This is a genomic window from Bacillus sp. AY18-3, from assembly GCF_008042305.1.
GTDB lineage: Bacteria > Bacillota > Bacilli > Bacillales > Bacillaceae_G > Bacillus_A > Bacillus_A wiedmannii.
In genome coordinates this window covers 115,343-157,460 of the sequence record NZ_QKQR01000027.1, presented here as the reverse complement: position 1 = coordinate 157,460, position 42,118 = coordinate 115,343, and the positions used below count along the sequence as shown (strand labels likewise).

Here is a 42,118-nt window from a genome sequence, read left to right as displayed (position 1 = left end):
ATAATGGATAATAATCAACCACCGAATATGATGCCATATCAAATACCATACCAACAGCCTATGATGCCGCAAAATCCGTATTATCAACAACAAAATCCATATCAAATGCCATATCAGCAAGGAACACCGTTTGGACCGCAATATACGTCTATGCCAAATCAAAATATGATGCCAATGGATAATAATATGCCACCGCTCGTGCAAGGAGAGGAAGATTGTGGGTGCGGAGGAGAGAGTAGGCTATATAGTCCTCAACCTGGAGGACCACAATACGCGAATCCTTTATATTATCAACCAACTCAATCGGCATATGCGCCACAGCCAGGAACGATGTATTATCAACCAGATCCACCAAATGTATTTGGGGAGCCGGTTTCAGAAGAAGAGGACGAAGAGGAAGTTTAAAAAAGGCGGGATTATTCCCGCCTTTTTGGTATGTAGAGTCGTTCTGAAAATGGAAGATTTACATCAAATGTTAGAAAATCCCCAGTGAAATATTAACAGTGTAAAAACCTTCTCTGTTACTCATCATAAGAGGGAGCTTTTCAGAAGAGAAGTTCATTCTAACAGAGGGGGTTTTTGTATTGAATACGAAAGTAAAAGTGATTGCTGCTTCTTTGTTAGTTACCAGTGCATTAGCTGCATGTGGTACACCAAAAGATAACAATGCAATGGATGGACGTAACTACAATTACGAGCGTACATCTTATAATGATACACACCAGTATCGTGATAATGTAACGCGTAACGATCGTTATACAGATTACGTAACATATAGAAATGGTCGTAACGATACAGGATATAACAATTATTACCGCGATGTAAATTACAACGGACAAATTGCTAATCCGCATCCAACACGTAATATTACAATGAACAATTCATACATTAACAATGATGGTAAAACAGCAGAAAAAATAACAAATCGTGTAAAGCGTATGAATAACGTAGACCGCGTGTCTACAGTTGTATATGGAAACGATGTGGCGATTGCGGTAAAACCGCGTAATCCAGTATCGAATGAAACGGCACTTGCAAACGAAGTTCGTCAAGCCGTTGCAAATGAAGTTGGAAACAGAAATGTATATGTTTCTGTAAGAAATGACATGTTTACTCGTGTCGATGCAATGAGTACACGCCTACGTAATGGTACAGTTACAAACGATTTTAATCGTGATATAGGGAATATGTTCCGAGACATTCGTTACGGTTTAACTGGTACTATGCGATAGCAAAACAAAAGAGGAAGGGGTAGCCCTTCCTCTTTATTCATCGTTGTCTTGTAAACGACGTTTTTTAATGAAATAACTAATGGAATAAGAAATTAAAAAGCATATAAAGAAAATACTACCTGTTAGAATAGCCTCAAAGAGAGGTCTTTCTGGACTGAAAATGATATAAATAATGGCTATAATAGTTCCTGCAATAAGAGAGCGTAAAATAATTTTGTAATAAGGAGTTAACTTTATATCCTTTTCGCCTTCTTCTACATCGATAGAAACGCTTAACTGTAAATAACTAAGTACGATACTTGTAAGGATAAATAATAACCATAATGGAGATTTCGTAGTTTGATCCATTCCTTCAGTGAATCCGATATATCCTAAAATGCCAATTATACCAAGCGATTGAAAAAGAAAGGCAATACGTATGTTTTTTAATGTTTTCAGAATGAGACGTTCATCCTTTATTTTTTTCACAATATCCATCTCCTGTTTATTATGATTTCGCTATTATATTAATTGTAATATATATATTGCATTTATCAATTTATAATTTACACGAAGTTCGTTTGAGTAAAAGAGGAAATAAAATATTTTTATAAACATGTTGCACTTATACTTTATTAATGTTATATTAGCAAAGCGATGAGCTAATTTACGTAAGACGAGAGATATGCTTAAGTGCTAAACACGCGAATGTGGTCGCCTGGTCTTTCGCCGTAAACGCATCAAGACGCCTGCTTTGCAGGCGTCTTTCATTTTATATAAAAACAAATGCTAATGCAGATAAAGATAAAACTTTATCTGCATTTTTTTATTTTCGAGAGAAATGTAATATGGTCATTTATATGGATAAAACCTCCATTTCCGGAAAAACTACTAATGAAAGTTTGATCTTGCCTAAAAGAGGTGAACGGAAATGAAATGGATACTGATTACGATGCAAGCTTTCGTTATGATGTTTTGTTTCGTTTATGAAACGAATGTGAAGGCGGAAGGGCCAGTACCAGAAGTAACAGAAAAAGAGCCTGAAGTTACAATTTTATTAGAGCGAATGTATGTTGATGGAGAAGTAAGTGAGGAAATCTTTACAGAAAAAGTAGCGGACTTAGAAAAGTTTTTACAGCAGTATAAAGAATGGCAGCTCGTTGATCGTGATGATGTACAAATTGTATTACAAAAGAAAGTTGATGATATTTCTCCGTTATTAAAGACGAGCGGTTATTTTGGTGTGTCAGAGGAAGGGATATTACAAATTTTCAAAGGTGTACCGAAAAGTGATAATGCGATTCATTCCTTCTTTCAAATTGATATGAAAAAGCTTGAGAGCTATGAGCGTGCGAAGTTGAAGCGTGGTATTCGTATTAAATCAAAAGAAGGTTTTGTGAAGACGATTGAAAAAATGAAGCAATACGCAGTGCAAAATAAGAAAAAAAGCAGCTCATGGTGAGCTGCTTTTTTTACTTGTTTTTATCTAAAATTTGTTTTGCGATTTCATCAATTAGCATATCTTTTCCGATTGGATTGAAAGCTTTCGTATTGAAGAGTTCATTTGATACTTCATATACGTGATTGTTTTTAACTGCTTTATTGTCTTTCCAAACGGCACTGTTTTTGTAGTCTTCGTAAACTTTATCAGTTTCGCCGCCAAAGTTTACAATAAACATTTGATCAGGTTGGAATGCAACAAGACCTTCTAACGATACTTGTGCCATCGTTTGTTTTAAATCTGTACCTTTTGTTGCTGGAAGTTTTAAGTCATTAAAGATGATGTCACCGTATCCGAAGCTACCGTATACACGGAAGTTTTGTGGTGTAACTGCGACGAACATAAAGTTCTCATCTTTTGTTTTTTCTTTAATTTTTTTAGATAAAGAGTCTGCTTTTTTATCGTAGTCTGCAATCCATTTGTCTGCTTTCTTTTCTTCGTCAAATAGTTTACCTACTTCTTTAAACTTACCGCGCCAGTCTTCTAAGTTTGTTTCTAAAACAACTGTTGGTGCAACCTTTTCTAATTGATCATAGATCTTCAATTGACGATTATTTAAAATAATTAAGTCTGGTTTTAATGCAGTAACAGCTTCTAGATCAACTTTAGGTGCCCAGTACCACCCTACTGCTTTTACTCCGTCTAATTTTTCTGTTAAATGATTTTGGATTTTATCTTTATATGTGTTTGCTGTACCAACAGGTTTGTGTCCAAGAAGTAATAATTCTTCTGTTGATCCAGACAGGTCAACAATTCTCTTTGGATTTACTGGAATTGTAGCTCCCCCTTTAGCGTGTTTTACAACTTTTGTTTTCAGTTGTTCTTTCGCTTTCGATTCTTCTTTTTGAGAAGAACAGCCAACGATAGAAAGAACAACTAGCATAATAGTAAATAAAATAAATAGCTTTTGTTTCATCCTGATGTAACCCCTTTAATTAATATTGATAATCATTATCGACTTCTGTATATTAAGGTGCTTCATACTTTCTGTCAATGGAAAATAACAGAAGTTTCAAATAGGGAACATTTGTTGGGGTAGTCTCGCTTTTCTATCATTAAATATGTTAAAATGGAATACATGATTTAAGAGGGAGAGATCGTATTTTGTTTGAATATGTTACAGGTTACGTGGAGTATGTAGGACCGGAATATGTCGTAATTGACCATAATGGAATTGGTTATCAAATTTTCACACCAAATCCGTATGTATTTCAAAGAAATAAGCAAGAAATCCGTGTCTATACATATCATTATGTGAGAGAAGATATTATGGCACTTTACGGGTTTAAAACACGTGAAGAGCGTTTATTATTTACAAAGTTGTTAGGTGTGTCTGGTATTGGACCAAAAGGCGCTCTTGCAATTTTAGCGTCTGGTCAAACAGGACAGGTCGTTCAAGCGATTGAACACGAAGACGAGAAGTTTTTAGTGAAGTTCCCGGGCGTCGGAAAGAAAACAGCACGCCAAATGATTTTAGATTTAAAAGGAAAACTAGCTGATGTCGTGCCAGATGCATTTGTTGATTTATTCTCAGACACAGAACGTTTTGATGAGAAGAAAGGTTCATCAGTTGAGCTTGATGAGGCGCTGGAAGCTCTGCGCGCACTTGGATACGCAGAACGAGAAGTTTCTCGCGTTGTACCAGAGTTATTAAAAGAATCATTAACGACGGATCAGTATATTAAAAAGGCACTTAGTCTTTTACTAAATGGTAAGAGGTGAGTATAATGGACGAACGTCTCCTTTCAGGGGAATCTGCATATGAAGATTCGGATTTAGAATATTCATTACGGCCACAGACGCTCCGTCAGTATATTGGCCAAGATAAAGCGAAACATAATTTAGAAGTGTTTATTGAAGCAGCGAAAATGCGTGAAGAAACGTTAGATCATGTGCTTCTATATGGACCACCAGGACTTGGTAAAACGACGCTTGCCAATATTATTGCCAATGAAATGTGCGTAAATGTTAGAACAACTTCAGGTCCAGCAATTGAAAGGCCGGGAGATTTAGCAGCTGTATTAACAGCACTTCAGCCGGGTGATGTATTATTTATTGATGAAATTCATCGTTTGCATAGGTCAATTGAAGAAGTGTTATATCCTGCGATGGAAGATTTTTGCCTTGATATCGTAATTGGAAAAGGGCCATCAGCACGGTCTGTACGTTTAGATTTACCGCCATTTACATTAGTTGGAGCAACGACCCGTGCGGGGGCATTATCAGCGCCGCTTCGTGACCGTTTCGGTGTACTTTCAAGATTAGAGTATTACACAGTAGATCAGCTTTCTGAGATTGTTGAACGTACAGCAGAAGTATTCGAAGTTGAAATTGATTCGTTAGCCGCACTAGAAATTGCAAGACGTGCTCGTGGTACACCTCGTATTGCGAATCGTTTATTACGACGTGTACGAGATTTCGCACAAGTTCGTGGTAACGGAACGGTTACGATGGAAATTACACAAATGGCGTTAGAACTACTGCAAGTAGATAAATTAGGTCTAGATCATATCGATCATAAATTACTGCTTGGTATTATTGAGAAATTCCGTGGTGGCCCAGTCGGATTAGAAACGGTTTCGGCAACGATTGGAGAAGAATCTCATACGATTGAAGATGTATATGAGCCATATTTATTACAAATTGGCTTTTTACAACGAACGCCAAGAGGCCGAATCGTAACGCCGCTTGCATATGAGCATTTCGGAATGGAGATGCCAAAAGTATGACGGAGATGCCAAAGCTGCTTATTACAGCTGGTATTTTGCTCATTGTTGTTGGATTAGCTTGGAAGTTCATAGGAAGGCTTCCAGGCGATATTTTTGTGAAAAAAGGTAACGTTACCTTTTATTTTCCTATCATTACATGTATTGTGTTAAGTATTGTATTATCTTTTATTATGTATATAATAAATCGATTTAAATAAGAAATAGGTGGATATAGTTATGGATATTAATCTGTTTGATTTTCATTTACCAGAAGAACTTATTGCACAAATCCCATTAGAAGATCGTGAAACATCAAGATTAATGGTGTTAGATCGTGAAACAGGCGATATTGAGCATAAACATTTTACAGACATTCTTTCTTACTTACATGAGGGGGATTGCTTAGTTTTAAATGAAACGAAAGTTATGCCTGCTCGTTTGCACGGTGTGAAAGAAGATACAGGCGCGCACATTGAAGTACTTCTTCTAAAACAAGAAGAAGGCGATAAGTGGGAAACGCTTGTTAAGCCAGCGAAACGTGTAAAAGAAGGAACTGTTATCTCTTTTGGCGAAGGGAAATTAAAAGCAACTTGCATAGGAACTGCAGATCAAGGTGGACGTCATCTTGAATTTTCATATGACGGCATCTTCTATGAAATTTTAGATGAACTTGGGGAAATGCCACTTCCTCCATATATTAAAGAGACGCTAGAAGATCGCGATCGCTATCAAACAGTATATGCGAAAGAAATCGGTTCAGCAGCAGCGCCGACTGCGGGACTTCACTTTACAGAAGAGTTACTGGAGAAGTTAAAACAAAAAGGCGTCGGGTTAGCTTTCATTACACTTCACGTAGGACTTGGAACATTTAGACCAGTTTCTGCAGATACGATTGAAGAACACCATATGCATGCAGAATATTACCATATGTCTGAAGAGACAGCTGCGTTATTAAATCGCGTGAAAGAGAATGGTGGACGTATTATTACGGTAGGTACGACTTCAACTCGTACGTTAGAAACAATTGCGACAGATCATGACGGTAAGCTTTGTGCTGCTTCTGGATGGACAGACATTTTTATGTACCCAGGTTATGAATTTAAAGCAATTGATGGTTTAATTACAAACTTCCATTTACCGAAATCAACATTAATTATGCTTGTAAGTGCATTTGCAAATAGAGATAATGTACTTCATGCTTATAATGAAGCAGTAAAAGAAAAATATCGTTTCTTTAGCTTCGGTGATGCAATGTTCGTTGCATCTCACGCTAAAATGGGAAACAAATAAAAGGAGTAAATTATGACAGCAATTCGTTATGAATTTATTAAAACTTGTAAACAAACAGGTGCCCGTTTAGGACGTGTACATACGCCGCACGGTTCATTTGATACACCAACATTTATGCCAGTTGGTACACTTGCAACAGTTAAGACAATGTCACCAGAAGAATTAAAAGCAATGGATTCTGGCATTATTTTAAGTAATACGTATCATTTATGGCTACGCCCAGGTCACGAAATTATTCGTGAAGCAGGTGGTTTACATAAATTTATGAACTGGGATCGTGCGATCTTAACGGACTCTGGTGGTTTCCAAGTATTCAGTTTAAGTGACTTCCGTCGTATTGAAGAGGAAGGCGTTCACTTCCGTAACCACTTAAATGGAGATAAATTATTCTTATCACCAGAAAAAGCGATGGAAATTCAAAATGCATTAGGATCGGATATTATGATGGCATTTGATGAGTGTCCACCTTTCCCGGCTACTTTTGAATATATGAAGAAATCTGTAGAACGTACAAGCCGCTGGGCAGAACGTTGTTTAAAAGCGCATGAACGTCCACAAGATCAAGGTTTATTCGGTATTGTACAAGGCGGAGAGTTCGAAGAGCTTCGTCGTCAAAGTGCAAAAGACCTTGTTTCAATGGACTTCCCTGGTTACGCTGTAGGTGGTTTATCTGTAGGTGAACCGAAAGATATTATGAACCGTGTACTTGAGTTTACAACACCACTTCTTCCAGATAATAAGCCACGTTACTTAATGGGAGTAGGTTCTCCCGACTCGTTAATCGATGGTGCAATTCGTGGTATTGATATGTTTGACTGCGTACTTCCAACTCGTATCGCTCGAAATGGTACATGTATGACAAGTGAAGGCCGTCTAGTTGTAAAAAATGCGAAATTTGCAAGAGACTTCGGTCCGCTTGATCCAAATTGTGATTGCTATACATGTAAAAATTACTCTCGTGCGTACATTCGTCACTTAATGAAATGTGATGAAACGTTTGGAATTCGTTTAACGTCTTATCACAACCTTCATTTTCTGTTAAACTTAATGGAGCAGGTGAGACAAGCTATTCGTGAAGACCGTCTTGGCGATTTCCGCGAAGAATTCTTTGAACAGTATGGCTTTAATAAACCGAATGCTAAAAACTTCTAATACATAATTTAAAAGGAGGAACAAAAGATGAATCCAGGTATGATGAATATCGTTATGATCGTTGCGATGTTTGCGATTTTCTATTTCTTATTAATTCGCCCGCAACAAAAGCGTCAAAAAGCAGTTGCTCAAATGCAAAATGAGTTAGCAAAAGGTGATGCTATCGTAACAATCGGTGGTTTACACGGTACAATCGAATCAGTAGATGAGACGAAAATCGTTATTAAATCTGGTGGTTCACACTTAACTTTCGATCGTAATGCGATTCGTGAAGTTGTGAAAAACTAATGAGAAAGGCCCTGCATGAAATGTGCAGGGCCTTTTTTAGTTGTTTTGTTTTGACATATTTACCCCGAAAATACCACCGAGTGTACTCGCGCCCATTAATGCTAATTGATAAAGTAACTGGGAGTTCGATAAAGTTTGAGAGAAGCCTAAATAGTTAACTAGAAAAACAAGTATAGCGAATGTAAGACCTGTTGTGAAACCTACTAGCCAACCTTTCCCTTGTGCTTTTTTGCCGGCAGTAAATCCGGATATAAGCATAGATAAAAGAGCTAGTATAAAAATAGTAACGGCTAATGTCTCTTCAGTCATATCTGTAAACTTTAATAAAAGAGCCATAACCATGCTAATAATTGATGCAAAAATTAATAAGGTAATGATACCAAAGCCGATTGCGGTTGATAATTTTTTCGTTCCATCCATTTATACATTCCCCCTTTTTAATACAAGCATATTTTCTTTTTGCCCAAGTTAGACTAGTTTATTTTTTATAGGGGAGTCTATACGTAAAAAAGGAGATGTAGAAATGGAATGGGTATCAATCATTGGCCGGACGATGCTTTTGTATATCATCATATTAATTATTTTTCGTCTTATGGGTAAACGTGAAATTGGAGAGTTAAGTGTATTAGATTTAGTCGTATTCATTATGCTTGGGGAAATGGCTGTAGTCGCAATTGAAAATACCGATAAATCACTTTGGCACCAATTAGTTCCGATGACTTTTCTTATGTGTATACAGATTATTTTGTCAGTCATTTCATTAAAGTTTCAACGATTTCGGCATTTAATAGAAGGTGAGCCGGCTATTCTTGTAAATGCGGGGAAAATTGATGAAAAGAAGATGAGAAAGCAGCGTTATAATATAGATGATTTATTGATGCAATTAAGGGAGCAAGGAGTTGGAGATATCCGAGATGTAGAATACGCTATTTTAGAACCATCTGGGAAGTTATCTGTCTTTCAAAAACAAAAAGGTAAACAGGATACATTGCAGTTTACTCTTCCTCTTATTATTGATGGAGAAATTCAATTGAATCATTTACAAATGATTGAACATACAGACGAATGGCTCATTGGAAAATTAAAAAACTTAGGTTATAACGATATCACACAAATTTTATACTGCAGCTTTCAAAACGGACAATTTTTTGTTGATTTGAAAGAAAACTAGAGGCTTACTATATGAAATAGTAAGCCCGTTTACTTCAAAAATGAAAGTTTTCGAATGATTGGAAGTCGACTTAACTCTTCTTTTCGAATGAGTTTGAAAGTGAAGAGGAGGATAATATAAACGATTGTTGTTAAAGTGATTTCCCATAATGTTTGTACGCCGAGTGAATGAGAGAAAATTATATATTTATGAATGTAAAAACCGAAAGCGCCTGCAATACCGATAGCAAGTCCGCCGAAAATGTAGTCTTTTGCGTAAATGGTAAATGTAATTTTCTTTAAAACAGTAGCGTAATGAAGGAATGTTACCGTCACTATATTTGCTGCAATTGCAAGGGCAACCCCCATCATTTGAAAATCTGGCCTTGAAGCTAGTACAAAAATAACGATTAATTTCACGATGGCGCCAATAAATGTATTCATCATTGCAGCTCTTGCTAAGTTTAAAGCTTGTAAAACAGAGGTAAGTGGACTTTGAAAGTAATGAAATAAAAAGCAAGGTGCAAGAAGCTGGATAAATGCTGTTGCACTATCCGATCCATACATAAGAGTTAAAATAGGAGAAGCGAATACGTATAATATAACGACTGACCACCCACCAGTAATTAATGAGATCCGAAGAGCTTGTTGGAGGCGGTGTTCCACTAATTTATGCTGTCTTTTAGCCATCGCTTCACTAATAGATGGAACGAGTGCTGTAGAAAGAGCGTATGTAATAAAGGCTGGCAGTGATAGAAGTGGGAATGCATAACCGTTTAATATACCGTATTGCTGAGTTGCGACAGAGGCAGCAACTCCGGCAATCGCTAAGCTTTGCATAACAACGATAGGTTCAAAAAAATATGAAACGGAACCGATTAAACGACTTCCTGTAGTTGGAAGGGCAATATCCATAAGAGAATAAAATGTACCCTTGCTCTCCTTTACAGTAGTGAAAAATCCAGAGCGTATAGATAAATGTTTTTCGCGCTGGAATAAAGTGAGTAAAAATAATAACGATGCAACTTCACCGAGAACGGCTGATAACATAGCGCCAGCTGCAGCATATTCTACACCGTAAGGTAAAAATAACTGAATGCATATAGCGATAATTGTAATGCGGACAACTTGTTCTATAACTTGAGCATAAGCGCTAGGTTTCATATTTTGTTTCCCTTGGAAATAACCGCGTAAAACAGAAGAAACAGCAATAACAGGAACGACAGGTAAAATGGCCATTAATGGATAGTACGTTCGTTCATCAGTTAATAATGTTTTTGCTAAAATAGGTGTGAGGAGCATAATTCCAATTGTTAAAATGATACTAATAACGGATGTAACAGCTAATGATACTGTTAATATTTTTTTAACTCTTTGTTTATCGTTCACAGCTTCCGCTTCTGCTACAAATTTTGCGATTGCGACAGGAAGGCCGATTTGTGTTAATGTAATTGCTAGAATGAATGTAGGAACGGCCATCATATAAAGGCCAACACCTTCTTCCCCTAAAATACGTGCCATTACAATCCGGTTAATAAATCCAAGGATTTTGGTAATAAATCCGGCTATCATTAAAATAAATGCGCCTTTTAAAAAGCTTTGTCTCGTCATGGTCTTCTCCTACCTTCTCAAAATCAGTGGAATGATTTACAATAATTTATATGCACGTATGAGACAAGAATGACAGGCATTTAAGAGAGTGAAGTATGAGAGTGCTCTTGAAAGTAGTTATTGCTGTCCATTAGAGCGGGATTAAAAGCGACTTTTCGTGCTGAAATAAGAAGGAGATGTTTATGTATGTTAGAAAAAGAGGCTTTGGTAGAATCATACCGCGGACAGTTACAAGTCGTTTTAGAAAGCAAAGTAGAAGAGTTTCACATGTTCGGTTATGACCGAGTAACAGATGATGATATTTGGAAGTTTCTTAAAGTGAAGAAGTGGAAAAAAATAAACGGTGATGTTAGATTATATGAATTAGTAAATGATGTATTAAGAGTAAGTACTAATGAATATATGAATTATTTAACTGTTGAAGCATATCAAGCGCCACTTTGGTCATTTGATGAATATGAAAATAAATAACCGACTGCAATTGGTTTGTTCTTCCTTTTGCAGTATAATGATAGGTATTGATAATGAGGAAATAATTATGTCTAAGATTATATATAAAGGGGGTAGTGAAGAGAAAAAATAAATAATGAAAGTGTAGGTATTGTGAAAAACTTACCGACACAGCTAGTGATGAACTAGCAAAATTATAGAAAGGAAGTCTACTAACTAGGCGTATGCACACGTGTAAAAGTAAATCGTAAGAGATTTATTTAAAGTGTTAGTAGCAGAAAGAGGGTACATATGGCAAAGCGTGGTACGAGAATTGCCGCCTTTTTCCTCATCGTTTTATTAATCGGTGGAGTAATTGGTGCGGCAGGAAAAGACATAGCAAAAGGAATTAGTCTAGGACTAGACCTTCGCGGTGGTTTTGAAATTCTATATGAAGTAAAACCAGCCAAAAAAGGTGATAAAATCGATCGAGACGTACTTGTAAGTACAGTAGGCGCTCTTGAAAATCGTGTCAATGTTCTCGGTGTAAGTGAGCCGAACATTCAAATCGAAGGGCAAGATCGAATTCGCGTACAGCTTGCTGGTGTACAAGATCAGCAAAAAGCACGTGAAATGTTATCAACACAAGCGAAATTAACATTCCGTGATGTAGATGACAACCTTCTTATGGACGGAACGGATTTAAAAGGCGGCGGAGCGAAGCAAACATTTGATGACCAAGGCCGTGCGAGCGTAGGTCTTACACTAAAGAGCGCTGAAAAATTCCGTGAAGTAACTGAAAAAATTTCAAAAATGCCACCACCAACGAATTTAATGGTAATTTGGCTTGATTTTGAAGAAGGAAAAGATTCATACAAAGCAGAATCTGCAAAACCGAATCCGAAGTTCTTATCAGCAGCAACAGTAAGCCAAGTGTTTAATCAAGCTGAAGTATCTATCGTAGGTGGAAACTTCACAGTTGAAAGTGCGAAACAACTTTCATCTTTATTAAATGCAGGCGCACTTCCTGTTGATTTAAAAGAAATGTATTCAACATCAGTTGGAGCGAAATTTGGTCAACAAGCGTTAGACCAAACGATTTTCGCTAGTGCGATCGGTATCGCTCTTATTTTCTTATTTATGCTTGTATATTACCGTTTACCAGGTCTTGTAGCTGTAATTATGTTAGGTCTATACATTTTTGTTACGCTACTCGTATTTAACTGGATGCATGCGGTTCTTACATTACCAGGCATCGCAGCGTTAGTGCTCGGGGTAGGTATCGCAGTTGATGCGAATATTATTACGTACGAGAGATTGAAGGAAGAGCTGAAAATTGGTAAGTCAATGATGTCAGCATTTCGTGCGGGTAACCATCGTTCATTAGCGACAATTTTAGATGCAAACGTTACGACTCTTGCAGCTGCAGGTGTGTTATTCGTATATGGTACAAGTTCAGTACAAGGGTTTGCAACAAGTTTAATTGTAAGTATTTTAGTCGGTTTCGTTACGAACGTATTCGGTACTCGTTTCTTACTAGGTTTACTTGTAAAGAGCCGTTACTTCGATAAAAAACCAGCATACTTTGGTGTGAAACAAAAGGATATTATTCCGTTAACAAAAGGTGTAGTACATCCACCGACAAGATTTGATCGTATTAACTTCGTAAATATCGGTCATAAATTCCTTGTTTTCTCGATTGTAGTTGTAATTGCAGGTGCAATTATTCTACCAATTTTCAAATTGAATCTTGGCATTGACTTTGCGAGTGGTACACGTATCGACTTGCAATCAAAACAAGCACTTACTGTATCGGATGTTCATAAAGATTTAAAAGAATTAAAAATTGATGTAAAAGAAGAAGATATTGTACCAACTGGGGATGACAATAAAGGATTCGCGGTTCGTACTTTAGGAGTTTTATCGAAAGATGACATTGCGAAAACAAAGACATTCTTCCATGATAAATATGGTACAGAGCCAAATGTAAGTACAGTTTCACCAACTATTGGTAAAGAAATTGCACGAAATGCATTTATCGCAGTATTAATTGCTTCTGCGGTTATCATTTTATACGTAAGTATTCGATTCAGATTTACGTATGCGTTATCTGCAGTACTTGCATTATTACATGATGCATTTGTTATGATTGTTATGTTTAGTATTTTCCAATTAGAGGTAGACTTAACGTTTATCGCTGCGGTATTAACAATCATCGGTTATTCTATTAATGACTCAATTGTTACATTTGATAGAAACCGTGAATTATACAAACAGAAAAAACGAGTTCGCGATATAAAAGACTTAGAAGAAATCGTAAATGCGAGTATTCGCCAAACGCTTGGCCGTTCGATTAACACCGTATTAACAGTGTTATTCCCGGTAATTGCGTTACTTATCTTCGGTAGTGAGTCACTACGTAACTTCTCGTTTGCGTTACTTGTTGGATTAGTTGTAGGTACGTACTCTTCTGTTTTCGTCGCTTCTCAAATTTGGTTAATGCTTGAAAACCGTCGTTTGAAAAAGGGAAAAAATAAGAAAAAGGTTGAGAAAGTAGAATCTGAACCGCAAGTATAAAAAAGATGATGTCTCTTTATGAGGCATCTCTTTTTTCGTTTGTGGATACAATAAGATAGCAACTTTTTAGCAGAAGGGATATGGGGAAAACTGGTGTTGTTATCACTGTTTTTGTTACAATAAAAAGATAGGTTAAGAAAAGAAGGGATTTTAATTATGGAAAAAGATGAACGTTTTAAACAGGCCGAGTTTGGTGCTATTGTCGGGATCGTTGGTAATATTATATTAGCGATTGTAAAGGCGGTAATTGGTTATATTGGGAACAGTAAAGCGCTATTAGCGGATGCCGTGCATTCTGCATCAGATGTAATTGGTTCACTAGCTGTATTGTTTGGATTGCGAGCAGCGAAGCAACCGCCCGATGAAGATCACCCGTACGGTCATGGTAAAGCGGAATCGATTTCAGCGATTATTGTTGCAGTATTATTATTTATTGTGGGAATCGAGATAGCGATTTCGTCTATAAAAGCTTTTTCGCAGGAACTAGAACCACCGAAGGGAATTACGATTTTTGCTGTTGTTCTTTCAATTATCGTGAAAGAAGGAATGTTTCAATATAAATTCCGATTAGGGAAGAGGGTAAATAGTGATGCAATTATTGCAAATGCATATGAACATCGTTCGGATGTATTTTCTTCAATTGCAGCTTTAATCGGTATTTGTGCAGCGATTATTGGTGGTAAGCTCGGGTTAGATTGGCTTGTATATGCCGATCCAATTGCAGGATTATTTGTTTCACTTCTTGTTGCAAAAATGGCATGGAGTATTGGGGCAGAAGCAATTCATGCAACGCTTGATCATGTTCTTCATGAGGAAGATGTTGTTCCGCTTAGAGAAGCAGTACTTCAAATAGATGGTGTGAAAAAAATCGGTTCTTTATATGCAAGGGAGCATGGTCATTACGTTATTGTCGATATTAAAGTTTCTGTAGATCCATACATTACTGTAGAAGAAGGGCACCGCATTGGAAAGCATGTGAAAGAAACGCTTATGGAACAAGATAACGTACAAAATGTGTTTGTACATATAAATCCGTATTCTCCAAATTAAACATTATTAACATTTTAGTATATAGATATCGCAGCGTAGTTTGCATTATATTGTCACCCCTTAATCTGTCTTGTATAATGAACAGGTTAAGGGGTGATTTCGTGTTACAACCGAAGACGCGTTGGAAAGAAAAAGAATATAATGACGAGCGAGTGAGTGAATTAGCAAGTAAATTAAAATTATCACCACTTGTCGTTTCGTTATTCCTCGGTAGAGGACTAGATACAGAAGATAAGATTTTAGATTTTTTAAATACAGAAAATCAAGAATTTCATGATCCATTTTTATTAGAAGGAATGGATAGAACGGTAGAACGTGTCAATAAGGCGATTCAAAATGAAGAGCAAATATTAATATTTGGTGACTACGATGCGGACGGAGTAAGTAGTACGACTGTGTTATATCTTGCTTTGCAAGAATTAGGTGCAAATGTAGAATTTTATATCCCAAACCGTTTCACAGAAGGTTATGGACCGAACGAAGAAGCATTTCGTTGGGCGCATAGCGCAGGATTCTCACTAATTATTACTGTCGATACTGGTATCGCAGCAGTACATGAAGCGAAGGTAGCGAAGGAGCTTGGAATAGATCTTATTATTACAGATCACCATGAGCCACCACCAGAATTGCCAGAAGCACTTGCGATTATTCATCCGAAATTAGATGGCGGTGTATATCCGTTTCACTATTTAGCTGGTGTAGGTGTTGCATTTAAAGTTGCACATGCACTACTAGGTCGTGTACCAGAACATTTATTAGAAATTGCAGTAATTGGTACAGTAGCCGATTTAGTGTCACTTCATGGTGAGAATAGATTGCTAGTGAAGCGCGGTTTAAAACATATGCGCATGACGAAAAATATCGGACTAAAGGCGCTATTTAAAGTTGCTAACGTTTCGCAAAGTGAAATTACAGAAGAGAGCATTGGATTCTCACTCGCACCGCGTATTAATGCAGTTGGCCGTTTAGAAGATGCTACGCCGGCTGTACATCTTTTATTATCAGATGATCCAGAAGAAGCGAAAGAGCTAGCTGAAGAAATTGATGAGCTGAATAAACTGCGAAAAGATATTGTAAAGCAAATTACAGAAGAAGCTATCGCTGAAGTGGAAAATAATTTCCCCCCAGAAGACAATAAAGTACTAGTACTGGCAAAAGAAGGCTGGAATCCAGGTGTAATTGGAATTGTCGCATCTAAATTAGTGGAACGTTTTTATCGTCCAACGATTGTATTATGCATTGATCCTGTAAAAGAAACAGCAAAAGGTTCAGCACGTAGTATTGCAGGATTTGATTTGTTTGCAAACTTGTCAGATTGTAGAGAGTTATTGCCACACTTCGGAGGGCATCCGATGGCAGCGGGAATGACGCTACATATGAATGATGTAGATGAATTGCGCCGCCGCTTAAATGAACAAGCAGAGGTAATTTTAACAGAAGAAGATTTTATTCCAATTACAGCTGTTGATGTCTTTTGTAAAGTGGAGGATGTAACACTGGCAGCAATTGAAGACATGCAAAAGTTAGCGCCATTTGGTGTTGGAAATCCAAAACCGCGTATTGCAGTGAAGGATGCAGAGTTAGAAAGTATTCGTGCAATCGGATCAGATGGCTCTCATTTGAAAATGGCTCTTCGCGATGGACAAGCGACACTGGATACAATCGGATTTGGATTTGGTGCGTATGCGAAAGAAATTTCTCCAGTTGCAAAGGTATCTGTAATAGGAGAAGCATCTATCAATGAATGGAATAATTTTAAGAAGCCGCAATTAATGGTACAAGATATTGCTGTAGAGGCGTGGCAATTATTTGATTGGCGTAGTATGCGTAACGTAGAAGCGAATGTATCAGAACTTCCGAAAGAAAAAATAACGATGGTGTATTTTTCTGAAGAGGTATTGAATAAATTTTCTTTAGAAGACTTTAAAGAGCATATGATGCATGCATCAGAAGTAACTCATTTAGACGATCAATACATCGTGTTACTTGATTTGCCAAAAGGAACAGATGAATTACGAGATTTATTTAAAGTGGGGTTCCCGTCGCGAATTTATACGCTATTTTATCAAGAGAATAATCATTTATTTAGTACTGTTCCAACGAGGGAACATTTTAAATGGTACTATTCTTTCTTGAGCCAAAAAGCACCATTTTCTTTAAGACAATATGGAGAACAACTATGTCGACATAAAGGTTGGTCAAAAGATACAGTAAATTTCATGACACAGGTGTTTTTTGAGTTAGAATTTGTTACAATAAAAGATGGCGTCATTTTTATGGCAGACAAAAAACAAAAGCGTGATTTAATTGAATCGAACACATATCGTGAGAAAATGAACCACTTACAATTAGAAAAAGAATTGGTTTATAGCACATATCAGCAACTATATACATGGTTTGAAACGATTCGTAATCATAAAGAAGTAGAACAGTTAGGGTAAAGGATTTGTATTTACAAACCTTTTAGATCTGAGGAGGATTCAGAAATATGGATTTCAAGCAACATATCGCAATTGTACCGGATTATCCAAAAGAAGGTATTGTATTTAAAGACATTACACCGTTAATGAACGACGGTAAAGCATACAAAGCAGCAACAGATGCAATCGTTGAGTATGCAAAGAAAAGAGACATTGACGTTGTAGTAGGGCCAGAAGCACGTGGCTTTATTATCGGTTGCCCAGTTTCTTATGCGTTAGAAGTAGGTTTTGCACCAGTTCGTAAATTAGGGAAATTACCACGTGAAGTAATTACAGTTGACTACGGTAAAGAATATGGTAAAGATGTTTTAACAATCCATAAAGATGCAATTAAGCCAGGTCAACGCGTATTAATTACAGATGATCTATTAGCTACAGGTGGAACAATTGAAGCGACAATTAAGCTAGTTGAAGAACTTGGCGGAGTTGTAGCAGGAATTGCATTCTTAGTAGAGCTTACTTACTTAGATGGTCGTAAAATGTTAGATGGTTACGATGTATTAGTATTAGAAAAATACTAATCACTATATAGGTAAAACTACGGTGATAAAAAGTACCCGTGAATCTCTTGGAGAGGAGCGGGTACTTTTGTATAATTGCACAAAAAAATAAGGTGAAATGTCAGTAAAATCTTTTCCTTTTCACAATTCACAATCATTAGGTTATAATGATAGAATATAATTTATTCTACTTAATTAAGATAAAGTCAATTTTCAATAAAAGGTGATTCGATGGCAAATGAGCAGGTACTAACAGCTGAACAGGTACTCGAGAAAGCAAGTCAATATTTAGCAGATGAAGATATTGAGCTAGTGGCACGTGCCTATGAATATGCACGTGATGCGCATAGCGAACAATACAGAAAATCGGGTGAACCGTACATTATTCATCCAATTCAAGTTGCAGGTATTTTAGTTGATTTACACATGGATCCAGCTACAGTATCAGCAGGTTTCTTACATGATGTAGTGGAAGATACAGAAATTACATTAGAAGATATTGAACGGGAATTTAATAAAGAAATTGCTATGCTTGTCGATGGTGTAACAAAGCTCGGAAAGATTAAATATAAATCTCATGAGCAACAACAAGCAGAAAACCATCGCAAAATGTTTATCGCAATGGCTCAAGATATTCGAGTTATTTTAATTAAACTAGCTGATCGTCTTCATAACATGCGTACATTGAAACATTTGCCTCAAGAGAAGCAGCGTCGCATTGCAAATGAAACGTTAGAAATCTTTGCACCTTTAGCACATAGACTCGGAATTAGTACTATTAAATGGGAGCTAGAGGATACGTCACTTCGCTATTTAAATCCACAGCAATACTATCGTATTGTAAATTTAATGAAGCGTAAACGTGCAGAGCGTGAAGAATATTTAGACGAAGTAATGACTGGTATTCGTGAGAAATTAAAAGAAGTTGCAATTCAACCTGAGATTTCTGGAAGACCAAAGCATATTTACAGTATTTATCGTAAAATGGCACTGCAAAATAAACAGTTCAATGAAATTTACGATTTATTAGCTGTACGTGTCGTTGTAAATAGTATTAAAGATTGTTATGCGGTACTTGGAATTATTCATACGTGCTGGAAGCCGATGCCAGGTCGTTTTAAAGATTATATTGCGATGCCGAAAGCAAATCTATATCAATCTCTTCATACGACTGTAATTGGGCCGAAAGGTGATCCGCTTGAAGTGCAAATTCGTACGAAAGAAATGCATGAGATTGCAGAATTCGGGATCGCGGCGCACTGGGCGTATAAAGAAGGAAAAACAGCAGAAACAACAGGTACATTAGAGAAGAAACTTACATGGTTCCGTCAAATATTAGAATGGCAAAATGAAGCTTCTAATGCAGAAGAGTTTATGGAGTCATTAAAAATTGATTTATTCTCTGACATGGTATTCGTCTTTACACCGAAAGGCGACGTAATGGAATTGCCACTTGGATCTGTTCCGATTGACTTTTCGTATCGTGTCCATTCGGAGATTGGAAATAAAACAATTGGTGCAAAAGTAAACGGCAAAATGGTGACGCTTGATTATAAATTAAAAACTGGTGACATCATTGAAATTTTAACATCGAAACATTCGTATGGGCCAAGTCAAGACTGGGTGAAACTTGCTCAAACATCTCATGCGAAAAACAAAATACGTCAATTCTTTAAGAAGCAACGTAGAGATGAAAATATTGAAAAAGGCCGTGAACTTGTTGAAAAAGAAGTGCGTAGCCTAGAGTATGAGATGAAAGAAGTGTTAGCTCCTGACAATTTAAAACGTGTTGCCGAGAAGTTCAATTTTGCAAATGAAGAAGATATGTTTGCAGCAGTTGGATATAGCGGGATTACAGCGTCGCAAATTGTTACGCGACTAACGGACAAATTCCGTAAGCAACGTGAAGAAGAAGAAATCGTTGAAGTTAAAGAAGTTCGTAAACCGATGAAAATTCGAAAATGGGATTCTGGCGTTAAAGTAAGTGGTGCGGATAATTTATTAATTCGTTTATCAAAATGCTGTAACCCAGTACCAGGTGATGATATCGTTGGGTATATTACGAAAGGCCGAGGTGTATCGATTCACCGCCGTGATTGTGTAAATGTTCATACAGAAGAAGCTATAGAACGTTTATTGGAAGTAGAGTGGGAAGGTAGTCCTGAAAAAGAAATTGAGTATAACGTTGATATTGAAATTTCAGGTTACGATCGCCGTGGCTTATTAAATGAAGTATTACAAGCTGTTACAGAGACGAAAACGTATATTTCGGCAGTTTCTGGTAGAAGTGACCGTAATAAGATGGCGACAATTAATATGTCAATCTCTATTCGTAACTTACAGCACTTGAAAAAAGTAGTAGAACGCATTAAACGTGTTCCAGAAATTTATGCAGTACGACGCATGATGCATTAATAGGGAGTGTAGAAAAGATGAGAGTTGTTTTACAACGATCAAAAGAAGCGTCTGTCACAGTAGACGGTGAGATCGTAGGACAAATTCCGTTCGGTTTAACATTACTAGTTGGCATTACGCATGAAGATACAGAAAAAGATGCAACTTACATTGCAGAAAAAATTGCGAACTTACGTATTTTTGAAGATGAGAGTGGAAAGATGAACCATTCTGTACTTGATGTAGAAGGACAAGTTCTATCAATTTCGCAATTCACATTATACGGAGATTGTCGCAAGGGAAGACGTCCCAACTTTATGGATGCTGCCAAACCTGATTATGCAGAGCGTTTATATGATTTCTTTAATGAGGAAGTTCGTAAGCAAGGATTGCATGTAGAAACAGGGAAGTTCGGAGCAATGATGGATGTTTCTTTAATCAATGATGGTCCGGTGACCTTAATTGTGGATAGTAAATAGTGTTGCTTAAAAAAGAGGGGATTATATAATCCCTTCTTTTTTATACATTGTTGTATGTTTTGTTCATTTATCTCGCTATTTGTGGGAGATCCACTGCCCGTCGAAGCCTGATTAGTGAGGGCTAATAATGAGTGGCGATGGACAAAACCCTTATTCATTAAAATTTTACTTTATTTGGAATTAATAGCTGTTTCAGTTATGTATAACTCTTTCATCAATATGGAACAATAAAAAGTAAAACATCTATATTGAATGTGAGGGATATACGTATGCGTATGAACGAAAAAGGGCATTCTGTTACAAATGGTGCAAATCAACTGTTTAACGTAAATTTTCATGATTTTATTTCAAAAGAGCAAAACAATACTTCAATGGAACTTGCTTCTGAGTTTGGGATTTCTCTTCAAGATGTAAAGCGTCTAAAGAAGCAGATTGAACGCTCTTAGAGTACTTGACAATCCTACTCAACAAACGTATAGTAATTTTATATTTACATATGAATATAACCGTTGATAGAGAAGAGTAAATGAGACACACATGGAAAGAGAAGAAATGTCTTAGGCTGAAAACATTTCTGCATGATGACTGATTGAATGACACTCTAGAGGTTTCAACTTGAACGGCATATATGCTTAGTAGGGATGAACGCACATTTAAGCGTTATTAAAAAAGTGGAAGCATACGTGCTTCAATTAGGGTGGCACCACGGGTATAATACTCTCGTCCCTACTGTTCAAACAGTAGAGGCGGGAGTTTTTTTATTTTTATTAAGATTAAAACAATTTGAGGAGGAACTGAATATGTCTATTCAAATCCCACGCGGAACGCAAGATATTCTTCCAGGTAGCGTTGAGTTATGGCAGTATATCGAAGGGCAAGCACGCGAAATTTGCCGTCGTTACAACTATAAAGAAATTCGTACACCAATTTTTGAACACACTGAGCTATTTTTACGTGGTGTTGGTGATACGACAGATATCGTACAAAAAGAAATGTACTCATTCCAAGATCGTGGAGAGCGCAGTTTAACATTACGTCCAGAAGGTACTGCACCTGTTGTACGTTCTTACGTTGAAAACAAAATGTTCGGTGATGCAACACAACCAACGAAATTATACTATATTGGTCAAATGTTCCGTTACGAAAGACCACAAGCAGGTCGCTATCGTCAATTCGTACAATTCGGTATTGAAGCAATCGGTAGTAACGATCCTGCGATTGATGCAGAAGTAATTGCACTTGCTGTAGAGTTTTACCGCGGCATGGGCTTAAAAAATATTAAAGTTGTATTAAACAGCTTAGGTGATGCGGCGAGCCGTCAAGCGCACCGTGATGCGTTAATCGCACACTTCGAGCCACGTATCGGTGAGTTCTGTTCTGACTGCCAATCTCGTTTAGAAAAGAATCCTCTTCGTATTTTAGATTGTAAGAAGGACCGTAACCATGAATTAATGGGAACAGCACCATCTATTACAGAATACTTAAACGAAGATTCAGCAGTATACTACGACAAAGTTCAAGAACTATTAACGATGATGGATGTTCCATTTGAAAAAGATCCGAACTTAGTACGTGGTTTAGACTACTACCAACACACTGTTTTTGAAATTATGAGTGAGGCAGAAGGTTTCGGTGCTATCACTACATTAAGCGGTGGTGGACGTTATAACGGGCTTGTACAAGAAATCGGTGGACCAGAAATGCCAGGTATCGGTTTTGCGATGAGTATCGAACGTTTAATTATGGCGCTAAAAGCTGAAAACATCGAATTACCAATTGAACATAGTATTGATTGCTACGTTGTAGCGCTTGGTGAAAAAGCGAAAGACCATGCTGCGAAAGTTGCGTTTGATCTTCGTAAAGCTGGATTATCAGTTGAAAAAGATTATTTAGACCGTAAAATGAAAGCACAATTTAAATCAGCAGATCGTCTAAAGGCGAAATTTGTAGCTGTATTAGGGGAAGATGAGCTAGATAAAGGCATCATTAACTTAAAAGATATGGCAACAGGGGAACAAGAAGAAGTAGCATTAGATGTATTTGCTTCATACGTAGCAGAGAAATTAATATAGGGGGAACTTACAGTGGCTGAAAGAACACATGCATGTGGAAAAGTAACAGTAGAAGCAGTTGGACAAACAGTTCAATTAAAAGGTTGGGTACAAAAACGCCGTGATTTAGGTGGATTAATCTTTATCGACTTACGTGACCGTACAGGTATCGTGCAAGTTGTATTTAACCCAGAAACATCAAAAGAAGCGTTAGAAATAGCAGAAACTATTCGTAGTGAATACGTATTGCACGTAGAAGGTACAGTTGTTGAGCGTGGTGAAGGCGCAATTAATGACAATATGGCAACGGGTCGTATTGAAGTACAAGCAACGAAAGTAAACGTATTAAATGCAGCAAAAACAACGCCAATCATTATTGCTGATGATACAGATGCATCAGAAGATGTGCGTTTAAAATATCGTTATTTAGACTTACGTCGTCCTGCAATGTTTAACACATTCAAAATGCGTCACGACGTAACGAAAACAATTCGTAACTTCTTAGACACAGAAGAGTTCTTAGAAGTGGAAACACCAATTTTAACGAAGAGTACACCAGAAGGAGCTCGTGACTATTTAGTACCAAGTCGTGTACATGATGGTGAATTCTATGCGTTACCACAGTCTCCACAATTATTTAAACAGCTTCTTATGGTCGGCGGATTTGAGCGTTACTATCAAGTAGCACGTTGTTTCCGTGACGAAGATTTACGTGCAGACCGTCAACCAGAATTCACGCAAATCGATATCGAAGCTTCATTCTTAACACAAGATGAAATTTTAGATATGATGGAGCGCATGATGACGAAAGTTATGAAGGATGCAAAAGGTGTAGAAGTGAGTGCACCATTCCCTCGTATGAAATATGCTGATGCAATGGCTCGTTACGGTTCTGATAAGCCAGATACACGCTTTGAAATGGAATTAACAGACCTATCTGAATTTGCAGTAGGTTGTGGTTTTAAAGTATTTACAAGTGCTGTAGAAAGCGGCGGACAAGTAAAAGCAATTAATGCAAAAGGTGCTGCGAGCAAATACTCTCGTAAAGATATCGATGCATTAACTGAATTCGTAAAAGTATACGGTGCAAAAGGTCTAGCTTGGCTTAAAGTGGAAGAGGACGGCTTAAAAGGACCAATCGCGAAATTCTTCGGTGAAGAAGAAGCAAACGCGTTAATGGCTACATTAGAAGCTACTGCTGGCGACTTATTACTATTCGTAGCAGATAAGAAGAGCGTTGTTGCAGATAGCTTAGGTGCACTTCGTTTACGTCTAGGTAAAGAGCTTGAGTTAATTGACGAAAGTAAATTTAACTTCCTATGGGTAACGGATTGGCCACTTCTTGAGTACGATGAAGATGCAGACCGTTACTTCGCAGCTCACCACCCATTCACAATGCCATTCCGTGAAGATGTTGAGTTATTAGAAACGGCACCAGAAAAAGCACGTGCACAAGCATATGACCTTGTATTAAATGGTTATGAGCTTGGCGGTGGATCACTTCGTATTTACGAGCGTGACGTACAAGAAAAAATGTTCAAAGCACTTGGATTCTCACAAGAAGAAGCACAAGAGCAATTCGGATTCTTATTAGAAGCATTCGAATACGGTACTCCACCACACGGTGGTATCGCATTAGGTTTAGACCGTCTTGTTATGTTACTTGCAGGCCGTACGAACCTTCGTGATACAATTGCATTCCCGAAAACAGCAAGCGCAAGCTGCTTATTAACAGAAGCTCCAAGCCCAGTAGCAGAAGCACAGCTTGAAGAGTTAAACTTAAAATTAAGCTTAAAAGAAGAGAAGTAAGAATAAAGTCTAGATGGTTATACTATAGCCGTCTAGACTTTTTTTGAGAGGTTGTTTAAAAAGTCCGGTTTAGATAACTGTCGCATCTCATCGTTACGTATGCTAGTCCGGTGCTCGAGTAGTACTCCTACACTGCGCTCCTCCTAGCATACGTGCCTCGATTTGCTCGGTTCTCTAAATCCTCCTTTTTAAGGGTATATTGAAAGGGTTGTTTAAAAAGTCCGGTTTAGATAACTGTCGCATCTCATCGTTACATATGCTAGTCCGGTGCTCGAGTAGTACTCCTACACTGCGCTCCTCCTAGCATACGTGCCTCGATTTGCTCGGTTCTCTGAATCCTCCTTTTTAAACGGATATTTAGGAAAAAATAAAATTCGGTTTACACTATGTTTTTATTCTCGAAATATGTATTTTTAGGAATTCTATAACTTTTTCTATACAAATAGTCGGAAAAACGCTAGAATACATGATAGACCATTTTTGTAATAGGAGTGTAGAGCTGAATGTTACATCAATTTTCACGTAATGAATTAGCCTTCGGTAAAGAAGGACTTGAAATATTAAAAAATAGTACAGTCGGTATTTTAGGAATTGGCGGCGTAGGGTCATTTTCGGCAGAGGCGTTAGCACGTTCTGGCGTAGGACGTCTCGTATTAGTCGATAAAGACGTTGTAGATATTACAAACGTAAACCGTCAAATTCACGCGTTAGTATCTACTGTAGGACGTTCAAAAGTAGAATTAATGAAAGAGCGTATCGCAGACATTAATCCAGAGTGTGAAGTAATTGGACTAGAAATGTTTTATACTGATGAAACATATGAAGAGTTCTTCAAACATGGATTGGATTTCGTAGTAGATGCATCTGATACGATTACGTTCAAAATTCATTTAATTAAACAATGCTTACGTCGAAAAATTAAAATTATCTCATGCATGGGTGCAGCAAATAAAATGGACCCAACTCGTTTCCGTATTGCGGACATCTCTAAAACACATACAGATCCAATTGCGAAAGTAATTCGTACGAAGCTTCGTAAAGATGGTATTAAAAAAGGTGTAAAAGTTGTCTTCTCTGACGAAAACCCAATCGTAATTCGTGAAGAAGTACGTAAAGAAATCGTACCAGACGAAAATGCAAAAATTCGTAAAGCGAAATTACCACCTTCATCAAATGCATTCGTACCATCTGTGGCAGGCCTAATTATGGCAAGTCACGTTGTACGTGAACGTATTAAAAACGTTGAAGTGAAGCGTGTAGGGCAAGAATAAAAAGAAAGCATATATCCGTCTAGGGTATATGCTTTTTCTATTATGTTTTAAAGAATTGCATATATTTGCAATACTAATAATTCGAATGTAAGTAATCCTAATAAAGAATAATCGTATTTATCCGACTTATAGGCGGAAGTCTTTTTTAAACTCTTAATGGTAAAAAGACCTAATATTAGAACGAGAATACCGAGTGTTATTTTGAAGACTATTAATGAAATAGCAACCATCTCCTTTCAAACATATATCTTTATAGTAACATTTAAGTAAGTAATATCCAATTATTCCCTTGTGTTTCCTTGTGTGAACTTGAGGTCTATTGTTGTCAATTTCTTTCTGTAAATCTATATAATTATATTCATAAATATTATTTTTACCGAAGAAAAAAAGATGCCACACAGTCAGAAACCCCGACTAGGTGACATCCTTTTTAATTTTCTGCAGAATAAATAATATCTAAATTTCCATTTTGATCTGTTTTGAAAATTGGAGCGATCTGTTCCTCTTGTTCTTCAACCGAAACGAGTTTTCGAGCACGGTCCATAATTCTAACAAGCATTGCATAATCTTCTTCGATTGCTTGTTGTTTTTTTGATAGTACCGCTAATTTTGCTTCCAGTTCATGATTCGTTTTTTTCAAAGTCGTGAGCTGAGCTTGTAATACTTCATTTTCAGTTTGTAACTTTGCGAGTGAAGGGTTGGTATGCTCTAAGTTTTGCAAAAACGAGATGACATGTTGGATTGTAAGATCCTGTTTGTTTGGCATAATATCTTCTGAAAACTCGGCATCAATTACGAGTTGTTTCGTTTGCGTGAAATGCTCTTTTTCTATTTTAGCTTCAGAGCGTTTTAATTCTTTACGTTGTTTTTTTGCAAGTTGCACCGCATCTTCGTAATTCGGTCTTACTTCAGCATTCCATCTAAATCCGCAAGCTGCGGAAGTGCGGTTCAATGTATCGCCGACTTCATCGAATGCTTTTATTTGTGTGCTACCGCTGCGAATATGTCGTAAAACAGTTTCTGCTAAAAGGAGATCGTCTTCTTTTGTCCATGCATCTTGACGTGTTTTCATAAGCGAAGCCTCCATAATGGTGACGTTTTCGCTTAGGTTACCCTTTATTTTTCGTTTTATTCGAACTTTGTAATCTTTCATATACAGTAGAAAGTGCTTGCTCAAATTTCCCTGTCGTTTTCGGTTTATAATATTGTTTGTTTTTTATTTTATCAGGTAAGTATTGTTGTTGTACCCATCCATTTGGATGGTCGTGTGGATACAAGTATCCAATGCCTCTTCCAAGTGATTCTGCGCCTTTGTAATGACTATCTTTTAAATGACTTGGAATGTCGCCTGTTTGACCGTTACGTAAATCGTGTAATGCAGTATCAAGTGCTTTGTAAGCTGAGTTTGATTTTGGTGATAAGCAAAGCTCGATAACAGCATTTGCAAGTGGTATGCGTGCCTCCGGGAATCCAACTCGTTCCGCTGATTCTATAGCTGCTAGTGTACGCGGTCCGGCTTGTGGGCTAGCAAGTCCGATATCTTCATATGCCATAATAAGAAGACGTCTACCAATGCTTTGTAAATCACCAGCTTCAATAAGACGTGCTAAATAATGAAGTGCTGCATTTACATCACTTCCGCGCACCGATTTTTGAAATGCCGATAATACGTCATAATGAGCATCTCCACCTTTGTCGTGAACGAAGCTCTTTTTTTGCAAGCATTCTTCTGCAATTTCTAGCGTAATTACCGCAGCTTTTTCGTCCGTTGTAAAGCTAGATAAAACAGCTAGTTCAAGTGCATTATAAGCAGAACGCATATCTCCACCAGATGCATTTGCAAAGTGATGTAATGCTTCCGGCGTAACCGTTACATCATATTCCCCAAGACCTTTTTCTTTATCTTCAAGTGCTCGTTTTAAGCCAATTAAAAGATCATCTTCTGTTAATGCGTGTAATTCGAAGATTTGACAACGACTTCGAATAGCAGAATTAATAGCATGGAACGGATTACTCGTTGTTGCACCGATTAAGGTAAGGAGTCCGCTTTCTAAATGAGGTAATAGAAAATCCTGTTTTGCTTTATCTAGACGGTGTACTTCATCTAAAATTAAAACGAGGTGTCGATGCATCTTTGCTTCTTGTACAACAACTTCCATATCTTTTTTATTATGAGTAACAGCGTTTAATAGGCGAAAAGGGGTTCCAGTACTTCCTGCAATTGCGCTTGCAATGGATGTTTTTCCTGTGCCTGGAGGGCCGTATAAAATCATAGATTGAAAATGATTTGCTTGGACCATTCGCCATAAAATTTTTCCTTCACCAACTAAATGTTGTTGTCCGATAATTTCTTGAATATTTGTAGGGCGCATTCGATGTGCGAGTGGCTGTTTCATTTTTACCGTCTCCCTTAATGTATAATCTCTTTCTATCGTATCATTTTTTTTAGTGGAATTTGAAATAGGATGCTGTTTTGTGGGAAAAATGAATATAAATATTTTCATTTTTCTTTCAATTGTAATAATTTCCGAGTTTTTCAATGTGATTTTATGTTATCATTTTGATACACAAGTTGAAATTTCTTATAATACTATATTATGCTATAATTTCATAGGATTTTAAATTGTGTTCTTTTATAAATAAGATATAACCAATAGAAGTGAAAATTTGAAAAGAGGTGCAAAATAGATGAAGATTTCAACGAAAGGCCGCTACGGCTTAACAATTATGATCGATCTTGCAAAAAAGTTTGGTGAAGGTCCAATTTCCTTAAAATCAATTGCGCAGGCACATGATTTATCGGAACATTACTTAGAGCAATTAATTTCACCACTTCGTAACGCTCGTCTAGTAAAGAGTACGCGCGGGGCATATGGCGGATATGTATTGTCTGATCAGCCAGCTAACATTACAGCTGGGGATGTAATCCGTGTATTAGAGGGTCCGATTAGTGTTGTAGAAATGATAGAAGAAGAGGAACCGGCACAACGCCAATTATGGATGCGTGTTCGTGATGCGGTGCAAGAAGTGTTAGATAGTACAACGTTAGAAGATTTAGTACGTTATGAGGAAGAAAATCACGGGGGCTATATGTTTTACATTTAATTCCTTGTGAAACGATTTGGAAAGAAGGAGATTTAATGGAACGCATTTACTTAGATCATGCTGCGACATCTCCGACTCACCCAGAAGTGGTCGAAAAGATGATTCCATATATGATAGAAACATTCGGGAACCCGTCTAGTATTCACTTTTATGGACGTCAAGCGCGCCATGCAGTAGATGAGGCGAGACGCGCGGGAGCACGTAGCATTCATGCGAATCCGAATGAAATTATATTTACGAGCGGTGGTACAGAAGCTGATAATTTAGCGCTTATAGGTGTAGCACGTGCGAATCGTCATAAAGGTAACCATATTATAACGACGCGAATTGAACATCATGCAATTTTGCATACGTGTGAATTGTTAGAGCGCGAAGGGTTTGAAGTGACATATTTACCTGTTGATGAAACAGGACGCGTTCAAGTTTCTGACATACAAAATGCATTAACAGAAGAGACGATTCTCGTATCCGTTATGTTTGGGAATAATGAAGTCGGGACGATGCAACCAATCACGGAAATAGGGAAGTTGCTAAAAGAGCATCAAGCTTATTTTCATACAGATGCGGTACAAGCTTACGGATTAGTAGAAATAGATGTGAAAGAGTTCGGCATTGATTTATTATCGATTTCAGCTCATAAAATTAATGGACCAAAAGGTGTAGGGTTCCTATACGCTGGTGCAAATGTGAAATTTGAACCGTTATTAATAGGCGGGGAGCAAGAAAGAAAACGCCGTGCTGGTACTGAAAATGTACCGAGTATCGTTGGTTTGCAACATGCAATTTTGTTAGCTGAAAAAACTCGTGAGCAAAAAAATGCCCAATATGAAGAGTTTAAAGATATAATGGTATCTGTCTTCAAAAATGAAGACATTACTTTCGAGGTAAACGGAAACTTAGAATATCGCTTACCACATGTGCTTAATATCAGTTTTACAGGAATGAACATTGAACCGTTCCTTGTGAACTTAGATATAGCTGGCATTGCAGTGTCAAGTGGCTCGGCGTGTACAGCTGGTTCGATTGATCCATCACATGTATTAGTAGCGATGTTCGGAAAAGACTCCGATCAAATACGTTCATCCGTACGCTTTAGTTTCGGACTTGGAAATACGAAAGAGCAAATTGAGAAAGCGGCGTACGAAACAGTGAAAATCGTGAAGCGATTAACACAAAATTAGCATGGGAGGTGACATGATGAACAAACTACCTCAAGAAACACGCGTTGTCATCGGGATGTCCGGTGGCGTCGATTCATCTGTAGCAGCTCTTTTATTAAAAGAGCAAGGTTATGATGTAATCGGAATTTTTATGAAAAACTGGGATGATACAGATGAGAATGGTGTCTGCACAGCAACAGAAGATTACAATGATGTAATTGAAGTGTGTAACCAAATTGGCATTCCGTATTATGCAGTAAACTTTGAAAAACAATACTGGGATAAAGTATTTACGTACTTCTTAGATGAGTACCGAGCTGGTCGTACACCAAACCCAGATGTAATGTGTAACAAAGAAATTAAATTTAAAGCATTTTTAGAGCATGCGATTGCGCTTGGTGCTGATTATGTAGCGACAGGTCATTATGCACGCGTTGCTTATATGGACGGCGAATATAAAATGCTTCGCGGCGTTGATGATAATAAAGACCAAACGTATTTCTTGAATCAATTAAGCCAAGAGCAATTATCAAAAACAATGTTCCCATTAGGTGAATTAAAGAAACCGCAAATTCGTGAAATGGCGACAGAAGCTGGTTTAGCGACAGCGGCGAAGAAAGATAGTACTGGTATTTGCTTTATCGGTGAGCGTAACTTTAAAGATTTCTTAAGCAACTATTTACCAGCGCAACCAGGTGTGATGCAAACATTATCTGGTGAAGTGAAAGGGAAGCATGACGGTTTAATGTACTATACAATTGGACAACGTCATGGCCTTGGTATTGGTGGTAACGGTGATCCGTGGTTTGCTGTTGGGAAAGACTTGAAAGAAAACATTTTATATGTTGATCAAGGATTCCATAACGAGCTTCTATATGGTGATGAAGTTATTGCTACGAATATCGGCTGGGTAAGTAATGAAGCGAAAGAAAAAGAATTTAAGTGCACAGCGAAATTCCGTTATCGTCAAGAAGACAATAAAGTAACGGTTCAAATCGTTGATGAAAATACAGTTCGTATTCTTTGTGATGAGCCAATTCGTGCAATTACACCAGGACAAGCAGTTGTTTTCTATGATGGAGATGAGTGCTTAGGCGGTGCTACAATTGATGAAGTATATCGTAGTGGTAAGAAATTGGATTATTTAGGATAAAATGAGAAGCCTCTGCCGATTAGCGGTTAGAGGTTTCTTTTACATAAAGCGAATTTTCGTTCGCTTGGAAAATACATTCTTTGTTATAATTTGTTGTAGAGGTGAAGGACATGTCAAACAAACTTGAAACAGGTATTCAATATATGCAAGAAGGAAACTGGGAAGAAGCTGCTAAAAATTTCACAGAAGCAATCGAAGAAAATCCGAAAGATGCGCTTGGATACATTAATTTTGCGAACTTATTAGATGTACTAGGTGATAGTGAAAGAGCAATTTTATTTTATAAACGTGCATTAGAATTAGATGATAAATCTGCGGCTGCTTATTATGGATTAGGAAATGTATATTACGGTCAAGAGCAATTTGCAGAGGCAAAGGCTGTATTTGAACAAGCGATGCAAGCGGGATTACAATCAGCTGATGTAACATTTATGTTAGGTATTACACATGTGCAGCTTGGAAATGATCGTCTTGCACTTCCATTTTTACAAAGAGCAACAGAATTAGATGAAAACGATGTAGAGGCTGTGTTCCAGTGCGGACTTTGCTTTGCACGTTTAGAACATATTCAAGAGGCGAAACCTTATTTTGAAAAGGTATTAGAAATGGATGAAGAGCATGCAGATGCGTATTATAATTTAGGTGTTGCGTACGTATTTGAAGAAAATAACGAGAAGGCTCTTACTTTATTTAAGAAAGCAACTGAAATTCAGCCAGATCACTTTTTAGCTGGTAATGGTGTTCGTTTATTGGAGCAAGAAGCTGAATAAGATGAAAATATAGTTTAATGGGTAGTTATCCCTCATCTAAATAGGTGGGGGATGTACTGCTCATTAAAGTGAAACGAACCGGAAAGGAGAGGAAAGATGGGAAATCAACATGCAATGGATTTGTTTGAGGAAGATAAAAAGTTTATAAAAGCGCAAGTTCTTCACACCATTTTCCACAACGAAGAAAACCTCTATTCCGTTGTCAGTATGAAAGTCATTGAGACGAATGAAACGTACGACGAAAAAAAAGTGATGATAAACGGTCATTTTCCCCGCATGCATGAAGATGAAGTGTTTACATTGACAGGGCATTTTAAAGACCATCCGAAGTATGGGAAACAATATTTAGTTGAAACATTTAAGAAAGAATTGCCGCAAACAAAAGCTGGTATGGTGCAATATTTAGCGAGTGATTTATTTAAAGGGATAGGAAAGCGTACAGCTGAAAAAATTGTGGATCATCTTGGGGAACATGCCATCTCTAAAATTATGGATGATCCAGATGCGTTAAATGGTGTTGTCAATAAGCAAAAAGCTCAAGAAATATATGAGACAATTGTTGAACATCAAGGACTAGAGAAAGTAATGAGTTTTTTAAATGGTTACGGTTTTGGAACGAAGCTTTCTATTAAGATTTACCAGCAATATAAAGAGATGACATTAGAAGTGATTCGTAATAATCCGTATAAGCTTATTGAAGAAGTGGACGGGATTGGATTTGGAAGAGCGGATGATATAGGACGTGCGTTAGGTATATCGGGTAATCATGATGACCGTGTACGTGCGGGTTGTTTTTATACGTTAGAGAATGTTTCATTGCAACTTGGTCATGTTTATATGGGGAAAAATCAACTTGTAAGAGAAACGATGTCACTTTTAAATAATCAAGAAGGAAGAGTGACCGAGGAAGACATTGTAGCTTGCGTTGAAATGATGCAAAGTGAAGGGAAAGTTATCATAGAAGAAGAACGAGTGTATTTAGCATCGTTATTCTACTCAGAAAAAGGTGTTGTAAAGTCTATTCGCAGGCTTATGAATCAGGAGGAAACACCCTCATTTCCTGAAGCAGAAGTGTTAAAGACGTTAGGTCAAATTGAAGAACAACTGAATGTACAGTATGCACCGTTTCAACAAGAAGCGATTCAAACGGCACTTCATAAACCGATGATGTTATTGACAGGTGGACCAGGAACAGGGAAAACAACAGTTATTAAAGGAATTGTTGAAATGTATGCGTCACTTCATGGCCTATCGTTAAATCCGAATGAATACAGTGACGATAATCCATTTCCGATATTATTAACGGCCCCAACAGGAAGAGCAGCGAAGCGAATGAGTGAATCAACAGGGCTTCCAGCTTGTACAATTCACCGTTTACTTGGCTGGACCCCAGAAGGGTCTTTCCAGCGTAATGAAACGGATCCGGTACAAGGGAAATTGCTTATTATTGATGAATTTTCAATGGTTGATATTTGGCTTGCAAATCAGCTGTTTAAATCATTGCCGACTAACATTCAAGTTATCGTTGTAGGTGATGAAGATCAATTACCATCTGTAGGACCTGGACAAGTGTTGAAAGATTTATTGAATGCAGGTGCAGTTCCAACAGTGAAGCTTACTGAAATTTATCGTCAAGCGGAAGGCTCATCTGTTATTCAACTCGCCCATGCGATAAAAAATGGAACGCTTCCACCAGATTTAGCGCAAAATCAAAAAGATCGTTCATTTATCGGCTGTACAGGAGCTCAAATTGTTGAGGTTGTTAAGAAGGTTTGTGAAAATGCTAAGACAAAAGGGTTTAGCGCAAGAGATGTACAAGTACTGGCCCCGATGTATCGTGGCCCTGCCGGTATTAATGTACTAAACGAAGCGTTGCAAGAAGTGTTTAATCCGAAAAGGGAAAAGAGTAAAGAAATTGCTTACGGTGATGTTGTATACCGAAGAGGCGATAAAGTACTGCAACTCGTTAATCAACCGGAGAGCCAAGTGTTTAATGGTGATATCGGAGAAATTGTTTCGGTGTTTTATGCGAAAGAGAACGTTGAACAACAAGATATGATTATCGTTTCATTTGATGGAATTGAGGTAACGTATACAAAGCCAGACTTAAATCAAATTACACATGCCTATTGCTGTTCGATTCATAAATCGCAAGGTAGTGAGTTTCCGATTGTGATTATGCCGATAGTGAAAAGTTACAATCGTATGTTACGTCGTAATTTAATTTACACTGGTATTACAAGAAGTAAAAAGTTCCTCATTATTTGCGGGGAGGAAGCAGCTTTCCAATCTGGTGTAAATCGCCTTGATGATGCAATGCGTCAAACGACTTTAGCGAATCGTTTGCAAGAATCACAAGGAGAAGTACAGATGGTAACAGTTAATGGCGAAGAAATGGACGTGGAAAACATTTCACCGTATGATTTCATGTAACAAGGTGAAATTATATAGTGAAACTTTCAAACGTATAACGTTGAAAGGCTCCAGCAATGTATAAATGAATGCGGTTTGGACATAATGGCGAATAGAATCTGGGAGACTGTAAGGAGATGAAAGCCATATGTTCATTTGTCCAAATTGCAAAGGGAAAGACATTGGAAAAATAGGTGTCAACCAATTTTATTGCTGGAATTGTTATATCGAATTATCGGTTTCAAAAGGGAAAATCCATACGCATCAAGTAGAGGAAGATGGTTCATTAAGCTCTCTTGATGATTTATTTGATGAGAACGAAAGAACGATCGGATAACGAAAAGGGGGATTTACTTTGAATCTACGCAATTCATTAATCGCATTAGGTGTTGGAGCGGCAGCATATCAATATGCTCGCAAGCAAGATGTATTTTCAAAACGCAATATGAAAAAAGCACGTAAGATGATTAAATCTTATTTATAAGCGCAAAAAACTCCCTTCATGATAAGGGAGTTTTTTTTATGCACTTGTATGTAAATATAAAAGTCCAATTTCAGAGAAGAGATACGATAGGCCGTAACATCCAACGCCAAGCATTCCGTAATGAAATAACTGCGTCGCCCTTTCTTTTCGCGAGGAACGAATAAAGAAACCTTTCCAAATCCCAAACCCGATACAAACCCATTCAAGAATCATAAAAAGTGCTGATAATACGAGCATAAATAAAACCATTATTAGCCCTCCTGATTATATTGTTTCATGCTGCATTCTCAGGGGTGGTTGTCCTTGTTATGTTATGTATATGTATGTCTTTACAAAACAGTATGGTCTGCACGAAAAGATTTTAAAACTTTTGCACATAACCTACCCTGTTTATTTTCAAAATAAAGGTGGAGGAGGTTTTTCGTGTGAAGAATCTTAAAATCATTTGGATATATCGTTTAGGGTTATTGTTACTAGTATTTCTTTGTTTACTTGTCTTTTTAAAAATTAAGCCGCTATGGGCACCGATTATTTTTGTATTTAAAGTGGCAATTACACCGTTTCTTATTGCATGCTTTATTGCGTATTTATTGCATCCTTTAATTGAAAAAATTCATAAAGAAGGGATGCCACGTACACTTGCTATCTTGCTTATTTACATCCTTTTCTTTGGCGGAATTGGTTATGGGATTTATAAAGGAACGCCAGTTGTTATTAAACAGTTACAAGAGATTAATGAACAATTTCCGCAGTTTACAAAAATGTATGATTCTTGGATGGATGGCGTCACAGAACAAACAGCAAATTTCCCATCATTTATTCATGAAAAGGTGAAACAAATTTTTGTTGGTGTAGAAACGAAGATACAATCACTTTTAAATAAAGTGATGAGTACGGCTCGTGGCGTACTGGATTCGTTGCTTATTATTTTCTTAATACCGTTCATTGTATTTTACATATTAAAAGATTACGGTGAATTTTATCACATCTTTTGGAAACTAGTCCCAAGTAAGTGGCGTAGTACAGGGCAAATGCTGGCGAAGGAAATTGATAAGTCACTCGGAAGTTATATTCGAGGACAGTTATTTGTTTGCTTAGTATTAGGGGGAGTATCTGTTCTTTCCTTTTGGTTTATCGGTATGAAATATCCACTATTACTCGGCATTATTATTGGGGTAACGGATATAATCCCGTACTTCGGTCCTATTTTAGGGGCGATTCCGACATTGATGATTGCGGCAACGGTATCAACGAGTTTACTCATTAAGGCGGGAATTACGATTGCTATTTTGCAGTTTTTGGAAAGTAACATTTTATCACCTTACATCGTTGGTAAGTCACTTCGTATGCATCCTGTTATTATTATGCTTGCATTACTAGTTGGAGGAGAGATAGCTGGGATTGTAGGATTACTAATATCAGTTCCAATTTTAGCGGTTATTCGTACAGTGATTGTTCATGTAAGACCTCTTTGGAAAAAAGAAGATGTGTAATATGAAAGCCCTCTACTTATAAAAGTAGAGGGCTTTCATTATTTAGAGAGTTGCTCGTGTATTTGTTGAACGAGAGAGCTTACATCATTTGTTTGAATATGCTTTATTTTTTTCCATTCATTATCGTACATAAATATAATTTGATTGCTGAAAAGCCGCTTTTGCTCTTTTAGATTAGAAATGTTTGCAAAAGAGTACTCTTCAAATATTGGGTTCTTACTTACATCTGGTCCATAAAAGAAGAGCCGTTTGTTCGTTAAAATTAACAGTCCTGGTCTTGCAACGGAACGATAAATAAATATATCTAATGAACATGCATTGTAAAATAATATCGTTTCGTCAGTCGTTAATATGTTTTTAGCCTTGTTCAATAAAGTTGTCATTTTGCTCGCTCCTTTATTATTGATAATTTAATTATAACAAAAAAATAATATTCTGAAAAAAATATAGAGGTAGTACAATTTATTAATAAATGCATAATATATTGAAAGGCTGTTAAGAATGAATAGTAGAATAACTATGGTTAATGCAATATAAATGATTATCTACATTGACAAACTTAAGAGAATTCTATTATATTTAGTCATATAATACATTAAATCAATGACGGAAAAAGTACGTTACAGTCCATTTATAGAGAGAAGCTTCCATATGGCTGAAAGAAGCTTTAAATGAAGGGTAACAGAAAGCTAATCCTGAGAGCAGCTAATCACTGCCGTCTTGCCACGTTACGGCACCATGAGGTGATGAATTGATTGTTATAATAATCAATTCATAATTAGGGTGGTATCGCGAGTTAACTCTCGTCCCTTTTATAGGGGCGGGAGTTTTTTATATTTAAGGAGGAAAATACAATGAAACAACTAACAGGCGCACAAATTCGTCAAATGTTTTTAGACTTTTTCCAAGAAAAAGGACATGCAGTAGAACCTAGTGCATCACTAGTTCCGCATGAAGATCCATCTCTGTTATGGATTAACAGTGGTGTAGCGACATTAAAAAAATATTTTGATGGACGTGTAATCCCGCAAAATCCACGTATTACAAATGCCCAAAAATCAATTCGTACAAACGATATTGAAAACGTAGGGAAAACAGCTCGTCACCATACATTCTTTGAAATGTTAGGAAACTTCTCAATCGGTGATTACTTTAAAGAAGAAGCAATTACTTGGGCTTGGGAATTCTTAACGAGCGACAAATGGATCGGATTCGATAAAGAATTACTATCAGTTACAATCCATCCAGAAGATGAAGAAGCATTCACAATTTGGAACGAAAAAATGGGTGTTCCAAAAGAGCGCATCATCCGTTTAGAAGAAAACTTCTGGGATATCGGTGAAGGACCAAGCGGACCGAATACAGAGATTTTCTATGACCGCGGAGAAGCTTATGGTAATGACTTTAGTGACCCAGAATTATATCCAGGCGGAGAAAACGAGCGTTACTTAGAAGTATGGAACCTTGTATTCTCTCAATTTAACCATAATCCAGACGGTTCATATACACCGCTTCCTAAGAAAAACATCGATACAGGGATGGGTCTAGAGCGTATGACATCTATCGTTCAAGATGTACCTACAAACTTTGATACAGACTTATTCATGCCGATGATTGGCGCAACAGAATCAATTTCTGGTGAGAAGTATCGTAATGGTGACTTAGAAAAAGATATGGCGTTTAAAGTAATTGCTGACCATATCCGTACAGTAACATTTGCTGTAGGTGACGGTGCTCTTCCATCTAACGAAGGCCGTGGTTATGTATTACGTCGTTTATTACGCCGCGCGGTTCGTTATTCGAAGAAATTAAACATCAACCGTCCATTCATGTTTGAATTAGTGCCGGTTGTTGGAGAGGTAATGAAAGACTTCTACCCAGAAGTACTTGAAAAGAAAGATTTCATAGCAAAAGTTGTGAAAAATGAAGAAGAGCGTTTCCATGAAACACTTCATGATGGGGAAGCAATTTTAGCTGAAGTTATCACAAAAGCAAAAGAGGAAAAAACAACTGTTATTTCTGGAGTAGATGCGTTCCGTCTATATGACACATATGGTTTCCCGATTGAATTAACAGAAGAATATGCAGAAGAAGCTGGTATGACAGTTGATCAGGAAGGCTTTGAAAGTGAAATGGAAAAACAACGTGAGCGCGCACGTGCTGCTCGTCAAGACGTTGATTCTATGCAAGTTCAAGGCGGTGTCCTTGGAGAAGTGAAAGTAGCGAGCGAGTTCGTTGGTTACGGTACAGTTGCAACAGAAAGTAACGTTGTTGCACTTGTGAAAAACGGCGAATACACAGATAGCTTACAAGCTGGTGAAGAAGGGCAATTAATGCTTGATGTAACACCATTCTATGCTGAGAGCGGTGGACAAATTGCAGACCGTGGTTACCTTCTTGCTGACGGCGTGAAAGTACTTGTAAAAGACGTACAAAAAGCACCAAATGGTCAAAACTTACACAAAGTTGTTGTTGAAGAAGGTACATTAACGAAAGATGCGGCTGTGAAAGCTATTATCGACACGAAAAACCGTAGTAGCGTTGTGAAAAACCATACAGCAACTCACTTACTACACCAAGCATTAAAAGACGTACTTGGAACGCATGTTAACCAAGCAGGTTCTCTTGTAACTTCTGAACGTTTACGCTTTGATTTCTCTCACTTCGGTCAAGTACAAGCTGACGAATTAGAAAAAATTGAGCGTATCGTAAACGAGAAAATTTGGGAAAGTATTGATGTTGAGATTTCTCAAAAAGCAATTGAAGAAGCGAAAGAAATGGGCGCAATGGCATTATTCGGTGAAAAATACGGTGATGTTGTACGCGTTGTACAAGTAGGCGATTATAGCTTAGAGCTTTGCGGTGGTTGTCACGTTGATAACACAGCTTCAATTGGTATTTTCAAAATCGTTGCTGAGTCTGGTATCGGTGCAGGAACGCGTCGTATTGAAGCAGTAACTGGTAAATCTGCATACGAATTAATGAACGATCAAGTAGGTTTATTAAAAGAAGCAGCAGGAAAAATGAAAACAAACCCGAAAGATATTTTAACAAGAGTGGATGGTTTATTTGCTGAAGTAAAACAACTTCAAAAAGAAAACGAATCTCTTGCTGCAAAATTAAGCAATATTGAAGCTGGAAACTTAACTGATTCAGTAATGACAGTTGATGGCGTAAACGTATTAGCAGCGAAAGTAAACGTTGCAGATATGAACAACTTACGTACGATGATGGATGACCTGAAAAATAAATTAGAGTCTGCAGTTGTCGTATTAGCGTCTGTAAATGATGATAAAGTAAACATCTTAGCTGGCGTAACGAAAGATTTAATTAGCCAAGGTTACCATGCTGGTAAACTTGTGAAAGAAGTAGCTTCTCGTTGTGGCGGCGGTGGTGGTGGCCGTCCTGACATGGCTCAAGCAGGCGGTAAAAACCCAGCGCAAGTTGAGGAAGCTTTAGCATTTGTACAAGAGTACGTTAAATCTGTTTCAAAATAAAGAGATAGTAGTGTACAATGGTAGGGAGAGGAGAAGTTCTTCTCCCTATACTTACTATATAAGTGAGGTGCTTGAAATGGACGGTTTTGATAAAACAATGAAGTTTAGCATTCAAGATGAAAAACAGAGTGTCCATGTAAATGATGTACTTTTAACTGTGTATGATGCACTTCAAGAAAAAGGCTATAATCCGATTAACCAAATCGTCGGTTATTTATTAAGTGGAGACCCAGCATACATACCTCGCCATAAAGATGCACGAAGCATCATTCGCAAGCTTGAACGTGATGAGTTAATTGAAGAGCTTGTGAAGTCGTACTTGAAACATCATCGTGAGGAGTAGTTTATGCGGATATTAGGTTTAGATGTAGGTACAAAAACAGTCGGAGTTGCAATGAGCGACGAAATGGGCTGGACAGCGCAAGGGCTGGAAACAATCAGGATTAACGAAGAACGAGGCCACTTTGGTTTTGATCGTATTTCTGAGTTAGTAAAGCAATACAATGTGGACAAAATAGTAGTAGGTTTACCTAAAAATATGAATGGTACAATTGGCCCACGTGGTGAAGCGTGCCAGCAATTTGCAGAAAACCTGCGAAATCTGTTACAATTAGAAGTTGTAATGTGGGACGAGCGTTTGTCAACGATGGCAGCGGAACGTCTGCTCATTTCAGCTGATGTGAGTCGTAAGAAGCGAAAACAGGTAATTGATAAGATGGCTGCAGTCGTAATCTTACAAGGATTTTTAGATAGTAAATAAGAGGTGACCAAAATGGAAGAAAATCAAATTACAATTGTAGACGAAAAAGGTAACGAACATTTATGTGAAATTATTTTCACTTTTGATGCTGAAAAATTTGGCAAAAAATCATACGTAGTCTTCTCTCCAATCGGTGAAGTAGACGAAGATGGAGACCCAATTTATGATGCAATGGCTTATGAGCAAAATGAAGAAGAGGGCGGAAGTTTACTTCCAATCGAATCTGAAGAAGAGTGGGAAATGGTACAAGAAATGTTCAACACTCTAGCTGATGAGCAAGAAGCTGAATAATAAGTACTGAAAAGGTGGACGACATATAGTCCACCTTTTTTTATATGTAAAATGAAAGATTTTTTGTCGAAACCGTGTAATCCTTTGTAGTATAATGAGACGGATTGTAGAAAAATAAAATGTCTATCTAAAAAAAGATAAATAAATTTATTGTGTTTTTATATCGTGTTGTATAGAAAGATATACATACGGTCTACAATTTAATTAAGGAGGAAGAGTGTTGATAGAGAATCAAGTGAAAAAAAAGCGTAGACGTCTTTTTTTATTTTCGATTATTGCACTGCTTTTAGTTTGTGGTTCAGTCTATGCGTATATTTCATCCGCATTAGGACCAGTTGATAGCGGGAATAAAAAAGAGATTGAAGTAGAAATTCCAAAAGGATCATCTACTAGTAAAATTGGTGAGATTTTAGAAGAAAAAGGTGCTGTGAAAAACAGTACAGTTTTTAGTTTTTATACAAAGGCTAAATCTAAAAATTTACAAGCGGGTACATATTTATTAAATCCTTCAATGAGTGCCTCAGATGTTATTGAACAAATGTCATCTGGTAATGTACATCGTCCAGCTCTTTATAAAGTGACGATAAAAGAAGGTGCACAAGTAACTGAAATTGCAGAAACGGTTGCAAACGAATTAAAGTGGAATAAAGATGATGTCGTACGTCAATTAAACGATAAAGCATTTATTCAAAAAATGCAGCAAAAGTATCCGAAGTTGTTAACGGATAAAATCTTTGATAGCAATATTAAATATCCATTAGAAGGTTATTTATATCCTGCGACGTACTCTTTCTATAAAAAAGATACGACGTTAGAAGAAATTGTAATTCCAATGCTTGAGAAAACGAATGCAATCATTGTTCAAAACGAGGCAAAAATGAAAGCGAAAAACTGGGATGTTCATCAGCTTTTAACATTGTCTTCACTTATTGAAGAAGAGGCAACAGGCTTTACAGATCGTCAAAAAATCTCTAGTGTCTTTTATAATCGTTTGGAAAAAGGTATGCCCCTGCAAACTGATCCAACGGTATTATATGCACTTG

The 42,118-nt window shown here is 37.3% G+C and carries 41 protein-coding genes, 1 pseudogene and 2 other annotated features (1 of these 44 only partly in view); of the genes and pseudogenes, 34 read left to right on the top strand and 8 right to left on the bottom strand.

Annotated features, from left to right (window positions below):
- Together DM800_RS21935 and DM800_RS21930 are read left to right on the top strand one after the other, a co-directional pair.
- Positions 1 to 405 (top strand): annotated as a pseudogene (locus tag DM800_RS21935) (peptigoglycan-binding protein LysM); the annotation flags it as partial.
- Between the two features lie 179 nt (positions 406 to 584).
- Positions 585 to 1,232, top strand: coding sequence for a YhcN/YlaJ family sporulation lipoprotein (locus tag DM800_RS21930; protein WP_048565738.1), 648 nt, complete (start codon positions 585 to 587; stop codon positions 1,230 to 1,232).
- A 33-nt stretch (positions 1,233 to 1,265) separates the two neighbouring features.
- Here the strand turns inward: DM800_RS21930 and DM800_RS21925 are convergent, their stop codons facing one another.
- On the bottom strand, positions 1,266 to 1,709 hold the full coding sequence (locus tag DM800_RS21925; RefSeq protein ID WP_137012184.1) for a branched-chain amino acid ABC transporter substrate-binding protein: 444 nt from the start codon (positions 1,707 to 1,709) through the stop codon (positions 1,266 to 1,268).
- Between the two features lie 433 nt (positions 1,710 to 2,142).
- Here DM800_RS21925 and DM800_RS21920 point away from each other — a divergent pair, with 433 nt between their 5' ends.
- Positions 2,143 to 2,673 (top strand): BofC C-terminal domain-containing protein, encoded by a 531-nt coding sequence (locus DM800_RS21920; RefSeq protein WP_087985316.1) that lies wholly within the window; start codon positions 2,143 to 2,145, stop codon positions 2,671 to 2,673.
- 10 nt (positions 2,674 to 2,683) lie between these two features.
- Here DM800_RS21920 and DM800_RS21915 read toward each other — a convergent pair whose 3' ends face one another.
- Positions 2,684 to 3,628, bottom strand: a complete 945-nt coding sequence (locus tag DM800_RS21915) for an iron-hydroxamate ABC transporter substrate-binding protein (protein ID WP_147787573.1) — start codon at positions 3,626 to 3,628, stop codon at positions 2,684 to 2,686.
- Positions 3,629 to 3,816: 188 nt separating this feature from the next.
- Between DM800_RS21915 and ruvA the strand changes: the two genes are divergently transcribed.
- The 6 genes from ruvA to yajC are packed head-to-tail and all read left to right on the top strand — an operon-like array spanning position 3,817 to position 8,150.
- Positions 3,817 to 4,434 carry a Holliday junction DNA helicase RuvA gene (gene ruvA / locus DM800_RS21910; RefSeq protein WP_088064464.1) on the top strand — a complete coding sequence of 206 codons (618 nt, stop codon included), beginning with the start codon at positions 3,817 to 3,819 and terminating at the stop codon, positions 4,432 to 4,434.
- 5 nt (positions 4,435 to 4,439) lie between these two features.
- On the top strand, positions 4,440 to 5,441 hold the full coding sequence (gene ruvB / locus DM800_RS21905) for a Holliday junction branch migration DNA helicase RuvB (RefSeq protein WP_088064463.1): 1,002 nt from the start codon (positions 4,440 to 4,442) through the stop codon (positions 5,439 to 5,441).
- Positions 5,438 to 5,638: a DUF2905 domain-containing protein gene (locus DM800_RS21900; RefSeq protein WP_000138162.1), complete on the top strand. Its 201-nt coding sequence runs from the start codon at positions 5,438 to 5,440 to the stop codon at positions 5,636 to 5,638. The genes ruvB and DM800_RS21900 overlap by 4 nt, the downstream gene beginning before the upstream one ends.
- A 19-nt stretch (positions 5,639 to 5,657) precedes the next feature.
- Entirely contained in the window at positions 5,658 to 6,710 is a 1,053-nt protein-coding gene (gene queA / locus DM800_RS21895; protein WP_087985314.1) for a tRNA preQ1(34) S-adenosylmethionine ribosyltransferase-isomerase QueA, read from the top strand.
- Between the two features lie 12 nt (positions 6,711 to 6,722).
- Complete coding sequence (gene tgt / locus DM800_RS21890; protein WP_000125362.1) at positions 6,723 to 7,862, top strand: tRNA guanosine(34) transglycosylase Tgt; 1,140 nt, start codon at positions 6,723 to 6,725, stop codon at positions 7,860 to 7,862.
- Between the two features lie 27 nt (positions 7,863 to 7,889).
- The gene (yajC, locus tag DM800_RS21885; RefSeq protein WP_001068064.1) at positions 7,890 to 8,150 is read left to right on the top strand and encodes a preprotein translocase subunit YajC; all 261 of its coding nucleotides are present in this window, start codon (positions 7,890 to 7,892) and stop codon (positions 8,148 to 8,150) included.
- Between the two features lie 36 nt (positions 8,151 to 8,186).
- Here yajC and DM800_RS21880 read toward each other — a convergent pair whose 3' ends face one another.
- Positions 8,187 to 8,570, bottom strand: coding sequence for a TIGR04086 family membrane protein (locus DM800_RS21880; RefSeq protein ID WP_000349129.1), 384 nt, complete (start codon positions 8,568 to 8,570; stop codon positions 8,187 to 8,189).
- A 103-nt stretch (positions 8,571 to 8,673) separates the two neighbouring features.
- Here DM800_RS21880 and DM800_RS21875 point away from each other — a divergent pair, with 103 nt between their 5' ends.
- A complete protein-coding gene (locus tag DM800_RS21875) occupies positions 8,674 to 9,321 on the top strand; it encodes a DUF421 domain-containing protein (RefSeq protein ID WP_000455380.1) in 648 nt (215 codons plus the stop codon).
- Positions 9,322 to 9,350: 29 nt separating this feature from the next.
- On the opposite strand, the gene spoVB is transcribed toward DM800_RS21875, so the two are convergent.
- Positions 9,351 to 10,910: a stage V sporulation protein B gene (gene spoVB, locus DM800_RS21870; RefSeq protein WP_087985313.1), complete on the bottom strand. Its 1,560-nt coding sequence runs from the start codon at positions 10,908 to 10,910 to the stop codon at positions 9,351 to 9,353.
- 186 nt (positions 10,911 to 11,096) lie between these two features.
- Between spoVB and DM800_RS21865 the strand changes: the two genes are divergently transcribed.
- The 11 genes from DM800_RS21865 (at position 11,097) to DM800_RS21820 (ending at position 25,950) form a co-directional block, all read left to right on the top strand.
- Positions 11,097 to 11,381: a post-transcriptional regulator gene (locus tag DM800_RS21865; RefSeq protein ID WP_000890214.1), complete on the top strand. Its 285-nt coding sequence runs from the start codon at positions 11,097 to 11,099 to the stop codon at positions 11,379 to 11,381.
- Positions 11,382 to 11,651: 270 nt separating this feature from the next.
- A complete protein-coding gene (secDF, locus tag DM800_RS21860) occupies positions 11,652 to 13,916 on the top strand; it encodes a protein translocase subunit SecDF (RefSeq protein WP_147787572.1) in 2,265 nt (754 codons plus the stop codon).
- A gap of 156 nt (positions 13,917 to 14,072) precedes the next feature.
- The gene (locus DM800_RS21855) at positions 14,073 to 14,966 is read left to right on the top strand and encodes a cation diffusion facilitator family transporter (RefSeq protein ID WP_048541414.1); all 894 of its coding nucleotides are present in this window, start codon (positions 14,073 to 14,075) and stop codon (positions 14,964 to 14,966) included.
- A 101-nt stretch (positions 14,967 to 15,067) separates the two neighbouring features.
- Positions 15,068 to 17,407, top strand: a complete 2,340-nt coding sequence (recJ, locus tag DM800_RS21850; RefSeq protein WP_147787571.1) for a single-stranded-DNA-specific exonuclease RecJ — start codon at positions 15,068 to 15,070, stop codon at positions 17,405 to 17,407.
- Between the two features lie 47 nt (positions 17,408 to 17,454).
- On the top strand, positions 17,455 to 17,967 hold the full coding sequence (locus DM800_RS21845; RefSeq protein ID WP_000346221.1) for an adenine phosphoribosyltransferase: 513 nt from the start codon (positions 17,455 to 17,457) through the stop codon (positions 17,965 to 17,967).
- Positions 17,968 to 18,177: 210 nt separating this feature from the next.
- On the top strand, positions 18,178 to 20,361 hold the full coding sequence (gene relA, locus DM800_RS21840; RefSeq protein WP_001262796.1) for a GTP diphosphokinase: 2,184 nt from the start codon (positions 18,178 to 18,180) through the stop codon (positions 20,359 to 20,361).
- 17 nt (positions 20,362 to 20,378) lie between these two features.
- The gene (locus DM800_RS21835; protein ID WP_001266955.1) at positions 20,379 to 20,819 is read left to right on the top strand and encodes a D-tyrosyl-tRNA(Tyr) deacylase; all 441 of its coding nucleotides are present in this window, start codon (positions 20,379 to 20,381) and stop codon (positions 20,817 to 20,819) included.
- A gap of 269 nt (positions 20,820 to 21,088) precedes the next feature.
- Positions 21,089 to 21,265 (top strand): hypothetical protein, encoded by a 177-nt coding sequence (locus tag DM800_RS29365; RefSeq protein ID WP_001242605.1) that lies wholly within the window; start codon positions 21,089 to 21,091, stop codon positions 21,263 to 21,265.
- Positions 21,266 to 21,319: 54 nt separating this feature from the next.
- Positions 21,320 to 21,550 (top strand) — a binding site (T-box leader).
- Positions 21,551 to 21,619: 69 nt separating this feature from the next.
- Positions 21,620 to 22,891 carry a histidine--tRNA ligase gene (hisS, locus tag DM800_RS21830; protein ID WP_000027073.1) on the top strand — a complete coding sequence of 424 codons (1,272 nt, stop codon included), beginning with the start codon at positions 21,620 to 21,622 and terminating at the stop codon, positions 22,889 to 22,891.
- Between the two features lie 12 nt (positions 22,892 to 22,903).
- Positions 22,904 to 24,679 carry an aspartate--tRNA ligase gene (aspS, locus tag DM800_RS21825; protein WP_046958824.1) on the top strand — a complete coding sequence of 592 codons (1,776 nt, stop codon included), beginning with the start codon at positions 22,904 to 22,906 and terminating at the stop codon, positions 24,677 to 24,679.
- A gap of 503 nt (positions 24,680 to 25,182) precedes the next feature.
- Positions 25,183 to 25,950, top strand: a complete 768-nt coding sequence (locus DM800_RS21820; RefSeq protein WP_000903181.1) for a tRNA threonylcarbamoyladenosine dehydratase — start codon at positions 25,183 to 25,185, stop codon at positions 25,948 to 25,950.
- Positions 25,951 to 26,380: 430 nt separating this feature from the next.
- Here DM800_RS21820 and DM800_RS21810 read toward each other — a convergent pair whose 3' ends face one another.
- Together DM800_RS21810 and DM800_RS21805 are read right to left on the bottom strand one after the other, a co-directional pair.
- Complete coding sequence (locus DM800_RS21810) at positions 26,381 to 27,022, bottom strand: RsfA family transcriptional regulator (RefSeq protein ID WP_147787570.1); 642 nt, start codon at positions 27,020 to 27,022, stop codon at positions 26,381 to 26,383.
- A 37-nt stretch (positions 27,023 to 27,059) separates the two neighbouring features.
- Positions 27,060 to 28,346, bottom strand: coding sequence for a replication-associated recombination protein A (locus tag DM800_RS21805; RefSeq protein WP_000812941.1), 1,287 nt, complete (start codon positions 28,344 to 28,346; stop codon positions 27,060 to 27,062).
- Positions 28,347 to 28,638: 292 nt separating this feature from the next.
- Between DM800_RS21805 and cymR the strand changes: the two genes are divergently transcribed.
- From cymR to DM800_RS21770, 7 genes are all read left to right on the top strand, one after another.
- The gene (cymR, locus tag DM800_RS21800; RefSeq protein ID WP_000704116.1) at positions 28,639 to 29,055 is read left to right on the top strand and encodes a cysteine metabolism transcriptional regulator CymR; all 417 of its coding nucleotides are present in this window, start codon (positions 28,639 to 28,641) and stop codon (positions 29,053 to 29,055) included.
- A gap of 35 nt (positions 29,056 to 29,090) precedes the next feature.
- Positions 29,091 to 30,236: a cysteine desulfurase family protein gene (locus tag DM800_RS21795; RefSeq protein ID WP_147787569.1), complete on the top strand. Its 1,146-nt coding sequence runs from the start codon at positions 29,091 to 29,093 to the stop codon at positions 30,234 to 30,236.
- Between the two features lie 16 nt (positions 30,237 to 30,252).
- Positions 30,253 to 31,368: a tRNA 2-thiouridine(34) synthase MnmA gene (gene mnmA / locus DM800_RS21790; RefSeq protein WP_088093515.1), complete on the top strand. Its 1,116-nt coding sequence runs from the start codon at positions 30,253 to 30,255 to the stop codon at positions 31,366 to 31,368.
- Between the two features lie 110 nt (positions 31,369 to 31,478).
- On the top strand, positions 31,479 to 32,138 hold the full coding sequence (locus tag DM800_RS21785) for a tetratricopeptide repeat protein (protein ID WP_000066396.1): 660 nt from the start codon (positions 31,479 to 31,481) through the stop codon (positions 32,136 to 32,138).
- Positions 32,139 to 32,234: 96 nt separating this feature from the next.
- Complete coding sequence (gene recD2, locus DM800_RS21780; protein ID WP_046958828.1) at positions 32,235 to 34,571, top strand: SF1B family DNA helicase RecD2; 2,337 nt, start codon at positions 32,235 to 32,237, stop codon at positions 34,569 to 34,571.
- 127 nt (positions 34,572 to 34,698) lie between these two features.
- Complete coding sequence (locus DM800_RS21775) at positions 34,699 to 34,887, top strand: hypothetical protein (RefSeq protein WP_000469281.1); 189 nt, start codon at positions 34,699 to 34,701, stop codon at positions 34,885 to 34,887.
- An 18-nt stretch (positions 34,888 to 34,905) separates the two neighbouring features.
- Positions 34,906 to 35,034 (top strand): YrzQ family protein, encoded by a 129-nt coding sequence (locus tag DM800_RS21770; protein WP_001053553.1) that lies wholly within the window; start codon positions 34,906 to 34,908, stop codon positions 35,032 to 35,034.
- A 36-nt stretch (positions 35,035 to 35,070) separates the two neighbouring features.
- On the opposite strand, the gene DM800_RS21765 is transcribed toward DM800_RS21770, so the two are convergent.
- Complete coding sequence (locus DM800_RS21765) at positions 35,071 to 35,283, bottom strand: hypothetical protein (protein WP_088093514.1); 213 nt, start codon at positions 35,281 to 35,283, stop codon at positions 35,071 to 35,073.
- 176 nt (positions 35,284 to 35,459) lie between these two features.
- Between DM800_RS21765 and DM800_RS21760 the strand changes: the two genes are divergently transcribed.
- Positions 35,460 to 36,527 (top strand): AI-2E family transporter, encoded by a 1,068-nt coding sequence (locus tag DM800_RS21760; protein WP_048541428.1) that lies wholly within the window; start codon positions 35,460 to 35,462, stop codon positions 36,525 to 36,527.
- Between the two features lie 38 nt (positions 36,528 to 36,565).
- Here the strand turns inward: DM800_RS21760 and DM800_RS21755 are convergent, their stop codons facing one another.
- A complete protein-coding gene (locus tag DM800_RS21755) occupies positions 36,566 to 36,910 on the bottom strand; it encodes a PH domain-containing protein (RefSeq protein WP_147787568.1) in 345 nt (114 codons plus the stop codon).
- Between the two features lie 211 nt (positions 36,911 to 37,121).
- Positions 37,122 to 37,341 (top strand) — a binding site (T-box leader).
- A gap of 40 nt (positions 37,342 to 37,381) precedes the next feature.
- Here DM800_RS21755 and alaS point away from each other — a divergent pair.
- The 5 genes from alaS to mltG form a co-directional block, all read left to right on the top strand.
- On the top strand, positions 37,382 to 40,024 hold the full coding sequence (gene alaS / locus DM800_RS21750) for an alanine--tRNA ligase (protein WP_048541432.1): 2,643 nt from the start codon (positions 37,382 to 37,384) through the stop codon (positions 40,022 to 40,024).
- Positions 40,025 to 40,100: 76 nt separating this feature from the next.
- Positions 40,101 to 40,367, top strand: a complete 267-nt coding sequence (locus tag DM800_RS21745; protein WP_000348590.1) for an IreB family regulatory phosphoprotein — start codon at positions 40,101 to 40,103, stop codon at positions 40,365 to 40,367.
- 3 nt (positions 40,368 to 40,370) lie between these two features.
- Positions 40,371 to 40,784, top strand: a complete 414-nt coding sequence (gene ruvX, locus DM800_RS21740; RefSeq protein ID WP_001221204.1) for a Holliday junction resolvase RuvX — start codon at positions 40,371 to 40,373, stop codon at positions 40,782 to 40,784.
- A gap of 12 nt (positions 40,785 to 40,796) precedes the next feature.
- Positions 40,797 to 41,075 carry a DUF1292 domain-containing protein gene (locus tag DM800_RS21735; RefSeq protein WP_000392245.1) on the top strand — a complete coding sequence of 93 codons (279 nt, stop codon included), beginning with the start codon at positions 40,797 to 40,799 and terminating at the stop codon, positions 41,073 to 41,075.
- A 220-nt stretch (positions 41,076 to 41,295) separates the two neighbouring features.
- Positions 41,296 to 42,118, top strand: partial view of an endolytic transglycosylase MltG gene (mltG, locus tag DM800_RS21730; RefSeq protein WP_147787567.1) — the 5' portion only. 248 nt of this gene lie beyond the right edge of the window; the window shows 823 of its 1,071 coding nt (coding positions 1-823); its start codon is at positions 41,296 to 41,298; the stop codon falls past the right edge of the window.

Excerpts from the sequence above, each read along its gene's own strand:
- DM800_RS21925 (WP_137012184.1), bottom strand. The coding sequence starts at position 1,709 with ATGGATATTGTGAAAAAAATAAAGGATGAACGTCTCATTCTGAAAACA.
- DM800_RS21920 (WP_087985316.1), top strand. The coding sequence starts at position 2,143 with ATGAAATGGATACTGATTACGATGCAAGCTTTCGTTATGATGTTTTGT.
- DM800_RS21915 (WP_147787573.1), bottom strand. The coding sequence starts at position 3,628 with ATGAAACAAAAGCTATTTATTTTATTTACTATTATGCTAGTTGTTCTT.
- ruvB (WP_088064463.1), top strand. The coding sequence starts at position 4,440 with ATGGACGAACGTCTCCTTTCAGGGGAATCTGCATATGAAGATTCGGAT.
- DM800_RS21900 (WP_000138162.1), top strand. The coding sequence starts at position 5,438 with ATGACGGAGATGCCAAAGCTGCTTATTACAGCTGGTATTTTGCTCATT.
- queA (WP_087985314.1), top strand. The coding sequence starts at position 5,658 with ATGGATATTAATCTGTTTGATTTTCATTTACCAGAAGAACTTATTGCA.
- tgt (WP_000125362.1), top strand. The coding sequence starts at position 6,723 with ATGACAGCAATTCGTTATGAATTTATTAAAACTTGTAAACAAACAGGT.
- yajC (WP_001068064.1), top strand. The coding sequence starts at position 7,890 with ATGAATCCAGGTATGATGAATATCGTTATGATCGTTGCGATGTTTGCG.
- DM800_RS21880 (WP_000349129.1), bottom strand. The coding sequence starts at position 8,570 with ATGGATGGAACGAAAAAATTATCAACCGCAATCGGCTTTGGTATCATT.
- DM800_RS21875 (WP_000455380.1), top strand. The coding sequence starts at position 8,674 with ATGGAATGGGTATCAATCATTGGCCGGACGATGCTTTTGTATATCATC.
- spoVB (WP_087985313.1), bottom strand. The coding sequence starts at position 10,910 with ATGACGAGACAAAGCTTTTTAAAAGGCGCATTTATTTTAATGATAGCC.
- DM800_RS21865 (WP_000890214.1), top strand. The coding sequence starts at position 11,097 with ATGTTAGAAAAAGAGGCTTTGGTAGAATCATACCGCGGACAGTTACAA.
- secDF (WP_147787572.1), top strand. The coding sequence starts at position 11,652 with ATGGCAAAGCGTGGTACGAGAATTGCCGCCTTTTTCCTCATCGTTTTA.
- DM800_RS21855 (WP_048541414.1), top strand. The coding sequence starts at position 14,073 with ATGGAAAAAGATGAACGTTTTAAACAGGCCGAGTTTGGTGCTATTGTC.
- DM800_RS21845 (WP_000346221.1), top strand. The coding sequence starts at position 17,455 with ATGGATTTCAAGCAACATATCGCAATTGTACCGGATTATCCAAAAGAA.
- relA (WP_001262796.1), top strand. The coding sequence starts at position 18,178 with ATGGCAAATGAGCAGGTACTAACAGCTGAACAGGTACTCGAGAAAGCA.
- DM800_RS21835 (WP_001266955.1), top strand. The coding sequence starts at position 20,379 with ATGAGAGTTGTTTTACAACGATCAAAAGAAGCGTCTGTCACAGTAGAC.
- DM800_RS29365 (WP_001242605.1), top strand. The coding sequence starts at position 21,089 with ATGCGTATGAACGAAAAAGGGCATTCTGTTACAAATGGTGCAAATCAA.
- hisS (WP_000027073.1), top strand. The coding sequence starts at position 21,620 with ATGTCTATTCAAATCCCACGCGGAACGCAAGATATTCTTCCAGGTAGC.
- DM800_RS21820 (WP_000903181.1), top strand. The coding sequence starts at position 25,183 with ATGTTACATCAATTTTCACGTAATGAATTAGCCTTCGGTAAAGAAGGA.
- DM800_RS21810 (WP_147787570.1), bottom strand. The coding sequence starts at position 27,022 with ATGAAAACACGTCAAGATGCATGGACAAAAGAAGACGATCTCCTTTTA.
- DM800_RS21805 (WP_000812941.1), bottom strand. The coding sequence starts at position 28,346 with ATGAAACAGCCACTCGCACATCGAATGCGCCCTACAAATATTCAAGAA.
- cymR (WP_000704116.1), top strand. The coding sequence starts at position 28,639 with ATGAAGATTTCAACGAAAGGCCGCTACGGCTTAACAATTATGATCGAT.
- DM800_RS21795 (WP_147787569.1), top strand. The coding sequence starts at position 29,091 with ATGGAACGCATTTACTTAGATCATGCTGCGACATCTCCGACTCACCCA.
- mnmA (WP_088093515.1), top strand. The coding sequence starts at position 30,253 with ATGAACAAACTACCTCAAGAAACACGCGTTGTCATCGGGATGTCCGGT.
- DM800_RS21785 (WP_000066396.1), top strand. The coding sequence starts at position 31,479 with ATGTCAAACAAACTTGAAACAGGTATTCAATATATGCAAGAAGGAAAC.
- recD2 (WP_046958828.1), top strand. The coding sequence starts at position 32,235 with ATGGGAAATCAACATGCAATGGATTTGTTTGAGGAAGATAAAAAGTTT.
- DM800_RS21775 (WP_000469281.1), top strand. The coding sequence starts at position 34,699 with ATGTTCATTTGTCCAAATTGCAAAGGGAAAGACATTGGAAAAATAGGT.
- DM800_RS21765 (WP_088093514.1), bottom strand. The coding sequence starts at position 35,283 with ATGGTTTTATTTATGCTCGTATTATCAGCACTTTTTATGATTCTTGAA.
- DM800_RS21755 (WP_147787568.1), bottom strand. The coding sequence starts at position 36,910 with ATGACAACTTTATTGAACAAGGCTAAAAACATATTAACGACTGACGAA.
- alaS (WP_048541432.1), top strand. The coding sequence starts at position 37,382 with ATGAAACAACTAACAGGCGCACAAATTCGTCAAATGTTTTTAGACTTT.
- DM800_RS21745 (WP_000348590.1), top strand. The coding sequence starts at position 40,101 with ATGGACGGTTTTGATAAAACAATGAAGTTTAGCATTCAAGATGAAAAA.
- ruvX (WP_001221204.1), top strand. The coding sequence starts at position 40,371 with ATGCGGATATTAGGTTTAGATGTAGGTACAAAAACAGTCGGAGTTGCA.
- DM800_RS21735 (WP_000392245.1), top strand. The coding sequence starts at position 40,797 with ATGGAAGAAAATCAAATTACAATTGTAGACGAAAAAGGTAACGAACAT.